Source organism: Robertkochia flava, from assembly GCF_020166515.1.
Lineage (GTDB): Bacteria > Bacteroidota > Bacteroidia > Flavobacteriales > Flavobacteriaceae > Robertkochia > Robertkochia flava.
In genome coordinates, this window is record NZ_JAINZT010000006.1 from 230687 (window position 1) to 288357 (window position 57671).

Here is a 57671-nt window from a genome sequence, read left to right on the forward strand (position 1 = left end):
ATAAGAATTTCATGGTCAAGGAGGAATTTATGGATCCCGGAGAGCAGTATAAACGCAAAACCAATAAGCCGGAAGGGGAGAACCAGATGGGGGCTACCAGCAACCAGTTTCTTGGGGATTTCAGAAGTAACGGGAAGTTTGTGAAAATTGTTTGCCGGGATCATCAATATGTTGACGGAGACCGGGTACGAATTCTCATGAATGATCGTGTTGTGCAACCCAATGTCTTACTGGACGCCTCTTATAAGGGTATTTATGTTGACCTGGAAACCGGTTTCAATAAAATAGATTTTCTTGCTTTAAACCAGGGTAGTTCCGGGCCAAATACTGCTGCTCTTGCCGTTTTCGATGACCAGGGCAACCTGATTTCTGTTAAAGAGTGGAACCTCGCAACAGGGGTTAAAGCAACCATGATCATAGTAAAAGATCACTGATCCTTTATTCTACGGCCCGATCGTATTCCCCATATTTCAGCAATGTTATACCTCCTTGTTTTAATGGAGTCTTCCTGTTTTTCTTTATTCAAATTCGGAATACATCCTGCGTAATTAACTGTAAATGTGTAAATTGCATATTGAAGAAGGATATGTATTTCAGTTAAATATGTAGATATGACCACCGAAGCAAATAACCCAACCGACAAAAAATCAGAAGAATTTGGAAAACGCGTCCTGTCCGCAGTTCCCCACATTTATCCTTATTTAAAACACCGCCTGTATATTGCTGAGAGTTCGGGTATCATTCCCAGGAATATGTACAAGGCAAATGGATTGCTCGACGATGCCATTCTGGACCTGTATGAGGAGTCAGACCAACTGGAGGACGATATGAAACTAAAGCTCCGCTTATTCGCTCTGGTAGAAAAAAGGCTTGATGAACTTTATGAAAAGGAGTCTTTTCATAAGGACACCATGAGTACCAGTGGCATTCTTCGGAAGGAATTAAAAACGCTGGAGGAAAACTTCTTTATGGATGCAGATGAAGATATGGTGATGAGCGAAGACCTTGATGATATCTCCTACCATCAGCACGACCATGACAAAACTGTAGTGTTATATGACGATGCCCAGAAGAACATTATTCAGACCCTGGAATTAACGGATGCGACGCGAAACCTGGATAAGGACGAACGTATTATACTTAATAAGATCTATACCTGGCTTCCTCGAAAAACGTCCAATATCCTGGACCTGTTTGTGTTTGGGAAAATGTCGGTGGATGAAATCGCAGAGATCAAAGCGGTAAACCGAGAGGAGATTCAACAGCTCATGCTGGCAGTTCGAAAAAGCTTCAGAAAAAATCTTGGATAAAAAAAAGAGGAGCTTTAAAGGCTCCTCTTTTCGTGTTAACATATAATAATCTGCTTGACTTAGTTCGATGCCATAAGGGCGAAGAACTTGTTCATGTTTGGAAGAATTACGATACGGGTTCTTCTGTTCTTGGCTTGCCCTTCTTTAGATTCATTATCTGCAACCGGGTGAAAGCTTGCACGGCCAGAAGCGATCAGCTTTTCAGGAGCAACTCCGAAATCATTCTGAAGTTTTCTTACAACAGAAGAGGCTCTAAGCACACTCAGGTCCCAGTTATCTCTCAATTGCTCAGTGCGCACAGGTCTGTCATCTGTATGTCCTTCAACCATCACCTCAATGCTAGGCTCAGAGTTAATAACGTCGGCCAATCTCTTAAGGATGTCGTCTGCACGATTACTTACCCTGTAACTGGCTGTATTAAATAATAATTTATCTGAGATCGAAATCATCACAACCGTTTCGTCAATGCTTACAGCAATATCCTCATCCTCATTAATATCACTGTTGTCCATATGCTGCTTCAGGTTATATGAAATGGCTACATTCATAGAATCCTTAAGCGTTTTGGCATTGGCTAATTCTGCCGGATCTACCTTTTTAAGAGTCTCATTCATTGCAGCTTTCGCATCGTTCGAAATTACAGCAACGTCATCTACATTTACCAGTCTTGCGTTATTCTCCTCTGTAAGAGAATTGATTTTCGAATTGTATTCGTCTACACGCTTTTCGATCTGAGCAAATTTTGCCTCAAGCTCTTCTTTCTCAACCGTAGTTTTGGTTAATTCACTTTTGATCTGACCATTTTCTTCCTGAAGCGCTACATATTTCTTTTTGGAAACACACGAAGTTAATAGCGCTATGGCTAATACTGTAATTGAAATTTTCTTCATAATGATTGTTTGAAATTTGATATATCTACGTAGAATTTGACCAAATAGATCTTTTAAATATGAAACTTTTATCATAGAAGCAGGTTTAAAACCCTACAAAATCTTTGTGAACAACTGGTTTACAGAATAATGTGACCTCTATATTTTAGAAAATTTTTCCGAAAAAAATCAGGGTTATTTTAGACCATAGGCAGGGAATCTCGATAAAATGAATCTTATTAAGCTGATTTATGAACATAAAAAATGCTTGTAAACAGGAATTGGGCGGAAAAAACCTGCAATTCAAAGGAGCTTGCCCCAATAAACATAATATTTAACTTAAATTTCTGTTTTACAGCTTTTTACAGCACAAATGAAAATGAAAGGTGAAAAATAATCTCTTTATAATTACAATATCCCTGTTGTTCCTGTATTCCTGCAGTAAGGAAGATCCAAACGCTGAAAATGAAGTCCCGACCATACCAATTCTTTTGAGTCCTGCAAATAACAGCCTTGTTGACGGAGTTAATGTTACATTTAGCTGGGAAGGGTCTTCGGATCCGGAAGGGGAGGAGATCAGTTACAATCTTCAACTTTCGGATGAGGCGGATTTTACTCATATCATCTTTAGTGATGAGCTTAATGAAAATGGATATACCACTGAACTAACCAAAGGGAAATATTACTACTGGAGGGTTCGGGCAAAGGACGCCTCAAATAATACAAGTGAATTCTCTCCAAGACAAAATTTTGTGGTTCGCGATGAATTAACTTCAAATTATGCTCCTTTTGCACCCGAAAAACGGTTCCCGGATCTGGACGAAGCAATAGATATTGACCAGGCAAAATTAGGTTGGACGTGCTTTGACGTAGATGATACGGATCTGGAATACAATATATATCTGGGTACTGAATACGGGAATTTACCCTTATACGTCGAAGGAATTAATACTACCGAAGTTACCCTTAACCTGGATGACGGCTCCGTGTTTTACTGGCAGGTGGAAGTCACCGATCCCAGTGGGCAAACCGCTATTAGCCCGATTTGGTGGTTTAAATCATCCTGAAAATTCATAAAATATTCTTAACCTCTGTGTTTTATTGATATATCAATTATATTTGTTCTTACGCTATAAAACAACACGAATATGACGATGCCCTTAAAAACAGTATTTTATAACATAGAAAGGGCGATTAAAGAATACCGAAAGTTCTCCCAGCGTAACCTTAACAAGGTGCAAAAGGAAATAACTGTAGATCAGGCCTTAATACTTAATGTGTTAAACGACCAGCCGGAACGGTCCCAAAAGGAACTTGCAGACCTATTGTATAAGGACAATGCCGCTATGACCAGAATGGTTGAAGGTATGGTTAGGAAAGGGTTACTGACAAAAGATGAAGATCCCTCAGATCGCAGAAAGGCAAGGCTAACCGTTACCTCAAAAGGCGATGCAGTTTTGAAGTCGATAACCCCCGTTATTCTGAATAACAGGGAAGTAGCCCTTAAAGGGATAACCGACGAAGAAATAGGTTTGCTGGTTCAGTTATTGCAGAAAATAGTACGCAATATTATCCAACCTTAATTACGGAACCAGCAGTTCCCCCAAGCCTGAAAAGATCCTTCTATTATCATTGAAGGGTCTTTTTTTATGGCATCAGGTTTAATCACAGTGGGTGGAAATCATGGTTTCGGAAATTCGTTCTTTCTGACTCACCGTTTTAATACATTGCCCGGTTCGGCTGTGATACCAGGTTCTGTAAGTGGTTCCTCCCTGTTTGTACCTTCTTTCTTCCTCGAAGCCTCTTTTTATTAATTCGTCATAAGCACGTAATGCCCCCCAGCCTTCGAGGTCCTTGAATTCAATATATGAAGAACCGGAGTTTCCGCTCCAATGATCACCTTTTCTTCGGGTCTCCAATCCCCGATCGTATCCGTCTGCATACGCATCTTTTTGGGAAAAGTCCCTGTAATAACTATTGTGAAAACTTCGGTTTCTTAACCCGTCATTAAAACCTCTGTCATAGGCAATGGATACGGAGTTATACCCGTTGCGTTCGTCATAGCTTTCATAAGACGAAGACCGGGTATAGGAATAGGGTTGGGTGCCAAAGGTGCTGTTTCCGCAATCATTATCCGGTGTATTCACCACCGAGAGAATCCGGCCTTCACTGATATGTACGGTTACACATTTTTTAAGTGCGTCGGTCCACCAGTACTGATACGCGTCACTGCCGTATTTTTCCGTTTTAACCAAACTGTAGCCCTGATCTTTCATAGAATTATCGATGAGCGTAGACCGAGCGTCAACGAGATAATCAAATTCCCTTGCATGAGCCTGGGCTTTTACATCTGTATGGATAAGAAAATAAAGGGGAAGTAGGAGTAGAAGGGAAACTAATCGCATTGCTGGTGTAATTTACTGATATAAAGAGAGTTATAAATTTAACGAAATTCTTTTAGCTGGTGTTAAAGCTTATGTTTAAATGATATTGAAATCCGATTTTCGGTGCATTCGGTGCAGGAGGTAAACTATACTTTTCAATGAGCTTCCAGGTTTTGTGTGCTATCGCAAACAGCTGTTAATCAATATTTTAGTAACTTTAAACAAATAACCATAAAAACCAATTTCATGAAAATTTCAAAAAACATCCAATGCCTCCTGGTTACAGGCATGTGCTTCGTATTTACTTTACCCATATTAGCCCAGGATATGTCAGAAAACTCCATAGCGGTTGACCCCATGAAAATATCAGCGGAGATGACTACCTTTGATTGTCCGCCATTTATTCCTGAAGGATGTACTATTACAGTTTTGCAGGGAGATCACACCAAAGGAAATTTTGACATCCTTTTCAAAATACCTGCTAATTTCGATGTGCCTAAGCACTGGCATACATCTCCGGAACGTATGGTGCTCTTAAGTGGTACATTAGAGGTAACTTATGATGGAGAAGCGACCCAGGTTCTAAAAACGGGCGATTATGCCTATGGACCGGCCAAAAAACCACATACTGCCAGATGCGGGGATGACGGTCCATGTACACTTTTTATTGCATTCGAAAATCCGTTGGATGCACATCCCGTTGAGGAATAGAAATGGGAATATCCACACGCAATAAACCAGGCTTTAACGTCTGGTTTTTATTTTTTTCTATTATTTGAATATCGCTTTGTGTAATCTTAAACTTATACAGGCATATACCCCAGCTTTCAACACTACATTCCTTTTTTGCTCTATAATTTATATTATGTCAAATAGAAAATATTAAGGGAATGTCACCACCCACCCATATGAATAATGTAATTTTGGACCATGATCCAAAAACAGCATCCTTCTCAACTGGAATTTATCGCTCTGATGGCCTCTCTCATGTCTATTGTGGCCCTTGCTATAGACGCTTTACTTCCGGCACTCGACCTTATAGGATTTGAAATAGGAATTACCAATAATGCCAACACCCAGTTACTTATAACCATGATCTTTCTGGGTTTAGGGATCGGTCCCCTGATTTTCGGACCTGTCTCTGACAGCCTTGGACGTAAACCAATTGTATTTATAGGATTCTTTGTTTTCCTGATTGGCAGTATAATTTGTGTTAATGCCCATACGCTGGCTGTTATGATCGCCGGACGAATTCTGCAAGGTATCGGATTATCTGCACCCAGAACCATTAGTATTGCCATGGTCAGGGATTTGTACCGGGGGGATTATATGGCCAGGATCATGAGTTTTATTACAGTCGTGTTTTTACTGGTACCTATAATAGCCCCAGCCTTCGGTAAATTTATTTTGGATCTCTATCATTGGCAGGCTATATTTTATGTCCAATTGATATTCAGTATCCTGGTAGGTCTCTGGTTTTGGAAACGACAGCCTGAAACCTTAAAAGAAGAATACCGCACCCCGCTCTCCTTTTCGCTATTCACAAGGGGTACATCGGAATTATTAAAATACCCAAGGACCCTGGGTTTCACATTGATCTCCGGATTTATTACCGGATCTTTTCTGGTATACCTTAGCGCGTCTCAGCACATATTTGAAGCCCAATACGGAATGAAGGAGGAATTTCCATACATCTTCGCCGGATTGGCCATATCGGTTGGACTGGCTACATTTATGAATGGAAAACTGGTGGTGAAACTTGGGATGGAGCGATTGGTCTCAGCGGCTTTAGTGGCCTATTTTCTGTGCTCAGCAATTTATTTGGTCTTATTTTTTGGAAGCCCGAATCCTCCGATTTCAATTTTGCTCGGATTTTTTGCCCTTCAGTTTTTTGCTGTCGGTTTTTTATTCGGTAATCTTCGGGCTCTTGCCATGGAACCCGTTGGCCATATTGCAGGAATTGCTGCAGCCATAACCGGCCTGATCTCCACCTTAATGGCTGTACCCATAAGCACATTTATCGGAAGGTTTGTTTCAGGGACAAGGGTTTATCCACTTTTTGTAGGATTCACCTTATGTTCGCTTTTTTCCATCCTGATCCTTTTGTATCTGAAAAGAAAGCAACTAAGCCTTTACAGATTACGGTTCAAACGCTAGTTACTGCTTCCCTCCTTCCAATACTAACCCTACAATAAATTCATCATTGCAAATCCTCGACTCAGATAAATAACTGACCTTCAGTTCGTTAAATATCTTGTAGAGTGTTCATAATTTATTTACCTTTCTGAATATGATTTAAATCATGTTTCTTCAGGTACATAGACCCTATCTTAGAAATATAAGATGGTTTAAAAGCTGAATCCTATTGTTTAACCCATAAAAGTAAACATTATGCAAATAAATTTTGAGTACGATGCCGTGAGCGCCAGCAGCAGATTGGAAGAAATGGTCAGTAAAAAGATCAATAAACTGGTTGACAAATATGACTTTATTGTTCGGGCTGACGTTTTTTTCAAAACTGAAAATACATCTTCCCCCGAAACCGGAAAGATCTGCAACATTCAGTTAAGCGCTCCCGGACCACGGCTTTTTGCACAGGCTAATACCAAAAGTTATGAGATGTCTATTGCTGAAGCAACAGAAGAACTTGCTAATCAATTGCGTAAGCGTAAGGAAAAAATGAAAGCGCACCACTAAGAGGTGCAGATCAACCTAAAATAAAAAAGGGGCCTGAGCGCCCCTTTTCCATTTTTAAGGAATTTTCCAACTTAAAATACTTCATCGAGCATTGCCTTAAGTGCTTCCCAGGACTTTCTGTCGGCTTCCTCGTTGTATGCCAGTGGTAAATCAAATGTTTTTCCAAGAGAATCCGCCGCTTTGGAAGTAAAGGCATGCATTGCATCTTCATAGGCTATATATTCATAAGTAACTCCTGTACTGTCCATTGCGCTCGTAAATTTTGCCACATCCTCTGCAGACACCATGGGGTCTGCCGCTCCGTTACAAACCAATACTCTGGCCTTAAGATCATCATTAGGGGGCACTGGTAAATTTATACCACTGTGAAAGGCCGCTACTGCATCCAGGTCGGCTCCTGTATTGGCCATGGTAAGGGCCACAGAGCCTCCAAAGCAATACCCTATTGCAGCGATCTTTTCGGGATCTACATGTTCATTTTGCTTTAAAAGTTCCAGGGCGGCATTAAACCTGGCCTCTGCTTCGTCCATATTACTCATTACCATGTTGGCAAATTTTCCGGCTTCATCGGGATGTTCGGCCTGCTTTCCTTCTCCGTACATGTCTATAGCGAAAGCTACATACCCGAGCTCTGCCAGCATATCTGCTCTTTCTCTCGTGTAATCATTGTGTCCCCACCATTCGTGGATGACCAGAATTCCAGGTGCCTTTTCTGTGGCATTCTCATTCCAGGCCATGTATCCTTTCATCATGGTGGAATCAGACTGATAGGTTATTTCCTTTCCCCTGATATCGATCTCCACGATTTCTTCAGTGGTCGAATCCTCCACTTCCGATGTGGTGGATTTCTCTTCCTGTTTACACGATATCATTCCTGTTAAAAGCAATAAAATGCATGCCGTATATGTTTTCATGTTTTAAATTTTAAATTAAAAAATAAGGTTCGCAATTTGCGAACCTTAAGATACGAATTATATAGCAGCTGTTAATTTCCCTGTTTGGCTTCCTCGATCATTTCTTCAGAAGCTACAATACCAAGCTCTACCCTTCTGTTCTTTACACGTCCCTCTTCTGTGTTGTTGTCGTATTTAGGCTGGGTTTCTCCATACCATTTTGTGGCTAACCGGCTGGAATCAACTCCTTTTCCAATAAGGTAATTGGTAACGGTTTCCGCCCTCTTTTTGGATAGTGTCATATTATAATCATCCTTTCCGGAGCTATCGGTATGCCCCTCTACCAGGATATTGGTGTCGTCATATTCCACAAACACCTCCGCCATCTTATCCAGGGTCGATTTCCCTTCGGGGGTTAACTCGGCTTTGTTAATTTGAAACTGCACCCCACTATTCTCATCAAAGGTCACATTGATACCTTCCCCTATCCGGGTCACTTCAGCCCCCGGAACCGCTTCTGAAATGGCCTCTGCCTGCCGGTCCATCTTGTTTCCGATACGGTTACCTACCGCCCCGCCAACTGCGGCCCCGATGATGGCTCCCACCACCGAATTATTCCCGTCTCCGACATTATTACCAATGATACCCCCGATAAGGGCTCCGGAAGAGGCTCCAACGGCAGTTCCTCTTTGGGTGCTGTTTGAATTTTTGATCGCATCACAGCCTGTAACCAATGTTAGCATAAGACTTAAAGCCACGAAATTTTGACATATCTTTTTCATAATAATTTATTGCATTATTTTATTGAATTCATAAACGAGGTCCACATTGCCGTCCCCTGCACTTTCCGTGCTGGATAAGACCATGGACGATTCTGAAATGCTTTGGATATTGAAAACATATCCCGCTCCGCCGTAGAGGTCATTTTTCTTTTCATCAGTGAATTTAAAAGTGAAGGTACTGGGATTCCCGTTGGCATCATTCTGAATGGACCAACGGATGTAACGGATTCCGGGATTACACTCGTCCCCGCTCAGGGTATACGTCCCGGTACTGTTATTGGACCTGAAGAACCATTCACTACCCTCATAGCATTTGGCATTGGCATCATCGAAAAGGGTCGATTTATAATATCCTTCCCCATCGTAGGTCACCCCTTTTAGTTCCCAGGTGCCATCCAGGTTACTTCTTAAAGATTTGTTTTCTTTTCCAAGGCTGGAACTTCCGCCACAGGATATCAGTAAAACAGATATAAACAGGGCGAAAATTGCATTTACACTTTTTTTCATAACTATCAGATTATCAGTTACATAAAAGTAGTGCATCTCTATATTTTCACCAAACTTTCATCAAAATTGAAGTGTATTGCCTGTTAATAATCCAAAAGCCCCTGTAAAGCTTCCCGCAGACGGGTTCCTGGCAGGTAGTTCTGTTCCAGACTTTTAGCGAAGGGCACGGGGGTATCCAGGCTCCCCACCCGTATTACTGGTGCGTCCAGATATTGGAAACACGCTTCCTGGATCATCGCTGCAAGTTCGGCTCCGAACCCCATAAATGAAGTGTCTTCATGTACTACCAAAACCTTACCTGTACGTTTTACCCATTCAAAAATGGTAACCTTATCCAGAGGCTGCAGGGTACGCAGATCTATTAATGCCACATCTGCGACTCCCATCGCCTCCATGGCTTCAATAGCCCAGTGCACACCCGCTCCGTAGGAAATCACTACTGCTCGTGTTCCTTCCCTTAAAACTGCGGCCTTACCAAGTTCCAGGGTATAGTAATTCTTTGGCACCTCCTGCTTCAGCGTTCTGTAAAGGGCTTTGTGCTCAAAGAAGAGTACCGGGTTGGGATCTTCAATCGAAGCTGTAAGCAAACCTTTGGCATCTGCTGGAAATGCAGGATATACTACTTTCAGTCCCGGTGTCTTTAAAAACCAGGCCTCATTGGTTTGCGAATGAAAGGGTCCGGCTCCAACTCCGGCTCCACAAGGCATCCGAACCACGACGTCTGCAGATTGCCCCCATCGGTAATGAACCTTTGCCAAATAATTTACGATGGGATTAAATCCGGTAGATACAAAGTCGGCGAATTGCATCTCTACCACCGATTTTTTATTCTTAATGGATAATCCCATTGCTGCAGAAACCACAATGGATTCACATATTGGCGTATTCCGCACCCGGTCTTTACCAAACAGATCCACAAAGCCTTCCGTTATTTTAAATACCCCACCGTACTCTGCGATGTCCTGCCCCATAATTACAAGGTCGGGATGTTGTTCCATTGCCTGTTTCAGGCCTTCAGAAATGGCGTCAACAAATCGCAGTTCGGTAGTTTCACCTCCGGGTTTTAAGGTGTTTGGGCTCTCGATAGCAGGAGCATAAACATCAAGGAGTTCCTCAGCGGTGTCAGCCTCTACAGGGGCTTCGGAAAAAGCTGTTTTCAAAGCCTGGTCAATTTCAGACTTCAACGTTGAGATATATTGGGTTTCCGTTTCTTCATCTAGGATGCCTTCCTCCACTAAAAACTGTCTGTAATTGCTTATGGGATCCTTTTCTTCCCACGCTTTGATCAGTTCCTCAGGCACATAGGCAACACCACTTGCTTCTTCATGACCACGTCTTCTGAAGGTTTTAAATTCCACCAATACCGGCCGGGGATTTTCCCTGATATCTGCGGCGATGTTCCGGAGCTTCTGATATACCTCCAGAATATTATTCCCTTCCACAATATAAGATTCCATGCCATATCCACTGGCCCGATCGGCCAGGTGCTCACAGCGATACTGTTCGTTTACCGGTGTGGACAAGCCATAACCGTTATTTTCAATACAGAAAATCACGGGTAAATCCCAGACTGAAGCCAGGTTCAGCGCTTCGTGAAAATCTCCTTCGCTGGTCGCGCCCTCGCCGGTGAAAACGGCTACCGCTTCTTTTTGACTGTTGAGTTTTGCCGCCAGGGCAATTCCATCAGCAACTCCAAGTTGAGGCCCCAGATGAGAGATCATTCCTACGATCCGGTGAGGGTTATCACCGAAGTGAAAACTCCGGTCGCGCCCCCTGGTATATCCCGATAACTTGCCTTGCCATTGAGCAAAGAGGCGTTCCAGCGGAATTCCCCTTGTAGTAAACACCCCCAGGTTCCTGTGCATAGGCAGAATGTACTCTTCTCTGTTCATGGCCATGGTTACCCCAACGGAAATAGCTTCCTGTCCGATTCCGCTGAACCATTTGGATATTTTACCCTGCCTTAAAAGAATGAGCATCTTTTCTTCTATCAGTCGGGATTTGAGCATGTTTCTGTAGAGCTCAAGCTGGATGTTCTCAGAAAGGCTTCTGTTATCGTAAGTAAACGTGGTAGTATTTGGAGTGGTAGACATAAGTAAATTTCTATTAGATCAAATTTAGAAAAAAGGACTATGGTTTTACATGGGAGCCCTAAATTTCTTACGTTGGGCACCGTTAAAAAAGTTTTTTATTTGTGTAACTTTGCCAGACACGTCAAGTTTAAAATACTGAATAACAATGGATAGGATACCTAGTGTGGATCTAAGGGAATTTCTTTCAGAGGATCCGAATATAAAGCAGAAATTCATTAATGAAATTGGCAAAGCTTACGAAGAAATAGGTTTCGTGGCTTTGAAAGGGCATTTTCTACCTGATGACCTGGTGGATGACCTGTACAGCCAGGTTCAAAAGTTCTTCGCCCTTCCTGAAGATGTAAAGAAGAAATACGAGATCGAGGGACTTGGCGGACAACGCGGATACACTTCCTTCGGGAAGGAACACGCAAAGGGACGTAAGGCTGGAGACCTTAAGGAATTCTGGCATTTCGGACAGTATGTAGAGGATGATCCGGTCCTGGAAAAAGAATACCCACCTAACGTGATCGTAGAAGAAGTACCGGCTTTTAATGAAGTAGGAAAAAAGGCATATAAGGCTTTGGAAAAAACTGCCCGTTACGTTTTAAGAGCACTTGCCCTGCATATCGGCCTGGAAGAAACCTATTTTGATCAATACATTAAGAATGGAAATTCGATTTTAAGACCTATCCACTACCCTCCTATCACAGAAGAACCAAAGGATGCCGTTCGTGCAGCAGCCCACGGGGACATTAACCTGATCACGCTCTTAATGGGTGCCCAGGGACGTGGATTGCAGGTACAGAACCACAAAGGAGAGTGGATTGATGCCATAGCACAGCCTGACGAGCTGATGATTAATGTTGGAGATATGTTGTCAAGGCATACCAACAACAAACTCAAGTCTACCATTCACAGGGTAATTAACCCGCCTAAAGAATTGTGGGGCAGTTCCCGGTATTCCATTCCCTTTTTCATGCATCCGGTAAGTGATATGCCGCTTAATGTACTGGAAAAATGTGTGGATGCCGATCATCCCAAACAGTTCGATGATATCACCGCGGGAGACTTTCTCCATGAAAGGCTAATCGATCTCGGACTCATCAAAAAATAACATCAACCGGTTGTAAAGAGTATTATGGATTTACAGGATCAACTTAAAAATCTATTCCCGGATCATGAATTTCAGGAAGAAACCCGGGAACAGGATCAAAATAAGGACGGTATATGGCTTCAGGACGATCCGCTTTTGTGTAAATACGAAAAAAGAAAAGGGAAGCCAATAACAATCATCGAGGGCTATACCGGTGCAGACAGCGATTTTAAGAAGCTGGCCAAGGAAATCAAGACAACATTGAGCGTTGGTGGAAGTTTCAAAAATGATCAAATCATCGTGCAGGGAGATTACCGGGATAAAATAATGGGCATCCTTAAAGAAAAAGGCTTCAAAGTAAAAAGAGTTGGAGGGTAAAAAAGTTTGAAGTGGTATTTCTAAAAGTTATTTCCTATTTTTATAGGAACCTAACTAACTAGAAATGACTACTCCACTACACATCACCAATGGGGATTCTCTTACGAATGCCCTGCAAAAACTCGACTTGAAGGGAGACATTGTTACATGGCGTGAAATGCTGTGTGAAGGAAAAACTACTATTGATGTCGGCAGCGAATCCTTCTGGCGCCAGCGCTACGAATTCCTGCATTCCCGTTACCAGGTATCGAAGAAGAAATTTATCGACCTTACTTTAAAAGAGTATCGCAACCTTTGTAATCACAAGAAACAACAAGAGATCGTCCTATGGTTTGAGGACGATCTTTTTTGTCAGGTAAATATGCTGGGGGTGCTCAGCTGGTTACTTAAGCACCGCAGGGATGCTGATATTTTCCTGGTAAAACTCAGTAAAAAGAATAAAAAAGGACAATTTATCCCGTTGAGTGAGCTCAGCAATAGTGAATTAAAAAAATGTTACACGAAAAAGGAACTCCTGAGCAGAGACGATATTGAATACGCAGATTTTATGTGGCAATTGTATTGTGAAAAGAATCCGCTCCGATTATTGAATGCCACCCACCAAGAAAGAGAGGCTTTTCCTTTTCTCAATCCTGCTATTCATGCCCACTGCAAGCGTTTCCCTACGGTGAAAAACGGTCTTAATTTCCTTGAGAACCGCATGATACAACTGGCCGCAGAAGACACTTATGCTTCGCGGGAACAGCTTATAGGATCTATCTTAATCGATCAGGAAAACTACGGATATGGAGATCTCCAGTACGACCGAATGGCCAAAAGATTACGACCGCTGTTTAAATCTATGACTCCGGTTAAGATCAGTGCACAGGGGCATTTGGTTCTGGAAGGCGAATCGAATTTCTATCCCATACTCCGAAATGATTCTGATTACCTGGGGGGAGCACCTAAATACTCATTCCTCTACTATGAAGAAGCGAGACAACTTTTAAAACTCTGATTTGTGCTGAAAGCATCAGAATTGATATTGAATGCAGATGGCAGCATTTACCACCTGGCATTAAAACCACAAGACCTTGCCCCTACGGTGATCACCGTAGGGGACCCTGAGCGGGTTACTGGAGTTTCCAAGTATTTTGACCGGATTGTGGTCAAAAAGGAAAAACGGGAATTTCATACCCATACCGGGTATTATAAAGGAAAACGGATCACCGTAATATCTACAGGTATCGGTACTGACAATATAGATATTGTCTTTAATGAACTGGATGCCCTTGTTAATATCGACCTCGAAGACCGGAAGATCAGCACTCCGTTAAAAAAGCTAAACATTATAAGGATTGGAACCTCCGGCAGTCTTCGAAAGGAGATAGAAACCGATAGTTTCCTTCTAAGTCAATACGCCATAGGATTCGATAACCTCGCTCATTTTTACCGGGGAGCATCGGTGGTACATCCCGAACTCTCCGAAGCCCTTTCGGCTCATTTGCAACGTGACACCGCCCACAGCCAACCTTATGTGGTACAGGCAGACGCCGATCTCGTTGCGATCTTTTCCGGGGAGGATATCAGATCCGGGGTAACTGCCACCAATTCCGGTTTTTACGGCCCCCAGGGAAGACAACTCCGTGTCCCGGTAAAGGATCCTGATTTCCTGGATAAACTGGTTGATTTCCAATTTAACGAATTACAGGTAACCAATCTTGAAATGGAAACCTCCGGAATTTATTTTCTTTCTAAAATGATGGGACACAGCGCCATTTCCCTGAATTGTATTCTCGCCAACCGAGCCAGCGGGACCTTCTCTTCACGGGGAGGCGAACGCATTGATGATCTCATCCGGCTAACCCTGGAAAAAATCGCCTCTTCCAACTATTTTCCGAAATAACAATCACTTTTTAGTTCTAAAAATTCCTTTTGTTAAAAATCCATCTTACTTTTAGTTGGGATTACTAAAATGTTTAGAGGTGAAAACGATACGAATAGTAGGAGTCCCCGAACACTTTAACCTGCCATGGCAACTGGCCATAGAGGAAGGTGCATTTGCCGAGAGAGGCATAGACCTTGAATGGTCTGATGTTCCGGAGGGTACAGGGAGGATGTGTGAGATGCTGCGAACGGAAGAAACAGACCTCGCCATAATACTAACAGAGGGCATTACCAAGGATATCATTGCCGGAAGCCCAGCAAGAATCATACAGGAATTTATTGCCTCACCCCTCTACTGGGGTATTCATGTAGATGCTCACAGTTCCTATAAAGAATTGAAAGAGCTTAAAGGAAAAACCGCTGCCATTAGTCGTTTCGGAAGTGGCAGTCACTTAATGGCCTATATAAATGCCGATAACCTGGGATGGGATACAGAGCAATTGGAATTTTCTGTGGTGAACACTATTGAAGGTGCCGTTAGCGCCCTGGGTGCGGGAGAAGCCGATTATTTCATGTGGGAGCATTTCACTACCAAGCCCCTTGTAGATAAGGGCATCTTTAGAAGATTAGGCGATTGTCCTACGCCCTGGCCCTGTTTTGTGATCGCGGCTTCTGAAAATGCCGTGAGAGAAAACACCCCGGCACTTAAACACATACTTGAAATAATTAATACGTTGACCCTTGAATTCAAGGAGATTCCAAGTATAGACAGGATGTTGTCCAACAGGTATGAACAGGACCTTACAGACATCCGCGAATGGCTGGCCCTCACTACCTGGAGCCAGGAACAAATCACTCCGGTTACGCTAAAAAATGTTCAGGACGAGCTCGGGAAATTAGGAATTATCAAAGACAGACTGTCGTTTTCAGAACTAACTACCACTTTATAGGTGCCTTCCCCTTTTCTTCCAAATACCTGTTGCATTTGGAAAAATGACGATTCCCAAACCAATAGCCCCGGTTTGCACTTAAGGGTGAGGGATGTCCGCTTTGTAAAATAAGATGCTTTTCCTTATCTATAAGACGATGCTTTTTACCTGCGAAGCCTCCCCATAACATAAACACGACTCCCTCACATGCATCTGAAATACGCTTAATGACCTGGTCTGTGAATTTCTCCCATCCTCTACCCTGATGGCTTCCAGCCTCTGAAGCCCTAACAGTCAGCGTTGCATTAAGCAATAAAACACCCTGACGGGCCCAGTCCCCGAGATCTCCTGAATCAGGGTAAGGCTTTTCCAGGTCCTCCTCCAGCTCTCTGAAGATATTCCTTAGGGAAGGAGGATGAGGAATTTCCGGAGAAACAGAAAATGACAATCCATTTGCCTGCCCCGCACCATGATAAGGATCCTGGCCTAGAATTACTACCTTCAGCTCCTGTAAGTCACATAGATCAAATGCCCTGAAAATCTGTTCCTCCGGGGGATAACATGGGTTTTTGCTATACTCTTCCCCCACAAAACGTTTTAAAGAGGTGAAATAATCCTTTTGGAGCTCGTCTTCCAGAATAGCCTGCCAGCCGTTATTTATTTCCATATTCATGATACGCAGTAGTGTGATTTAGGTTTTCCCTTAGCGTTACTTAAATGCAGTATAAGTTATGTAAATTTGTCCTGCTCAAAAAGAGTCCTGTAACTGCAATGAACAAAATAAGTAATAAAACCTTAAATGACCTGGAGTTGCAGAAAGTTCTGGTGCAAATCAGTGATTTCTGTTCAACGGCTCCGGGAAAGGAACTGGCCTTAAAAACGACCCCATACCCCGACGAGGATACACTGTTGGAGGTACTTCATCAAACCAATGAATACCTGGCCTCCTTTGACAATAATAATAAAATTCCCAACCATAATTTCGACCCGATTCATGAGGAGCTCAAGATGCTCAAAATCGAGAACAGTATCCTTGAAGTGGGAAGTTTCAGGAAAATAAGCAGCATCTCAGATACGGTAAACCAGCATCTGAAATTTTTTATGAAATTTGAAGAGTACTACCCACAATTAACCCGGGCCTGTAGTCATATGGAATACACCACCCTTTTTGTGGATGAAGTAGGAAAAGTGGTTGACCGCTTCGGAGAAATAAAAGACGATGCTTCAGATGCCTTATACCACATAAGAAAGGCTATTGGACTGGTCAGAAATAAGATCAATCAAAGTTTCGGTGCCGCCTTGTCATCCTACGCTTCCTCCGGTTTTCTTGACGATATCAGGGAGAGCGTTATTGACAACAGAAGAGTTCTGGCCGTTAAATCCATGTATCGCAAGCGCGTTAAGGGGAGTATCATGGGGCAATCCAAGACGGGAAGCATCATCTTCATGGAGCCAGAAGCCACCCATCAATACAACCGGGAACTCAATAACCTTCATTTTGAGGAAAAAGAGGAAATTCAACGTATCCTCAAGGTATTAACCAATACCATCAGGCCCTACAGGGAGTTACTTGAGGATTATCAGGAGTTTCTTTCTCTTATGGATTTTGTTTCAGCCAAGGCCTTATATGCCAGGGAGATCAATGGATTACTTCCGGAGATCAACCAGGAAAGAGAATTGTATTTCCGGGAGGCCTACCACCCTTTATTGCTGGTAACCAATAAAAGAGCTCAAAAACCCACCTACCCGCAAACGGTTAAGCTTGAACAGGAAAACCGGATCATTGTGATATCCGGGCCTAACGCGGGAGGTAAAAGTATCACCCTAAAAACAGTGGGATTGCTGCAACTTATGTTGCAATGCGGCATTCTTATTCCTGTACATGAACGCAGTTCTACTTTTTTCTTCGAAAGGATTCTCACAGACATAGGCGATAATCAATCCATAGAAAATCACCTGAGCACCTATAGTTACAGGTTAAAGAACATGAATTATTTCCTGAAAAAGTGTAATGACAAAACATTATTTCTTATTGATGAATTTGGAACAGGAAGTGATCCTGAACTTGGAGGCGCCCTGGCTGAAACATTTCTGGAAGTCTTCTACGAAAGAGCATCTTACGGCATTATCACCACCCACTATGCCAATTTAAAAATGCTGGCGAATGAACTTCCTCATGCCACCAACGCCAATATGATGTTCGACAGAAAAACCCTGGAGCCGGTATTCAGACTGGTACTTGGGGAAGCGGGTAGTTCTTTTACATTTGAGGTGGCTCAGAAAAACGGCATCCCTTACAGCCTCATTAACAGGGCGAAGAAAAAGATTGAACGCGGCAAAGTACGCTTTGATGCTACCATAGCCAAGCTCCAGAAGGAACGTAGTAAAATGGCTAAAACCTCCAGCTCCCTTAAGGAGGAAGAGGAAAAGACACGGGAGGAAGCAAAGCGTCTTGAATCCCTGAACCAAAAACTAAAGACGAAGCTGGAAGGCTACCAGGAACTCTTTGATCATAACCAACGGATGATCTATCTCGGAAACAAGGTCAATGAAATCGCAGAAAAATATTTTATCAACAAGAAGAAGCGACCTTTGATCTCCGAATTTTTAAAGATCGTAGAGACCGAAAATGCCAAACGTAAAAAGGAATCTGCAGCAGAAAAGCGCAACGAACGGGAGCGCAAGGAGAAGATCGCAAAAGAACTGGAGTCTAAGGTGGCCGTGATTCGGGAGAAGAAAAAGAAGGAGAAAAAGCAAAAGGTTGCTGAAATCCAAAAACCCAAACCTAGACCTGTTTTAAAAGTTGGCGACCGTGTCCGGCTGGAAGATGGAAAAGCTGTAGGAAGTATCGATGCTATTGAAAAAGATAAAGCTATCGTAAATTACGGCATGTTTACCACCACAGTGGCCATGACTAAGCTGGAATTGGTGGAAGCCAAGAAAAAATAATACCTATTATAAATTGTTATATTTCGGGCATGGAACTGGAAGCAGGTAAAAAAGTAATTTTATTCGACGGGGTTTGCAACCTCTGTAATGGTGCGATCAACTTCGTGATCAAAAGAGATCATCAGGATCGTTTCCGGTACGCCTCTCTGCAAAGTGAGATCGGAAAGGCCTTGCTGAAAGAGCGCAAAATTGATACCAATGAGATCGACTCCATAGTGCTGATAGAGCCCGGGGTAGCGTATTTTGTGAAATCCGATGCTGCCCTTGAAATTGCGGAGGGCCTTGGATGGCCCTGGAAAACCCTTTACGTTTTTAATTATATTCTCCCAGTGCAGTTGAGGGATAAACTCTACGATTTTGTTGCCCGAAACCGGTATAGGTGGTTCGGCAAAAAAGACCAGTGTATGATTCCTACCCCTGCATTGAGGTCGAAATTCCTGGACGCTTAACCTGGTATTAAAAAATAGTGGACTCCGAATAATTTTAATGGCCCCGAAACGTTATTATTGTGATCCAAAACTTAATTCAATGCTATGAGAATACTCCAAACCCTTACTTTATTTTTGTTCGTATGTGCAGGATTGATTTCCTGCGGAAATGCCGATGATGACTTTGGGAACAACCAGGGTATAGATCCTTGCCTGGATCTGGGCACCTTCGAACTAAAGATCTCCATTCAGGATGAATACACTACCCTACCGGGAAAGGTATCTGTTTTTTTTAAGGTGAATGACAAATCCGGAAATCCGGTTGCAGATTTAAGCGCAAGCGATTTTAAAATTTATGAAAAGGGAAGGAACGACAACTGTTTCAATCCTATTTCTCCGACAGAATCCAACGCGAGAATTTCTCCTAATGAACAAATTTTTAAGCAGAACACCATATTGGTTCTGGATTTGAGTAATAGTGTACTTAGTGAAAGTCTGTTCGAATTAAAGAGTGCCTCTGTGAGTTTTATCAGGAATGTAATGCCCTTAAATCCCAACCCTTCTTATGAAATGGCCATCTATTGGTTTGACGGGGAAGATGAACTACATCAGTTGCAGGAGTTGAGCAGCGACAGAAATGTTTTGATCAATGCAGTGGAAAGTATTGATCAGAATATCAGCCAAGACCCGTCCACAGACCTTTACGGTGCAGTGATCAAGTCTACAGACATTGCAGAAAATTTGTTATCGCAATCTGAAACCGAAGACATTATCTCTGCCGCTTCTGTGGTGATCTTTACTGACGGAACAGATCAGGCAGGTCGATACACCAGGGATGCTGCTCTGAATAAGGTTAAGAATGCCAATGACAACATCAGCTTTTTCAGTATCGGACTGGGGAGTGAGATTGACCAGGCAGTTCTTGAAAAGATAGGAAAGACCAGTAGTGTTTTTGCAGCAAATAAGGAAGAACTGGAAGCCACGTTTAATGAGATCTCTGATGCAGTCGGAGGCCAGGCCCGTAGTTTTTACCTCTTTGAATACTGCAGCCCGAAGCGAGACGGCAGTGGCGTGAATCAACTCGTAATACAAGCACTTGACGGCTCAAGAACCGGAGCGGTACAAACCAGTTTCGACGCCAGCGGATTTACCTCTGGATGCCAATAAGATCAGGTTTGGCATGCGCATAAAAAAAGCACCCTTAACCGGGTGCTTTTTTTATTGATAACACTTCACAATGTTTATTCTTAGTTTCTTAAAGTAATCCTCAGCGAGCCAGTCCCTGTAATTTTTGGTGCTTTTACTGATACACTGGGCATACCTGTTGATGCGGCATTCTATATCGTCTTTCAGTTCCATAGCCAGCATACGGGCTTCATAGGCATCCTCACTGTTATCCACACACATTTTGGTATGCTGTTCAAGAGATCGTTCCAGGATCACCTTAGACTTTAAACCGTTTTTAAGTACTTCATCGTAAACCTTTTCCACATCGAAGGTCACATCCTGAGTTTCTGCAAACTTTTCCCTGAGCTTTGCCGGCATCTGGTAAAAGAAATTTCTCTCGATTTCCTCATCATCCTTTATGCTCTCCAGGTAGAAATCGGGATATTTAAAGATATGCTTCCAGTCTACAGGCTCGTTCCACAATCCGAAACGTGCGACATTATTTCCCAGGTCAATTACCGTGAATTTATTTTTATTGGGTAAAACCCTTGAACCCCGGCCGATCATTTGAAAATACAGCGTCAGGGATCGGGTCGCCCTGTTCAGGATGATACTTTCCACGGTAGGTTCGTCAAAACCAGTGGTCAGGATACTCACTGAACTTAAGATAGCATCAGGGGTATTGCGGAACCATCTTAGGATTTCCTTGCGATCTTTACCGCTGTGGGTATTGTCGAGGTGACGTACCGGGTAGCCAGCCTCCCTGAACAGCTCATAGACGTACCAGGAGGTGTTAATCCCATTATTGAAGATCAGGGTCTTCTTTCCTTTAGATCGTTCCTCATAGGCGGTCAGGAGTTTCTCCTGCATATCCAGTTTGGAGTAAAGCGCCTCGGAAGATTTCACCGTGTAATCTCCGTTAATACCTACTTTCAGAGAAGTAAGGCCCACGTCGTACGAATAGATCTCAGCCTTGGCCAGAAACCCTTTATCGATGAGCGCCTGAATGGGTTCCCCGGTAATAAGTTCATTGTAATTATCCTTCATCGGGAGCTTGATATTCGAGCTCAGAGGAGTGGCCGTAACCCCGATGATAAAACTCTGCTTAAAGAAAGACAAAAGTTTTCTGAACGAATTGTAATGCGCCTCGTCAATTATGACCAGGCCTACATCATCAATCTCAAGTTTGTTGTCATGCAGACGGTTCTTTAACGTCTCTACCATAGCAACAAAACACATATATTCATGCTGGTCGGGAAGATCCTTAACCTTACTGTTAATGATCTTGTTCTTTACATTGAATCCGCGCAGCATTTTTGAGGTTTGCTTACTGAGTTCTATCCGATGAGTTAGTACAACCACCTTCTTGCCAAAGGTTTCTATATACCTCCTGACGATCTCCGAAAAAATAACCGTTTTCCCACCTCCCGTTGGCAATTGATACAACAAATGGTAATTAGAAGGGCGATGATTAATGCGATCGAAGATCTGGTCTATAGCACCTTTCTGATAGTCGTATAGCTCTTTTTTCTCTATTTCATCTATCGCATACATAGTTTCAGGGCTCCTAAATTTTAAACCAGCAAAATTAACCGAAATAAGGGATACCCTGAAATTTTAAGCCCTTAAATCTCAAAATTAACAGTTGCTGAAGGATTTAGCTGCTGCCGGGAATTTCTATTTAGGGAATACTTAACATAATTCCCATGGTGTTCCGCCTAATAAAGAGTAGTTTCGCGTTTTAATTAAAAAACAGGCGTTTAGCCCAAATAAAAAAACGTTTTATGAGTCAAGTAAAAGCGAACGACACTGTAAAAGTTCATTACACCGGAAAACTTTCTGACGGACAGGTTTTTGACAGTTCTCTCGAAAGAGAACCGTTAGAATTCACCCTCGGACAAGGAATGCTTATTCCCGGTTTTGAAAACGGGATCCTGGATATGAAGGTGAACGAAAAGAAAACCCTTGAGATCCCGGTGGAACAAGCCTACGGTGAAGTGAGGCCAGAACTTGTTCAGGAAGTTCCAAAAAGTGACCTGCCTGAAGAGTTGGAACCTAAAGTAGGAATGGGACTGGTTTCTAAAACCCCGGACGGACGTGAGATCCCCCTGGTGGTTTCCGAGATCAAGGAAAACAGCATCATGGTGGATGCCAACCATCCGCTGGCCGGAAAAGACCTGATTTTTGAAGTTGAAGTTATCGAGATCCTTTGATCTGATAATAATTTGTTATAACGGGTCCGGGTATGCAGTTGCATACCCGGATTCTTTTTTTCACCCCCTCCCTACCCGCTTTACAGGTTTTTCCGGTCAATTCTCTTAAAATTATACTAAAGTTTCTGTAAAAGAGGTAGTTATCCTGTTGTCTTCTTGCTTTTCTGATAAAAAAATGTTATAAAGAGTGGGTAATTCCCTAATAACATCATTTTTATGAGACAATTAAAGATCGTAAAGCAGGTTACGAACCGCGAATCCAAATCCCTGGACAAATACCTACAAGACATCAGTAAGATCGATATGATCACTGCAGATGAGGAGGTGGAACTGGCAAGGCGGATTAAACAGGGAGACCAGGCCGCTCTCGAGAAACTCACCAAGGCTAATTTAAGATTTGTGGTATCGGTGGCCAAGCAGTACCAAAACCAGGGACTAAAGCTTTCCGATCTTATCAATGAAGGAAACATCGGGTTGGTAAAGGCCGCAAAGCGCTTCGATGAAACACGTGGATTCAAGTTTATATCCTATGCAGTATGGTGGATTCGGCAATCCATATTACAGGCACTGGCCGAGCAATCGCGAATTGTACGGTTACCGCTGAACAAAATAGGCTCGATCAACAAAATCAATAAAGCCTTCTCTTTCCTGGAGCAAAAACATGAACGCCCGCCATCGGCAGAGGAGATCGCCCGCGAGCTGGACATGACCGTGAAAGACGTCAAGCAATCCTTGAAGAATGCAGGCCGCCATGTTTCAATGGATGCCCCGCTAAAGGAAGGAGAATCCTCCAACCTTTATGATGTGGTAAGATCCGCAGAATCACCCAATCCAGACAAAAAACTATTACATGACTCCCTGCATACAGAGATCACCAGAGCTCTTGACACACTGTCGACCCGGGAAGCTGATGTGATCAAGCTCAATTATGGCATTGGCCTGGAGCAGCCAATGACCCTGGAAGAGATAGGAGATATTTTCGATCTTACCAGAGAACGCGTAAGGCAGATACGGGAAAAAGGAATCCGGCGATTACGGCACAATTCAAGAAGTAAGATCCTTAAAATGTATTTGGGCTGATTTTAGCAGCATTTTAAGACACCTCAAACATCCTTACCCTGCTTTTATTACGTATATCACACTAAAAGCTTTTGCATGAGGTGGCACACACTAAACACATATAAAAAAGTTTTGGCTATCATAATTGGTAGCCTTTTCTTTTTGTTTACCCTTTTTATTATTTCTGTTTTTTCCGGTTTCTGGGGTCCCCTCCCCTCCGGGAAAGATCTGGAGGAACTCCAACTGGACCTGGCAACCCTGATAACAGATCACAATGGAGTTCCCATTGGAAAGATCTATCAACAGGACAGGGAGCCCGTTCGGTATGAGGATTTACCCGAACATCTTACAGAAGCTCTTATCGCGACAGAGGATGCCCGATTTTATGAACACGATGGCACAGATACCAGGAGTCTTATGAGGGTATTCATTAAAACCATCCTTCTTCAGGATGCCTCTTCCGGCGGCGGAAGCACCATAACCCAGCAGCTAGCTAAAAACCTGTATGGCCGGAAAGAAATGGGATTTGTCGGACTGGTAGCGCATAAGATACGGGAATCTGTCATTGCTTCCAGGCTGGAAGCACTGTACACTAAGGAGGAAATCCTGGAAAAATACCTGAACACGGTGTCATTTTCAGACAACACCTATGGAATAGAAAGCGCATCCAGGCATTTTTTCAGCACCCCGGCAAAAAATCTCAGTATTGATCAAGCAGCCGTGCTCATTGGTACCTTAAAGGCCACTCATACCTACAATCCCAGGTTATTCCCTGAGAAGAGCCGGGAGCGACGCAATGTGGTGCTCGCTCAGATGACTAAGTACGGTAAACTTACGGAGGAGCGTTATGACAGCTTAACAAAACTGGAGATCGACCTCCGGTTAAATACGAACCGCACGAGCAGGGGGGTTGCCCCCTACTTCAGGGAACAGGTAAGAAAGCAACTGGTACAATGGGCCAGGGATTACCAAAAGGAATCAGGAGAAGAACTCGACATCTATGCAGACGGACTAACCATTAAGACCACACTTGACCTTGAAATGCAGGTCAAGGCAGAAAATGCCTTGAGAACACATATGGCTCCATTGCAAAATGCATTTGAAAAATCTTATGGAAAGCAGGCACCATGGATAACCGACAAAAAACTTTTAGCCTCCCTGTACCGAAATTCTGCCCCTTATAAGGATCTGGCAAATAAGGGTCTTGGTGAAAGCGCCATAATGGACTCCCTGGATAAAAAAGTTACCCGGCAAGTGTTTAGCTGGACCGGAGATGAAATGAAGCAACTAAGCATAAAAGACAGTTTACAGCACTACCTTAAACTTCTTAATGCAGGATGGGTAAGTGTTGAAGCCTCTACGGGAGCCGTGAAAACCTGGATCGGCGGCATTGATTACCGTTATTTCCAATATGACCATGTGGCCCAAAGTAAACGCCAGGTGGGCTCGGTATTTAAACCTATTGTATACGCCACGGCTATCGAGCAGGGCATTCCTGCATGTAAATATTACGAGCTGAGAAAGGTGGAATACCAAAACCTGGAAGGCTGGACCCCGGACAATGCTTCAGACAAGGAAGACAAGAACTATATGAACTATTCTATGGAGTACGCTTTGAGCAGATCGGTTAATACGGTCGCTGTAAAAGTACTCGAAGACGCCGGGATAAACAATGTGATCACGACCGCTAAAAAAATGGGAATCGACACCGAGCTGCCTCAGGTCCCGTCATTGGCTCTGGGAACGGCCGAAATCTCTGTCCTGGAAATGGCAGAGGCCTACACCAGCTTTTTAAATGAGGGCAAGAGCAGTGAGCCGTATTTTATTACTGAGATCCTGAATAAGGAGGGAGAGGTACTTTATAGAAGGGAGGATCGTAATACAGAGAGGGAGGCCGCTTTTTCGCCACGTACGGCTAGTCTGGTTCTTCAAATGCTCCGTTCGGTGGTCAATGATGGTACGGCGAGAAGAATCAGGGATCAATACGGAATACAAAGTGATATTGCAGGAAAGACAGGCACCACTCAAAACAATAAAGACGGCTGGTTTATAGGCCTTAGTAATGACCTGGTAAGTGTGTCGTGGGTCGGGCTGGATGATCAAAGGGTTGGATTCAGCAACACAGCTATAGGGCAAGGCGCCAATGCCGCATTACCTATGTTTGCCTTATGGTGGAAAGACCTCCAGAAAACACCTGAATTAAAACACGTTACCAATAGGACTTTTGCTTCTCCGGAAGCGGATATTTTGGAAGATCTGGATTGCGACCCAACAAAAAAGGATGGATTTTTTAAACGATTGTTCAAGAACCCGAATAAGACAAAACGCAAAAATTTCGAAGGCCTTACAGAAGAGACAAAATAAAACACAGACAGGTTTTTAAACTCTGGAAATCCCCTTACTTTTGTGGGTGGAAATTCTTCGAAATATGACAGAGCCCGGACTATTAAACAATACCTACACCTGGATCAAGGATTTTCTTCTGGAACAGGGTTATTCCGCGATCATGGCCAACCAGATTAACCTGGGGGTTAACCTGGTGCTGACCATTATGATGGTCATCATCCTGGACAGAATTCTCAGAAAACTGATCATTACCAGTTTCAGGAAATTTTCAAACACCACCACCACAAGCTTTGATGACTTCCTTGCCGAAAGTAATTTCCCAAAGTACACCGCTCATATCATTCCCTTTATTCTTTTTGAAAGGCTCATTCCTTATATTTTCCAGGATTTTCCAGGATGGAGGGATTTTTTCATGAATGTTACCGATATCTACCTGGTCATTCTCCTGGTGTGGATCGTAAGAAGTGTAATTAAATCAACAAAGGAGTATTTAAAGACCAAACCCTATTTCAAGGACAAACCCCTGGATTCCTACAGTCAGATCGTTATTATATTTTTATGGGCTTTTGGCGGACTGGTCATTTTCTCGACCCTGACAGACCAGGATATTTTTCAATTCCTTGCCACCCTGGGGGCCGCCTCAGCCATCATCATATTAATGTTCAGGGATACCATCTTAGGCTTTGTTGCCAGTATACAGGTTTCTGTGAACGATATGGTGCGCATTGGCGATTGGATTACTCTGGATAAATTTGGGGCCGATGGAGATGTTATTGAGATCAATCTCACTACAGTGAAGGTTCAAAATTTTGACAACACCATAACCACCATACCCACCTATTCCCTGATCTCAGATTCCTTCAGGAACTGGAGAGGTATGACAGAAAGCGGTGGGCGAAGAATAAAGCGAACTCTATATCTTAAATCCGGGAGTGTTAAGTTCCTCTCTGAAAGCGATATCGAAAAATTAAAAGCCATACAGCTTATCGCCCCCTATCTGGATAAACGCCAAAGTGATATCAACAGGTTTAACAGAGACAGGAATATTGATAAATCCATCCCTATCAATGGAAGAAATCAGACCAACCTGGGGGTATTTCGGAAATACTGCGATCAATACCTTCAGAATCACCCTGCCATTAATAAAGACCTCCTGATGATGACCCGCATCCTTCCCCCTACTACAGAGGGTATCCCTTTGGAGATCTATGCATTTTCCTCAGATAAGGTATGGCAGAATTACGAACGCATTCAGGCCGACATTCTTGAACACCTGTTCGCCTCCATTTCCTTTTTCGACCTGGAGCTTCATGAAAAACCAACCGGAAGCGACATTAACAGGCTGAAAATCTGAAATTTAATACCGTCTTAAGATAAGAAGCCGTATTGATTCCGTAAATTTTCAAGAAAAGCTATGAAATCAACGGCAATGATACTGGTGCTCGTGGTGTCTGTTTTCCTGGTACTCTTTACGGCACTTGCCCAAATGGAGGTGAGATTCGATATCTTGTTTTACATGATGATGATCGGGCAGTTCTTAGTTGTGGTGATGGTCTATAAGGTTTTAACCGATAATTATAAAACCGATAAGACCTTTGATCATTGGTATGAAGATCATCCCCAGGAACAGGAATAACCATCCTATATTCAGAATTTATTCACAGTAAACCGCTAAAAATCTAATCGTTACGTTAAATTAATTGTAATTTAACCTTAAAGGCTACATAATTAAGCGTTAATGGTACTAACTTTCAGAAAACCAATAAGTAAAACCATTATGAAAACGCTTGTCTATCTACTCGCCATGCTGATCTCCTCAGCGATAAGCAGCAGCACCGAAGGAGAAAAAGAACGGAAGAACTGCGATATGCAGCCAACTCCGGAGAAATGCCATAAGCTATCTGAAAACATCTTAAATGATAACTTTAAGTTGGATGAGTGCAACCCTTTTATTTACAGGGAAAAAGTGTCTTGATTTAAACTATCACTTTAATAGTTGACATAGATAGTCTTAACATTCACAAAGGCACGAATTCCGGCCCTACCAAGCTCCCTGCCATATCCGGAAGACTTAACACCTCCGAAGGGCAGTCTGGGATCTGACTTGACCAGTTCGTTAATAAAAAGCGCCCCCTCCTCGAATGCATCAGACCTTGCAACGATACGATCAGGATCACCGGTAAATACCGAAACACCCAGGCCGAATGCTGTGCTGTTAGATACGTCGATGGCCTCATCCAGAGTATCAAAAACATATGCGGCAATGAGTGGGCCAAAGGTTTCTTCCTGCATTACGGGAATTGCAGTATTAGTCACTTTCAATACGGTAGGCTCAAAGTAGGCGTCATCCCTTTCTCCTCCCAGAAGCAATTCAGCTCCGGCATTCAATGAACGTTTCATTTGGTCCTCCAGGGTTTCCGCCAGATCTTTCCTTGCCATAACACCTATATAGGTATCCTCCTCCAGCGGATCCCCGGATTTTAATTCCTTTACCCGTTTTATATAGGCATTGAGAAATTCCTGGGCCACTCCCTTTTGTAAAAGAAGTCTTTTGGCGGCAATACAGCTTTGCCCTGTATTCTGATACCGGGCATTTACCGCAACCTCTACAGCCTTTTTAAGATCTGCGTCTTCCAGAACGATAAACGCATTACTACCCCCCAGCTCTAATAAGGAACTTTTAATTTCCCGACCGGCAACCTCCGCAACGGCCTTGCCGGCGCGTTCGCTTCCGGTAAGACTTACCGCCTTCACCTCTTTCTGCTGCAGCACGAAGGCTACCTTTTCACTTCCGATCACCAGATTCTGAAAAGCACCATCAGGAAAACCACAATCCTTAAACATCTTTTCGATGGCAGTGGCGCATCCCATTACATTAGAGGCGTGCTTTAGAACAGCTGTATTGCCTGCCATCAAAGTGGGAACCGCGAAACGAAATACCTGCCAGAACGGAAAGTTCCATGGCATAACAGCCATGATTACTCCCAAAGGCTCATAGGCAATAAGGCTTTTCCCGGCATCGGTTTCAATTTCTTCGGATCTGAGGAATTTATCTGCATGATGGGCATAATATTCGCATAGCCAGGCACATTTTTCAATTTCGGCAATCCCCTGGGTTACCGGCTTTCCCATCTCCCTGCCCATCAATTCGGCCAGTTCCTTCTTATTCGTTTGGAGATGCGTTTTAAGTCGGAGAAAGAACTGTGCCCGCTCCTTTATAGTCACCTTTTTCCAGGACTTGTAACAGGCTTCTCCTTTTATGAGTTTCTCAAGGATCTCTTCCTCTTTCAATTCCCGGTATTTCCCGAGTATTTTCCCGTTGTATGGATTTATGGTTTTAATCATATCTTTTCTTTTAAAGATACCAATTGTATCAAACTCTGGAGCATCCGTATGTTTATAAATCGGTTGAAAACCTTAACTTACTTTTCACCTTAGCAGAAAGTGAATTTGCTATATTTAAGAAAACTACTTCATTATGGCTACACGTAAAGAGAGTCTTCTCAACCTCCGACCCGAAGTTCCGAATGCGATGATCTATGACAATATGAGTAAGGACGAACGTTTTCAGAATATTACCCTGAGACCGGTGATCAAACTTCAGAGTGAGTTGCTTACAGAGGCTTTTAAGAATTATGCCAACAAGCATAAAGGGGTTTTCTACACCCTCTCCCTTCCAAAAAAGATGAGGTATATAGAAAACGCCGTACAGAAAGACATCAAGTTCCGAAATTCACTAAAAGGCATCATCATCGGTCAATTCACCGTTGAAGAGTTCCTGGCCTATACGGATAATTCCTCGGCCTTAAATAAAAGGATGATGAAGATTGTGATCGAACGCCTGAAAGACCAGCTTCAATTGCTTGAAAATGAGTCTGTAGCCTAAAGTTTTTCTATAAATTTGTAATAGCGTTCCTCCCCCGGGGACAATTTCAAAAAATCAACTTCTATGATCAAAAAAGAGGTGTACCAGAGATGCATGGACGTGCTCAATGGCAGAATAGAAAAATACAGGAATGAGATTGCTCTTTTAAAGGAGTCTGCAGAGAATGAAGATCACCACAAGGAAAGTGAGGAAGACGGCACTACGGAGGGAGGCTATGGTGAGAACTACACCCAGACGATGCGCTATCTCGATGAGACTTTAAAATTGAAGGAGCAATTAAAGCACATAGATATTTTTCAGAACAACGACAATGTAAAAATGGGATCCCTGGTACATACAGACCGGGGGACTTTCTTCTTAAGTGTGCCGCTGGGAATTCTGGAGGCTAATGGTGAAAAATTCACGGCCATTTCAGGCAAAGCTCCTGTTGCTGAACTGTTACTACATAAAAAGGAAGGTGAAACCATCACTTTTAACAATAACAGTTTTACTATCCAGAAGATCGAATGATCATTCCAGGAGGGAAACCCCATTCAGGTCAGTTGTTAGCACCTCGCTCATATAATTAAACCATGGCCTGATCGCTGCGAAACTTTGGTTAACCTCCTCCGGGAACCCAGGAGCTATTACCTGGGCATCGGTGAATTTCCTGGTAACTATATACTGTTTTTTACGAATCAGATCTATGGCAGGATGATCTCTGTCAAAGCCTTTCGGAGCCGTCTTCAGCTCTTCCCCCTCCAGTCCGTTAAATATTTTTTCGAACGCCTCGGAGGATAGGAATTTACGCATGGGGGCATCATCGATCTCAAATTCTTTCCGTATCCTGAGAAGATCATCTTTCTCCGGGTTCCAGAAACCGGCAGCCAGGAAGCTTTTCCCGGGTTCAATATGGAGGTAATAACCTCCCCTGTATTTTGGTTTAGTCCTGTGAAAAGACGCTGAAAAATGCGTTTTGTAAGGCGTTTTATCTTTAGAGAAACGGATATCACGATAGATCCTGAAAACCTTATACTGATCTACTTCATCATGAGATTGCAATTGTGAAAACAGGTCTTCAAAAAAAGCTTTTATCTGTTTTTGTTCTTTCTTAAAATGTTTCTTATTTGTGTCAAACCACTCCCTGTTATTATTAATTTTTAACTCCTTAAGATATTGGAGAACCGATACCGGCACAGTTGTCCTGTCCATAAAATGCAGTAAATAATGTATGAAGCCTAAAGTTAATATAAATTCACTTCTAAGGCGATTCAGAATGTTTAAATTTGAGATGATAAAAATGCGCCAGGAATGAGAGATGGGTTGATTAGAAAGATTGAACGTCATAAAATTACTCCTCACCTTAAATTGCGACTAAAGGAGGAGACAGAACGCTTTACCCGGGAATTGTTCTATACCTTATTTGATTCAGAAACCGATGTCGCCTCCCATATGGAAGATCTTCAGGAACTGTTCTCTGAACTTGTAAAACTGGCCTGCTGGAAACCGGAGAATCCCTGTGTAAAGGTATGGGAAAACTATATTGAAACGTTACCGGAATTGCTGGAGCGACTTAATCTCGACGCTAAGGCTATCTACAGTTGTGATCCGGCTGCCCGTTCGGTAGAAGAGGTCTACCTGTCATATCCCGGTTTCTACGCCATAGCCATCTACCGGCTTGCGCACGAATTATTCAGGGTCGGGTTCCCGTTAGTACCCCGTCTGATGACCGAATATGCCCATCGCCTTACCGGTGTTGACATACACCCGGGCGCACAAATAGGCACCTCGTTTTTTATCGATCACGCCACCGGGGTGGTAATTGGAGAAACCACTGTTATTAAAAATAACGTTAAGCTTTACCAGGGCGTTACCCTGGGGGCCCTTTATGTGGCTAAAGACCTGGAAAATAAAAAAAGACATCCCACTATTGAGGAAGGAGTAACTATTTATGCCAATGCCACTATTCTTGGTGGTGATACCGTCATTGGCGCAAAAAGTATTATTGGCGGAAACGTATGGCTCACCTCCTCGATCCCCCCTAATTCTGTGGTCACCCACACACCTGATATCAAAATAAAGACTACTTCAAATGAAAAGTGATTCTATTCTTGAACAGATCGGAAACACCCCTTTAATACGCTCCAGGGCCCTGGTTCACAAACCGGGTGTAGAGCTCTGGTTTAAGCTGGAAGGGCATAATCCCGGCGGCAGTGTTAAAGACCGCCCGGCCTATAATATGATTAAAAGTGCCCTGGAGCGCGGAGAAATTGATGAAAATTCAAAACTCATAGAAGCCACCAGCGGAAACACCGGAATAGCGCTGGCCATGATCGCCGGCCTCTTTCATCTTAACCTGGAACTGGTAATGCCCGAAAATTCCACGGAAGAACGAATTCTTACCATGCGGGCTTTCGGAGCGAAACTAACACTTACCCCGGCAGAACATGGTATTGAGGGATCACGGGATTATGCAGAGGATAAGGTAAAAAATGAAGGGTATATCATGTTGAATCAATTTGGAAACCCGGATAACTGGAAAGCACACTACAAAACCACAGGCCCTGAGATCTGGAAGGACACCGAAGGGAAAATAACGCATTTTGTATCCTCTATGGGAACTACGGGCACCATTATGGGAACTTCCACATTTTTAAAAGAGAAAGACCACAGAATACAAATTGTAGGGGTTCAACCTACCGATGATTCCAGGATCCCCGGGATTCGAAAATGGCCCAAAGCCTACCTGCCTGCAATATTTAACCCTTCAAAAGTAGATCAGGTTATCGAAGTAAGCGAGCTGGAAGCCGCAGAAACGGCCAGGCGACTCGCCGCCGAAGAGGGTGTGTTTTCCGGAATGAGCAGCGGGGGTGCAGTAACGGCCGCCCTGAAACTTATCGACACCCTGGAAAAAGGAGTGGTAGTGGTTATAATTTGTGACAGAGGCGACAGATACCTCTCATCAGACCTGTTTCGTAACGAATAGCTTTACAGCCAGTTCTTTTTTCTAAAGTAGATCAGCATCAGGATCACCATAAGTACCATGACCCCAATTACAATGGGATAACCATAGGTGTACTCCAACTCCGGCATGTATCTGAAATTCATGCCATAAATGCCTGCGATAAAGGTCAGCGGAATAAAAATACTTGCCATTATGGTTAGGACCTTCATCACCTCGTTCATCTTATTGCTCATATTACTCATATAGATCTCCATAAGGCTCATACTCATCTCCCTGTAAAGATCAATGGTATCCTGAATTTCATTGCAATGATCGAGAATGTCCCGGTAGAAAGGCCTGGTATCTTCTGAAATGAGCGGGTGATCGAGATTGATCAATTGATTGATGAGTTCCTTAACCGGTCTTATATTTTTCCGCAATTCCAAAACCTCCTTTTTAAGGGCCTGGATCTCATAAACCGTATCCGATTTGGGATGGTTATACACCTTTTCCTCCAGGGCCTCTACCCTGTTCCCTACATGCTCCATTACGATAAAGTACTGGTCTACGATGGCATCGAGAAGGGCAAACAGCAGGTAATCTGCCAGACGGCTTCGGATACGACCGAAAGACCCCCGTAAACGCTCTCTGACCCCTTCAAATACATCCTTTTCCACCTCCTGGAAAAGCAATACCGATTTTCTGAGCAACACCAGGGCCACATGCTCCACATTAATGTTATTGGTATCATCGAGGTAGATCATTTTTAAGACCACAAAGAGATAATCATCAAAATAATCCAGCTTTGGCCTCTGATCCGTATTTACAATGTCTTCCAGGGTAAGCGGAATCAACCCGAATGATCTGCCGAAAGCATCTACCTCTTGGGTGTTGGATAGTCCCTTTATATTAAACCAGTTCACCCCATTATTACCAGGTGCCGGAACAAAAGCCTCCGGGCGTTCCATCGAGATTTCAGTATACTCCTCCGGACTGAAATGTGTAAAGGTTACCTCAAATTTTTCATCCTTGCGCTTTCCCAAATAGATCACCGTACCCGGGGCCTGACCTATCTTAGAATGGCGCTTAAAAGGTCTTCCAATGACCTTATTAATGGCATTTCGTTTCTTGATCATGGGATTAAATTAGGATAATTTAAGCAATCTTAGGAATATTAAGATCACAAATCATTTCAGAGATGCCGCTCCTGAAGTGTCTTACTGATATCCTGAAGTTCAAATCCTTTGGCCTGCAGAAGAATCAGGTAGTGAAAAAGCAGGTCTGCAGCTTCATTAAGAAAGAGGTCGTCGTTGTTATCTTTGGCTTCAATTACCGTCTCTACAGCCTCTTCTCCTACCTTTTGCGCGATCTTGTTGATCCCTTTTTCAAAAAGGCTGCTCACGTAGCTGCCCTCCGGCATCTCCTTTTTCCTATCGCTTATAACCGCTTCCAGAGCGGTTAAAAAGCCAAAGGTTTCCTTATTCGTCTCTCCCCAACAAGTGTCTGTTCCCGTATGGCAAACCGGTCCCAGAGGCCTGGCCATAATAAGGATCGTATCCTTATCGCAATCCAATTCCATGGATTGAAGCATCAGGAAATTGCCACTTTCTTCACCCTTTACCCATAGCCGCTGTTTAGACCTGCTGAAAAAACACACCTTTTTATCCTTTATGGTTTTTTCGTAGGCTTCTTCGTTCATATACCCCAGCATGAGCACCTTAAGGGTTTGCACATCCTGGATAATGGCCGGAATAAGCCCGTCCTTATTTTTATTGAAATCTGGTTTCATGTATAGAATTTTTATAGTCGTACAGATATATTTTCCTTTTGCAAATAAGACTTGAGTTCGGGGATGGGAATTTCACGGTAATGAAAAACACTTGCAGCAAGTGCAGCATCTGCTTTCCCTACGGTAAAGGTATCTTTGAAGTGCTCTTTTGAACCTGCTCCCCCTGACGCTATCACCGGAATATGCAACATGGTGGATAATCTTGACAGCGCCTCGTTTGCAAAGCCATTTTTTGTTCCGTCGTGATCCATCGAAGTGAAGAGTATCTCTCCTGCTCCGCGATCCTGGACCTCCAATGCCCAATCAAACAGTTCGATCTCAGTGGGTACCTTACCTCCAACGAGGTGCACGATCCATTGGCCATCGATCATTTTGGCATCTATGGCAACCACCACACATTGCGAACCGAATTTCTGCGCCAGTTCATTGATGAGTTCCGGTCTTTTCACGGCAGCTGAGTTCACAGAAATCTTATCTGCACCTGCTCTCAACAAAATCCCTACATCTTCGGCACTGCTGATACCGCCGCCCACCGTAAATGGGATATTTACTTTCTCTGCAACGTGATACACCAACTCTGCAAGGGTTTTTCTCTTTTCTTCTGTAGCCGAGATATCTAAAAATACCAACTCATCTGCCCCTTCCCGGGCATAACGTTCGGCAAGGGCTACCGGGTCTCCTGCATCCATAAGCCCTTTAAAATTCACCCCCTTTACCGTTCTCCCGTCTTTTATATCCAGGCAAGGAATAATTCTTTTTGTGAGCATTGTTCTTCAGTTATTAATGATACAATGGTTAAATAAACTTTTCGAGGGCTTTAAGTGTAATGGCACCTTCATAAATCGCCTTCCCAATTATGGCTCCTTCACAGCCGGCAGCGATCAATTCGGTAATATCGCTTATACTGGTTACCCCTCCTGAAGCAATAAGATGAATCCTGTCCCTTCCACAAGCCTGAAGGATATCCTTATAAAGATCGAGAGAAGGCCCTTGCAGCAACCCGTCCTTTGAAATATCTGTACAAACCACATACTGCAATCCTTCCTTCAGGTATTCTTCGATAAATGGAATCACTTCCTCCTCTGAGGTAGAGGTCCATCCTGAGACTGCAATCTTATTATCCCTTGCATCTGCCCCGAGGATGATCTTTTCCGGACCGTATTGAGCCACCCATGACATGAATAAGGGTTTATCCTTTACGGCAACACTTCCTCCTGTAACCTGGCCGGCTCCGCTGTTAAATGCAATACGAAGATCTTCATCAGACCGTATTCCACCCCCAAAATCAATTTTAAGTTGTGTACGGGAAGCAATTTTCTCCAGTACCTTATAATTAATTACCCTCCTGGCCTTCGCTCCGTCCAGATCTACCAGGTGCAGGTGCTGAATTCCGTGGGCTTCAAATTCCAATGCCACCTCCAGGGGGTCTTCATTATATATTTTTTTGGTTTCGTAATCGCCCTGAGAAAGACGAACACATTTCCCTTCTATCAGGTCTATAGCGGGTATAATTCTCATGCCTTAATCGATTTTTAAAAAATTTTCCAGGATCAGGGCTCCTGCATCGCCACTTTTTTCCGGATGAAACTGGGTGCCGTAAAAATTGTTCTTATGCAAAGCCGAAGCATAGGAAACACCATATGTCGTTTTGGCTATGGCGAATGTATTTTCCGGAACATAATAACTGTGTACCAAATACATATAACTTCCCTCTTTAATTCCCTTGAATAAGGGAGATTGCAGACCCTCTATAGTATTCCATCCTATCTGAGGAACCTTCAGCCCGGTGTCAAACTTCAGGACATCGGTGTCAAATATTCCCAATCCGGAAGTATCTCCCTCCTTGCTGTGAGCACACATGAGCTGCATGCCAAGGCAAATACCCAAAACCGGTTGTTTCAGGGACGGTATGACATTTTCCAGGTTATGTTCCCGAATTTTATGCATCGCACTTCCAGCCTCCCCCACTCCGGGAAAGATCACCCGATCTGATTGGGTAATAATTTCAGGATTGTCTGTTACCACCGGTTCAATACCCAGCCGCCTGAAAGCAAAAATGAGACTTTGAATATTACCTGCCCCGTAATCTATGATACTAAGCTTCATTCTCCGATTTTTAAAGTATTCCTTTAGTAGTTGGCAGGATCATGCGATCCGGATCCCGTTTTACGGCCATCTTTACTGCTTTGGCGAATGCCTTGAATATCGCCTCGATCTTATGATGTTCGTTAATTCCTTCGGCCTTGATATTGAGATTGGCTCTGGCGCCATCTGTAAACGATTTAAAGAAATGCATGAACATTTCTGTGGGCATTTGCCCGATCATTTCGCGTTTAAATTCCGCTTCCCATACCAGCCAGTTTCGTCCCCCGAAATCGATGGCCACCTGGGCCAATGCATCGTCCATGGGCAGGTAAAACCCATAGCGTTCAATACCTCTCTTATCTCCCAGGGCTTTATGGAAAACCTCTCCCAGGGCTATTGCAGTATCTTCTATGGTGTGATGTTCATCAACTTCGAGATCACCTTTAACTTCTACCGTAAGATCTAATTGTCCATGCTTCCCCAATTGATCCAGCATATGGTCGAAAAAGGCAATTCCGGTGGCTATCCTGGTCTTGCCGTTTCCATCCAGGTTCAGGGAAATGGACACATCGGTCTCCCGGGTTTTGCGGTGAACATCTACCCGCCTTGACCCCAGGAACAAAAATTCGCGTATCCTTTCCCAGGATTCGGTTTCAAGAGCAATGACCTCGTCAAGCGCCTTCTTATTTTCGACGAGCTCATGATTGCCAAGATTGCGTTTATTATCAATAAAGATAGCCTTACATCCCAGGTTTTGGGCTAGCTTCACATCAGTTAGCCGATCTCCGATCACAAAAGAATTTTCAATATCATAGTCCCCGCCCAGATAGGCGGTCAGCGCTCCCGTATTGGGTTTTCTGTTAGGAGAATTCTCGTGAGGAAAAGTCTTATCTATGACCACCTCGTCAAAATGAATACCTTCATTTTCAAGGGTTCTCATAATAAAGTCCTGAATGGGCCAGAAGGATGCCTCCGGGTAATTAGGGGTTCCCAATCCATCCTGATTGGTCACCATAACAAGTTTAAAATTTCCGGTCTTATAGATATCGGATAAATACCTTAGCGTTCCGGGAAGAAATTCGAGTTTTACAAGGGAATCTACCTGTTCATCTTCAGGCTCCCTTATCAGGGTTCCGTCCCGGTCAATAAAAAGGATCTTTTTCATAATTATTCAGGAAGTTGATTTAATATGGTTACTAACTGCCGGTTCTCTTCCGGTGTGCCGACAGTGATTCTGAGGGTTTGGTTACAGCCCGGCAGTGAAGACCGGTTTCGTACCACGATGCCTTTTTCCAGCAGCTGTGTATAGCGCTTACCTGCATCATCGACGCGAATCAAGAGAAAGTTTGCTTCTGAAGGAAATACCTTCTTCACAAAGGGAAGAACCTCCAGTTGCTGGGTCAGGTAACTTCTTTCCACCACAAGGGATTTCAGCAAGGCCCTTGCCGAAGCAGGGTTATTTAATACCTCCAGGGCATGGTCCTGGCTTAACTGATTTACATTGTAAGGTGGTTTTATCTTATTTAGGAAGCCTATGATTCCGGGGGAGGTGATCGCATAGCCCACTCGGGCCCCTGCCAATGCGAATGCTTTTGAGAGGGTTTGCACGATGACCAGATTAGGAAATACATCGAGTTCTTTCGCCCAGCTTTTAACCTGAGCAAAATCAATATAGGCTTCATCGATAACCACCAGGCCCCTGAATTGCTCCAGTAGCCTTTTAACCCGGGAGGCATTCATAAGATTACCGGTAGGGTTGTTTGGGGAACACAAAAAAAGTATCCGGGTGTTTTCATCGGCAATATTCAGGATATCATCTACCCTGGGCTGAAAATTTTCATCCAGTGCCACACTGCGCACCTCCACGTTATTTATACCTGCCAGGACCTCGTACATACCATAGGTAGGAGGCAATGTGATTACATTAGCTTCTCCGGGTTCACAAAAAACACGAAACAGCAGATCGAGCACTTCGTCGCTGCCATTACCGATAAGGATCTGCTCAGGGTCAACTCCTCTTACAGTGGCCAGGGCTTCTTTCAATTTTTTCTGATACGGGTCCGGATACCGGTTGATCGGTGTGCCGAAAGGATTCTCATTGGCATCCAGAAAAATCATTTCTTCAGATCCGGTGCTAAACTCATCCCTTGCGGAGCTGTAAGGCTGCAGCTTTAGGACCGATGGCCTTACCATTTTTTCCAATTCAAAGGTTGTTTTTACGGGTGCTGTACTCATTATTCTTGGTTTTCGAGGTCTCTCAACCGGATTGATACTGCATTCTTGTGAGCAAAAAGCCCTTCGGCTTCTGCCATTTTCTCAATGGTAACCCCCAGGTTTTTTATCCCGGTCGCATCGAGCTTCTGATAGGTGACGCTCTTGGTGAAACTGTCCAGATTCACCCCGCTATACTGACGGGAGTAACCATTGGTAGGCAAGGTGTGGTTGGTTCCTGAGGCATAGTCTCCCGCACTTTCCGGAGTATAATTACCCAGGAAAACCGAGCCTGCGTTTATTACAGCTCTACATATGTCTTCCTCATCTGCACTTGAAATAATGAGGTGTTCCGGTCCGTAGCTATTGATGACATCAATCATCATCCGGGTATTTTCGACGACCACCATCCTGGAGTTTTCTATGGCTGCAGAGGCAATTTCCTTTCTGGGAAGCTTCTCTATTTGCTTTGTGATCTCCTGTTCCACCTGCTCACAAAATTCATTGGAAGTACTCACCAGGATCACCTGACTATCTTTTCCGTGTTCTGCCTGCGACAAGAGATCGGCCGCCACATATTCCGGTTGGGCAGTCTTATCGGCCGCCACCATAAGTTCTGAGGGACCTGCCGGCATATCAATAGCCACCTGGTATCGCGTAGCCCATTGTTTGGCTACTGTGACAAACTGATTTCCGGGTCCGAAAATTTTATACACAGCGGGGATGGTCCCGGTTCCGAAAGTCATTGCGGCAATAGCCTGAATGCCTCCTACCTTAAATACCTTCTTCACCCCACAAAGGGTTGCGGCAAAAAGAATAACGGGGTTCACACTTTGATCTTTTCCCGGTGGTGTGCAAATTACGATTTCCCTGCAGCCTGCGGCTCTTGCAGGAATAGCCAGCATAAGCACGGTGGAAAACAAGGGCGCTGTACCCCCCGGAATATAGAGACCAATTTTCTCAATAGGTTTCTTCTCCTGCCAACAAACTACCCCGGGCATGGTTTCTACCCTGACGCTATCAGTTTTTTGTGCCAGGTGAAACTTTTCAATATTAGCTGCAGCTGTTCTTATTGCTTCTTTGAGATCTTCCGGCACCTTTTTCCCAGCTTCTTCCATTTCTTTGGGAGAGACTTGCCAGGTATCCGGGGTAACCCCGTCAAAGAGTTCCGTATACTTTAATAATGCCTCATCTCCCTTTTGAGCTACTTCATTAAAAACCTGCTCAACCAGGGGTTCAAGCTCGTTAAGACCGGGAGTAGGGCGCTTTAAAAGTGTTTCCAATTCTGAAGCGCTTGGATTTATATACTTTTTCATGCTGCTTATTTTATAATACCATTTTTTCGATAGGACATACCAGAATACCTTCAGCGCCGAGGGATTTCAATTCATCGATGATCTCCCAGAATTTTTCTTTCTGAATTACCGTATGAAGGGAACTCCATCCTTGTTCTGCCAGGGGCAATACCGTTGGACTGCGCATCCCCGGCAACACCTTAATGATTGCGTCGATCTTTTCATTCGGAGCGTTCAATAAAACGTATCGGGCTTCCCTGGCCTGAAGCACAGACTCCAGCCTGAATAATAGCTTTTGCACCAAAAGCCTTTGAGCATCTCCCATTACAGGAGATCCGGCCAGTACGGCCTCGCTTTTGATCAGGGTATGCACTTCCTTAAGATTATTCTTAAACAAGGTACTTCCACTGGATACAATATCCACAATGGCATCTGCCAACCCGATATTTGGGGCTATCTCCACACTCCCGCTAATCATATGGAGATCGGCAGTAATTCCATTCTCTTCCAGGAATTCATTTACTGTATTGGGATAAGAAGTCGCTATTTTTTTACCTTCCAGATCCGATAGCCCTTTAAATTCAGTTCCTTTTGGAACGGCCAGGGAAACCCGGCATTTGGAGAACCCCAGTTTTTGCAGGATTTCGAGGTCGCCCCCCTTTTCCACCAGCAGGTTCTCTCCGATAATCCCAATATCGGCCACCCCGTCTTTGAGGTATTGCGGAATATCCCCGTTTCTGAGATACATGATTTCCAGAGGGAAATTTCTTGCACGAACTTTTAGCTGGTCCCTGCCGTTGTCAATAGAAATACCGCAATCCTTAAGGATTTTCAGAGATTCCTCAAATAACCTCCCTGATTTCTGAACTGCAATTTTTAATGTTTCTGTACTCATCAGCAATTTTTTTTTATTTGAGTACGCAGAAGGGATAAAAAAAACACCCGTCTGAATACTCAAACGGGTGTTAATGATATTTAAAATTTATGCAGTATCATTCTACCTCGCCTGAGTGCGTGGATGAGAATGATGATGATGCATAAAAATAGAAGTCATTTTCTCGATTTTCTGACACAAATATAACGCATAAACTTTTTAAAAATCAAATATCCCTGGCGATAATTTTTATTAGGAGTTGCCTCACCCTTCCACAAGGCTCTAGATATAAGCTGTTTGAATGCCTCATAATAATATTTTTTCTATATTAGAAATAAGAAAAACCTGCATATTTAAACCTTTAATGTGCATCATATGCTTATTTAACTCAGACTTTATACCATGGAACCTACTATTTTCAGCTTCAGCTCCGGCAGTTTTTGGGCCTTTATTGTGATTGCCTTCGGATTGGGATACCTGCTTGCCAGTTTGTTCATCAAGAACAAGTATAAAAATGAACTGGAGAAATGCCTGTAAGAGAAAAGTACCTTGCTCAATAATGTTCATAATGTACCCGGAGAAATTGAAACGGGAAATGCCATAAAGGCGGTTCAGACCCGGGGTCGAAGCGGCCTTGCTGTTAAGGTTCCTGAAATAAAGATCACTGGAAAGGCACACCTGAGAGGAAAACTCGACTTTGAACGCCTGGGGGAAGGAAATTCTGAACTCGCTAACGATCTGAAGATGATAGACGGAATCGGTCCATTTATAGAGGAGAAATTGAACCATCTTGGGATCTATAATTTTGAACAATTAAGCCGCCTTAAAGAGGAGGATATAAAAATTATTACAGAACTACTTGAATTTTTTCCCGGAAGAATAGACAGGGATAACTGGATAGGCCAGGCGAAAAAATTATCAAAAAAATACCCGGTCACCAAAGAGGTCTGACCGGGTATTTCTGTAAAAATAGCCTTTTCAAAATCAGGCCTTTACTAGATACTATTGATTTCCGAGTATAATGGGAAGACCATCTCCTCCTCCCCCAACTACAATTATTTTAGAGTTTTGTGATTCCGAAAGTTTCAGTGTGGCCTCAATCCCCTTGTCCTGAAGGATTTTATCGGTAAGAGATGCACTTAAAATCCGGTTTGCATCTGCTTTACCCTGGGCTTCTATTCGTTGTTTTTCAGCCTCTTTTTCAGCCTTCTCCAGGCGGTATTCATATTCCAGAGACTCTTGTTCCTGTCTCAATTTTCGCTCAATAGCATCCTTGATCGTGGGAGGTAAGGTAACATCCCTCACCAGGATTTCATTGAGTTGTATGTATTGTGCATCCACAATCTTTTTAGTTTCCGCGAAGATCTCTTCCTGGATCGCATCGCGCTTACTTGAGTACAACTGCTCCGGCGTATAGCGACCTACCACGCTTCTCGCAGCAGAGCGTATGGAAGGCATAAGGATTCGCGTAACATATTCCTCACTTTTCTCCTGGTGCAATTTCCCCAGCAATTCATACTTAGGCTGAAACCAGGCGGATGCATCAATCTTGATCTCCAGACCATTCGACGACAAAACAGTCATCTTCTCATAGATCTCCTGCTGTCTCACCTCATAGATAAAAATCTTATTCCAGGGTGCCACCAGATGAAAACCTTCACTCATCGGAGGCTCATCGGTAACTACCCCACCACCAAAGGTTCGGTATAGTACGCCGGCCTCTCCGGACCCAATGGTCACAGCAGATTTAGATATGAGGATGACCACGGCAATGATCAGGATAATTAGTGGTATGCCTATTTTGGGCAATCTGTCCATAGTATTGAAGTTTTAGTTTTTAGTTATTTATATTAATCCGTTGTATTTTCTGGTAAACCATTCTATTGCGAATAACAAAGCTATGGTAAAGAGCAACCATTGCCATTCCAATAAAGGTACGATATTCTCTCTTCTCTTTTGTACCGGCTTCAATGCTGTGTTACTTTTAAGCTCCTCTATCAACTGAGGAAGCATCCCCAGCCGTGTCATTTTACCCCCGGTTATTTCCGCAAGATGCTTCATTCTGGAATCATCTGTATTTACAAATTGCTTTTCCACCTCATATTCAAGTACAGTAAACTGTCCGGACCTGCTCAGGTTTTGTGAAGGTACTCTGATCGAAAAATCGTATTGTCCGGGAGGGAGACCGCTTAAGACCGCCTCATAATTGTTTTCTCCTGCCCTGAAGGGAATGGACCGGACCCTTGACGAGTCCTGGTGTTTCAGCGCCAACTCCAGGCGCTCTCCCGCATCAAATTCGAAATTTTTATCATAATATCCTGCTATAAGCCGGACCGTGGAATTTGCGTAATATAAAGGGTCATAGCTCACGCTAAGTCTTTCCTTTTTTATCCCTGAAGAGAGGAATTGGATAAGTTTATTCCAATATTCATCATAGGATTCAAAAGATTCGTTTTGATTATAATGCCACAGCCGCCATTTCCATATTCCCGTTGCATCCAGCACTGCAATGCGCTGTTCATTGGTTTCCGAGGTAAACAATAAAGGGCGGTCGGCATAGATACCACTTATTGTTTTATAGATCAGGGTTTCAAAAGCTCCATGTAAGATAAAATCTCCCAAAAGTGAATTTAAAGGAGGGTACCCCTCAACTCCGGGATCTACCGCCTGAAAGGCCCCGAACCCGGGATTTAATTGTCCGGTAACTTCTTCTGCAGTGTAGGTAACCTCGCGGGTAAATACGTTTTGATTTTCGTTTACTACCCTCCAGTCAGTAGCCTCCCCACCGATGAGCCAATAATTTATTTTGCCCTCCTCAAGTGTTTTAAAGAGCGAGGTGAACGAATCCCCGGGCTGGTAAAGAATATACAGGTCAAATTCTGTTGCATTCTCTACCTGAGCAGGAGACAGTATCTCTACAGATCGCTGGTTACTGCTTTCCAGAATATGCTTCAGGCTACCCAGATCGGGATGCATAATTTCTGATACCAGCGCGATTCGGTTGCGCTGGTCTATGACCTCTACTGCAAACGTACTCCGGTTATTATCGGTATTCTTTTCTACCGGGAGTTCACTAATACTCACCTTAAATTTCTTTACCCCGGAGGCCTCTGCTTCCAGTTCAAAATGTTCTGCCGGTCTGGCCACACCGGGTTCTATAGTGATCCTCTTTCTGGCCAAAACACGATTATTCCCCAAAATCTCAACTTCTGCCGTCGTTTTATTCTGCCCGTCGTACCCGACAAAAACTTCTACAGGAAATTTATTATTCAGATAGGCATACCGGTTTACATTGATCCGTTCGATGAACAGGTCTTCATACGTTGTGGTATCTCCAACCGAAAGGGTATACACAGGGCCGGAAATTCCGGAGGAATTGTACTGATAATCTCCTCCGTAGGTACTGTTCCCATCACTAATGAGCACGGTAGCAGATCGTTCAGGGCCCTCAAGATTCTTTAATCGCTGAAAGGCTCGGGCAATATTCGTTTTCCCACCATTAAACCCGGGGGTGGTATCGGTGGTATACAATTCCTGATCAAAAAGATAGGTTCGCACATCGAACATTTCCCGGATATCTTTGTCATTCTGCAAAGTTTCCAGGCCCTGTTTAATGCTTTCAGGATCTTCCAGGTATGCCATCGATGCCGAATTATCTACCAGGATATTAAGGGACGGCTTCTCAGTGACCAGGGTATATTTCCGGATTACAGGGTTGATCAATAACAGGGCCAGACCCCAGAGTGCCAGACCTCTCAGGACGAAGAACAAAAGAAAGACCCTCCCTCTGCTCATACCGTCTCTGTACCATAGGTAAGCTATGGTAAAGGAAAGAATAAAAGATGTAATGATGAGCAGATAGGTAGTGCCGTTCATTTAAAAAAAATTAAGGGTATACTTAAGGATTTTCTTCCTTTAAGTATACCCGAAATTACGAATTTATATTCTTTTATCTACAGATTTCCCCGGATTAGCCTGAAGCGAACTTCTAAGGTCTCTCCCGAGTACAGCCGATCAAAAAGTTACATGGACTCCACCTTCTAGGTTAACATACCACCATCGACATTGATGACCTGTCCTGTGATGTAAGCGGACATATCTGATGCCAGGAATACGCATGCGTTGGCGATATCTTCAGGAGTACCTCCACGCTTTAACGGGATATTATCTCTCCATCCCTGAACCGTTTTCTCATCAAGGGCGGCTGTCATTTCCGTTTCAATAAATCCAGGTGCGATCACATTGCTCCTGATATTCCTCGAACCGAGCTCCAGGGCCACCGACTTAGAGAAGCCAATAATACCGGCTTTAGAGGCCGCATAATTGGTTTGCCCGGCATTTCCTTTAACTCCTACCACAGAACTCATGTTGATAATAGACCCATTACGCTGCTTAAGCATAGTGCGCTGAACAGCTTTGGTCATATTAAAAACAGATTTAAGATTCACATCGATCACCTTGTCAAAATCTTCTTCAGACATACGCATCAGCAGATTGTCTTTAGTAATCCCGGCATTATTGATCAGGATATCGATAGCTCCAAATTCATTCAGCACATCCTCTGCCAGTTTTTGCGCCTCTTCATAACTTGCGGCATTACTTTTATAAGCCTTGGCTTTAACACCTAATCCGGCAAGCTCATTTTCCAATTCTCTTGCAGCCTCATCTGAAGAGCTGTAGGTGAATGCTACATTGGCTCCCTGTTGAGCAAAAACCTGAGCGATTCCTTTTCCTATTCCTCTGCTGGCCCCTGTAATTATGGCCGTTTTACCTTCTAGTAATTTCATTGATTTTAATTGATAGTTTGATTAGTACGCAGTTCAAAGATAATAATTCCTTGAAGCTGATACTTTAAATTTTAATTTTTTAAGCCCTTGCTCCTGTCCCGATAATCACTAAAAAAAGCCCGTTTTTTCAAACGGGCTTTCCTGTACTATTTGTGATCCGGAATTATCCCAGAACTTCAGCAACTTTCTTTCCGATCTCTGCAGGAGAGTCTACAACGTGAATTCCACAAGCGCTCATAATGGCTTTTTTAGCCTCTGCGGTATCATCTGCTCCACCTACGATTGCTCCGGCATGTCCCATGGTTCTTCCTTTAGGAGCTGTTTCTCCTGCAATAAAACCAACAACGGGCTTTTTATTACCGTTTTCCTTCACCCAACGTGCAGCATCTGCTTCCAACTGTCCGCCAATCTCCCCGATCATAACGATACAGGCAGTTTCCTCATCATTCATCAGCAGCTCTACTGCTTCCTTGGTGGTTGTTCCAATAATAGGATCCCCACCGATACCGATCGCTGTGGTAATTCCCAGTCCCTGCTTAACCACCTGGTCTGCTGCTTCATAGGTAAGGGTACCGGATTTAGAAACGATACCTACATTACCTTTTTTGAAAACAAAGCCTGGCATAATACCAACCTTAGCTTCCTCCGGAGTGATCACTCCAGGGCAATTAGGACCGATGAGTCTGCATTCTTTTCCTTTAATATAATTAGCAGCCTTGATCATATCGGCTACAGGAATTCCTTCCGTGATAGTGATCACCACTTTAATTCCGGCGTCTGCAGCTTCCATAATGGCATCTGCAGCGAAGGCCGGCGGAACGAAGATGATGCTCACATCGGCTCCGGTGGCATCCACAGCATCCTTTACCGTGTTAAAAACCGGTTTGTCCAGGTGGGTTTGCCCACCCTTGCCGGGAGTTACACCACCTACCACATTGGTTCCGTAGGCAATCATTTGTTCTGCGTGGAAAGTACCTTCACTACCGGTAAATCCCTGAACAATTATTTTAGAATCTTTATTTACTAATACACTCATTAGGATAGATTTTTAAAAGCTTGACAAAAATAGTTTTTTGTAGGAGAAAACAGAAATATTCGAATAGTAATTCCGTTCGTCCAATCTACATTTCTTCAGGTTCGGGCAATCTTGAAAACGAGATCATATTTTCGGGAGTTTCATCTGCGAGATAGCTCATTTCATATCCTTTAAAGAGCTTTCCGTCTTTCAACTCCCAAATGGCCATGAAATGCACCAGTGGGACCTCTTCATCAGGATTTTCAAAAGGCACCACAAAATAGGTGAGCCGAACTGCAGCGCGATCTTCTTCGGTGATCAGGTGAGTGATCTCTGCCCGTACTTCGCGATATTCTGAACGGATATCATTGATAAGGTCAAGAATCTGATTCTTCCCGTATTTCCGGAATCCCTTGGTACTGTTCCAGTAAAGAACGATATCGTCATGCAGAACCGATTTGGTTTCATCAATATCACCCTCGGAATTCCAGGCATAAAACTTTTTTACAATGGCTTTGGTCGTTTCTGACATATGAAAAGGTTTTTAACCCAGTTTTTCTAAAATTGAAGGAATCAGCCTTATGGCAGCTAGTTCCTTATGTTTTTTTCGCGCTTCCTCGGCAGGATATCCAAAGTAGGTTTTACCCACCTCTAAGGATTTACTGACTCCGGATTGCCCAAGGATAACGGCTTTTGCGCCTACCCTCACCCCGGAAGCCATTCCCACTTGCCCCCAGATGGTGACTTCGTCTTCAATAACCACGCATCCGGCTATTCCGGTTTGGGAGGCAATAAGGCATTTTTCCCCTATTACGGTATCATGGCCTACATGCACCTGATTATCGATTTTGGTTCCCTTCCTGATAGTTGTATCACCGGTTACCCCCTTATCAATGGTACAGGCTGCTCCGAGCTCCACATGATCTTCAAGAATCACCCTGCCTCCTGACAGCAATTTATCATAGCCCTCAGGGCGCTTTTTATAGTAAAAGGCGTCTCCCCCAAGAACAGTTCCTGCATGTATGGTAACATGATCCCCTATGACACAGTTGTCATAAATACTCACATTAGAATGTATAAGGCAATTCTTTCCAATACGAACATTATTCCCTATAAAACACCCTGGCTGTAATATGGTACCTTCGCCTATTTGTGCAGAAGGTGAAACCATGACATTGGAACGGTCAAAGGGTTTAAAATACCGGGTAAGCTTATTAAAATCGGAAAAAGGATCATCAGAAATCAACAGGGCCTTGCCCTCAGGGCATTCCACTTCCTTATTGATAAGTACAATGGTTGCTGCAGAGCTCAATGCCTTATTATAGTATTTCGGATGATCTACAAAAACGATATCTCCGGGTTCCACCACATGGATCTCATTCATGCCGTATACCGGAAATTCAGGCGCTCCGACATACCTGCAATTCAAAATCGTGGCTATTTGCTCAAGAGTATGTAACTGAGGAAATTTCATGAACTCCTCTTATTCTTTAACGCGTTCCATGTAGGTACCCTTATCGGTCTCTACTTTAATCTTGTCTCCTTCATTAATAAACAAAGGAACATTAACCGAGGCTCCGGTTTCTACTGTAGCCGGTTTTGTTGCGTTGGTAGCTGTATTTCCTTTAACCCCTGGCTCGGTATGGGTCACCTCAAGAATAACATGGGCCGGCATCTCTACCGATAGGGGCATACTGTCTTCGGTATTGAAAAGTATGGTTACCACCTCTCCTTCCTTAAGAAGATCAGGAGAATCCAGCGAATCTTTCTCCAGAGTGATCTGGTTGTAATCGTCTGTGTTCATAAAGTGAAAGGTATTACCCTCTGCGTACAAGAACTGATACGAACGGGTTTCCACACGAACATCCTCAATTTTATGCCCTGCAGAAAAAGTATTGTCGAGCACTTTTCCTGTAGTTACACTTTTAAGTTTGGTTCTAACAAAAGCCGGACCTTTTCCCGGTTTAACGTGTAAAAACTCAATGATCTTATAGATGTCGTTGTTATACCTGATACAAAGTCCTTTACGGATATCTGATGTACTTGCCATGATGAAATTAAAATTAAATTTTACTAAAATATCCTTTCATGATTCCTCGCTGGGAATCCTTAATAAACTGAAGGATCTCATCCCTTTCCGGGGTGGCCTCCATCTCTGCTTCGATGATTTCAACAGCCTGAGAATTGTTGTAGTTCATCTGGTAGAGAATCCTGTAAATATGTTGAATTTCACGGATCTTTTCGGTGGTGTACCCACGTCTTCGAAGCCCTACGGAGTTAATACCTACATAGGAAAGGGGTTCACGGGCAGCTTTTGTAAAGGGCGGCACATCTTTTCTCACAAGAGATCCTCCGGTTACAAAGGCATGGTTACCGATGGAACAGAACTGGTGTACCGCTGTCATCCCGGCCAGAACCACATAATCCCCAACGGTGATATGTCCGGCGAGGGTCGAATTATTGGAGAAAATACAGTGGTCTCCCACGATACAATCGTGCGCGATATGGCTATAAGCCATAATGAGGCAGTTTTTCCCCACTACGGTCTTCATCCTGTCGGTTGTTCCTTTATTGATGGTTACACACTCCCGGATCGTGGTATTATCCCCGATCTCAGCAGTGGTTTCCTCTTCGTTGTATTTCAGATCCTGAGGAACAGCAGAAATCACTGCTCCCGGAAAAATATTACAGTTCTTACCGATCCGTGCACCCTCCATAATGGTTACATTACTTCCGATCCAGGATCCTTCCCCGATCACAACATTGTTGTGAATTGTTGCGAAGGGTTCGATCACCACGTTCTTGGCGATCTTGGCCCCGGGATGTACATATGCTAAGGGTTGATTCATAAAATTATGATTGATCTTTATCTTTTACTTTAACTATTTGCGCCATGAGTTCGGCCTCTGCGGCAATCTTCCCATTGGCGTATGCATAGGCTTGCATATGGCAAATCCCTCTTCTGATCGGAGAAAGCAGATCCATCTTGAATACAAGGGTATCCCCTGGATGAACCTGTTGCTTAAACTTCACATTATCTATCTTCATAAAATAGGTGAGATAGTTTTCCGGATCCGGTACTGTATTCAGAACCAGGATACCTCCGGTTTGGGCCATGGCCTCTACCTGCAATACTCCGGGCATTACGGGTGCTCCCGGAAAATGCCCCACAAAAAACGGTTCGTTCATGGTAACATTCTTAACACCCACCACATGGGTGTCGGAAAGTTCAAGAATCTTATCTACCAATAAGAACGGAGGCCTGTGTGGCAACATGTTCATGATCTGAGTCACATCCATCAATGGCGGCTTGTTCAGATCGAATTTCGGGATCTTATTACGTCTTTCTATTTTAATGATCTTGGATAACTTTTTAGCAAACTGGGTGTTTACAAAGTGACCGGGTTTGTTCGCAATAACCTTACCTCTTATGCGCGTTCCGGCCAGGGCGAGGTCCCCGATAACATCCAGTAATTTATGACGGGCTGCCTCATTGGGGTGATGCAGGGTCAGGTTATCAAGAATTCCGTTAGGTTTTACGGATATGGAATCTTTATCAAATGCGATCTTGAGCTTTTCCATGGTTTCCGGGGAAAGCTCCTTGTCTACATAAACAATGGCATTATTAAGGTCACCTCCCTTGATAAGCCCGTGCTCCAGCAAGGTCTCCAGCTCATGCAGGAAAGAAAAGGTTCTGGCATCTGCAATTTCTGTTTTAAATTCAGAAAGGTGTTTCAGGGTGGCATTCTGGGTTCCCAATACCTTGGTGCCGAAATCAACCATTGTGGTTACCTGATACTCTTCAGCGGGAATCACGGTGATCTCACTCCCCGATTCTTCATCGATATAGGAGATCACATCAGTGACTACAAACTCTTCCCTTATCGCCTCCTGCTCTACCGATCCTGCCTTTTCTATGGCCTCTACAAAATACTTTGAAGACCCGTCCATAATCGGGGGTTCTGAGGCATCGAGTTCGATAAGGACGTTATCCAGATCCATCCCTACGAGGGCAGCCAAGACATGCTCCGATGTCTGGATCTTCACCCCCATCTTTTCAAGGTTAGTACCCCTTTGAGTATTTACCACATAATTTGCATCAGCTTCAATTACCGGGTGACCTTCCAGGTCTATCCTTTTGAAAGCAAATCCATGGTTTACGGGAGCCGGCTTAAAAGTCATCGTGACATTTTGCCCGGTATGCAATCCCACACCTTCAAGAGTAATCTCCTTAGCGATGGTACGCTGTTTTACAGCTTGCTCACTCATTTCTTATTATTTTTTTCTAATTGATGAATTCTGTCTACAATTGTACCGAGATTCTTAAAATGGACATACGACTTGTTATAAGCCGAGTAACCTAATGCCGGGGAGCCCTGCAGGACCTCGCCATCTTTTACATTGCGCCCTATACCACTCTGCGCCTGTATCTTAACTCCGTCACCTATGGTGATATGACCAACGATACCTACCTGCCCGCCTATCATGCAGTTCTTCCCTATTTTGGTAGACCCTGCAATTCCGGTTTGGGCTGCTATTACGGTATTCTGTCCAATTTCAACATTATGTGCAATCTGGATCTGGTTATCCAGTTTTACGCCTTTCCTGATCACCGTAGAGCCTAAAGTGGCCCGGTCTATAGTAGTGGCCGCACCAACATCAACGTGATCTTCCAAAATTACATTACCGGTTTGGGGCACCTTTTGCAGGGCACCGTTTTCATCCGGGGCATAACCGAATCCGTCTGCCCCTATGATACAACCACTGTTGATCACACAACTCTTCCCGATCACCGTTTCTGAATAGATCTTGGCTCCCGCAAAAACAATCGTGTTATCACCAATAGTTACGTTATCTCCAATAAAAACGTTAGGGTAGATCTTTACATTACTCCCTATTCGCACATTCTCCCCGAGATAAGAAAAAGCACCTATGTAAATCTCCTCCCCCAGGGAAGCAGATTCTGCGACAAATACCGGTTGTTCTATACCGGTTTTATTCATCTTTACCTGGTTGTAATACTCCAGAAGCCTGGAAAATGATTTATAAGCATCTTCCACCTTGATCAGGGTGGTGGTTAAAGGCTTATCGGCTTCAAAATCCTTATTTACAATTGTTATGCTGGCCTGAGTAGAATAAATATAATTGGTATACTTAGGATTGGCAAGAAAGGTCAAAGACCCTGACTCTCCCTCTTCTATCTTTGATAATTTGGAAACTTCGGTCTCCGGATCTCCCACAATTTCTCCTTCCAGGATCCCCGCTATTTGTAAGGCTGTAAATTTCATCAGGGCAAAAGTATAAAAAAACTCCTATTTCTATTTAGGATGACAAAGGTAATATTTCGTGACAGGCTGGGAAAGTGCCTTGAGATTAAACTGATCAGATGCTCTTGCGACATCCTTAATTTTTCCGGATTTCATAAAAATATTAATGTTCTGCCGATCTACGCTGTAGGCCTGGTTCCTGATCTCTCCGTCAAAAACCAGATACTCGGCTTCTTCCGCACTCCATTGCTCCCGCTCCATAACCTGCTGAAGCAGCGCCGCTTTCTTGTCCCGGTCAAAGGGTTTATCCTTAAGTCTGATCTTCAGAAGCTGGCGATTGATCAACATATCACATAAACGGGAAAGCACCGGATCATCATGGGATTGCCAGTCTTTCATTGCCGATTGAATATCAACATCATCCAAACGTGCAAACTGTTCGATCACATTTTCGTCAAAATCTTCCACCCCGATATTGTGGTCCATAAAAAAACGCAATGCCCGGGTTCCCGGAAGGTCCTCGCCTTCGGAGACTAAAAACTTCGCCCTCTGAAGCATCCGGATCAGAAGCTGCTCGGCAACCAGTCCCGTTTTATGAAGATAGACCTGCCAATACATCAGTCTTCGGGCCACCAGAAACTTTTCCACAGAGTAGATCCCCTTCTCCTCTACCACCAGCTGATCGTTAACCACATTCAGCATGGTAATAATGCGTTCACTGTTTATATTCCCCTCAGAAACCCCGGTATAGAAACTGTCCCTTTTCAGATAATCGGCCCGGTCCATATCCAGCTGACCGGAAATGAGCTGGTTCATGAATTTACGATGATATTCTCCCTTAAAGATCTTAATAGCCAGCTCGAGCTCGCCATTAAACTCGGCATTCAACAACTCCATGAACCTTAACGAGATATGTTCATGAGAAATCCCGTTTACTATAGAGTGCTCCATGGCATGGGAGAAAGGTCCGTGACCTATATCGTGCAACAGGATGGCTACCTGAAGTGCCTGTTCCTCCTCTGCTGAAATTACTACTCCTTTAAAACGCAGAGCACTTATTGCCCTGGTCATTAAATGCATACAACCAATGGCGTGATGAAACCGGGTGTGATGGGCACCGGGATAGACCAGATAGGACAGTCCCATCTGAGATATTCGTCGCAGCCGCTGAAAGTAACGGTGTTCGATCAGATCAAAAATTAGTGCACTTGGAATAGTAATAAAACCGTAAATTGGATCGTTAAATATTTTTAACTTGTTTGTAGTGTTCAAATCCGGCATTTAAGTGTTGCTTACAAATATACAGCTTATAGAATGAATGAAATAAAGATACTTTGGGTAGATGATGAGATCGATCTTTTAAAACCACATATCCTTTTCCTGGAGAAAAAGAACTACAGCGTAGACACCTGTCAAAGCGGGGTGGATGCGGTGGAAAAAGTGAGATCCGAGAGTTACGACATTGTATTTCTCGACGAAAACATGCCCGGTATCACTGGTTTAGAGACGCTGAGTGAGATCAAGGCAATCCGACCCGCCCTGCCGGTGGTCATGATCACTAAGAGCGAAGAAGAATACATTATGGAGGAGGCCATTGGGAGTAAGATCGCAGATTACCTGATCAAACCGGTGAACCCTAACCAGATCCTGTTAAGCCTGAAAAAGACCCTCGATCACTCCCGCCTTGTTTCTGAAAAGACCACCTCCAATTATCAGCAGGAATTCCGGAAGATTGCCATGGATATGGTCATGATTAACTCTTACCAGGAGTGGATAGCTTTGTACAAAAAGCTGCTCTACTGGGAGATTGAACTTGAAAACATTGAAGATGCAGGAATGATCGAGATCCTGGAGTCTCAGAAGGTAGAAGCCAACAGCATGTTCGGCAAGTTCATCGAAAAGAACTACCATCGCTGGTTTACCGAAGATGATCATCCGGTCATGTCGCATACCATGTTTCGGGAATGGGTAGTACCTGAATTGCAAACAGGACCTCCTACCCTTTTAGTGGTCATCGACAATCTGAGGTACGACCAATGGAAGAGTATCGAAGGCGCTGTAAACACCCATTATAAAAAGAAAAAGGAAAACGCCTATTTCAGCATTCTCCCTACCGCCACCCAATATGCCAGAAATGCGATTTTCAGCGGATTAATGCCTTCTGAAATGGAACGGCTTTATCCGGAGTTCTGGAAGAATGATACCGATGAAGGAGGAAAGAACCTGTATGAAAAAGACTTCCTGGAACAGCAGATCAGAAGAATGGGCTTAAAACTGAACTGGGAATACCATAAGATCTCCAGTTTGAAATCAGGAAAACAACTCGCTCAAAACTTTCCGAGTCAAAAAAAGAACGATCTCACGGTACTCGTATATAATTTCGTGGACATGCTTTCTCACTCTAAAACAGAAATGGAAGTGGTAAAAGAGCTGGCCTCTAACGACAAGGCGTACAGGTCGCTAACCCAAAGCTGGTTTCGCAACTCGCCTTTGCTGGATATCATTCAGCAGGCACAGCGCTTAGGCTTCAAATTAATCATTACCACAGACCACGGAACCATCAACGCTAAAAATCCTTCAAAGGTAATCGGCGACAGGGATACGAGTCTTAATCTCCGTTATAAAACAGGGAGGAGCCTCACCTTTGAAGAAAAAGAAGTTTACGCGGTCAAAGACCCCAAAAGCATCTTTCTTCCAACGATCAACATGAGCAGCTCATTTATCTTTGCCAAAGGGGATCTTTTCTTCGCATATCCCAACAATTACAATCACTATGTGAGCTACTACAAAAACACCTATCAACACGGAGGGATTTCTCTTGAAGAAATGATCATCCCCTTTGCGGTGTTAACCCCGAGGTAAAAGAGGAAGTTATTATTTGTAGCGGATCTTACTTCCGAAAACCAATTTGAGGTAATCTTCGACCACAAAAAGCATCGGGGTATGTATATACTGGTTTGAGCTTTTTATATCATCGGGCAGGGATTCATAGAGAGCGATCACCGGTAAGGCGTCAAGTTCTCCGAAAGGTTGCAAACCGATGTCTTCCTGAAACCAAAGGTCATCACGGTCGTCGATAAAGAAAGTCAGGTAACCAGGCTGATTGTACTCCTGAAGGGTCAATAGAAAAAGAAGTTTTTTCCCATTGAAATTATCAATGTCTAGCGGTAGAATAGGCATAAGTTGGTTGGTTTTTTAACAATTATTAAGATTTGGCACCACAAGTATATCGAATTTTTTCTATTTTTGAAAAAAACTTAGATAAAAAAATATGGCAAAAGCAATAGACAGAATCTTCACCATTATCAAATCTCTCGGCATGAGTGCCAGGCAGTTCGACATGTCGATAGGTGCATCCAATGGATACACCCTTCGTATGAAAAAGAACAACGCCTCTGTTGGGAGTGATATTTTGGAGAGGATCGTAGAGAAATATCCTTTTGTAAACATCAACTGGATAATCACAGGCCGTGGGAATATGTTTGGCATTGATGCCGAGGAAAAGCCAGCAAGAGAACTCACATTTGAAGAGGTGGAGGCCATCATAGATGCAAAAATTAAAGCTAACGAAAAAGAAGACCTGGAGGCTTTGATGGATAAGATCAAAGCTGAGATCAACAAAACTGAAAACAACAACTAATAGAAACCGGGGTCCATCCCCGGTTTTTTTATGACTGTTCCTTACTCAATTCTTCCAGCCGCTTCTTTATGCCTTTCAGCCTTTCCAGATATTCGGATGGAGCGTACTTTTTATGGTCTTTGATCAAGGCGGTTAATTCCTTTTTTAGGTTTTTCTTTTTCTCGCTTTGCGAATGATATGATAAATATTTTATAGTCTTATTTATTTTAATCTCCATAATGTTGTAAAACTCTAAAAGCAACACATAGTTCCTGAACCTTCGGGTCAACACAACCATGACAACAGAAATCAAGAGAATAATTGGGACCAAATTGAAAAATTTATAGCCATCAACTTCAGAGGTACTACTCAAAATCTCAAGCAATTGAAATAAACCTACCGAAAATGGGATTAAAAGAAAATATTTCCACCAATGTCGGTTAGAAAAGAACCATAATGATACTGGTATTATCAATATAATTTTTGCGCAAACCACCCAGAAGAATGTTCGTAAATCAGGAAACCCAAACAATGGCATATTCATGCCAAGAAAATTTAATTCCCTAACCCCAGGAGCTACAAAATCATATAAACTCAACAACAAAGGGGTTAATACTAATATTAGAGCCAGTAAGACTTCTAGGATCAATTTAGGAATGAAGGAATATGTTTGACGTGCAAAATCTTCACTTTTCAAATAATCGCTAGTTTCATTTAAGTAGTTATACTCTTTGTAAATAGTATTTAATTGATCTCTATTTAAATTTTCCTGATCAAGAACACCCTTTACCTTTGTAATTCTAGATTTATTTTCTTTCGATCTAGGCAGAAGATAAAGGTTTTCAGAATCTATATTAAATTTAGCACCAATATTAAACCGATAATATTTAAGATAGTTATTAATCATAACGATTAACACCAGGTAAACACCAACTAGTATTAGCTCAAAAGAATCGAAAGGCAAAATTCCAAATTCATCCTGTAAATTTGAGATCAGCTGAAAACTTAAAAATGCGATCGGAACTAAAATAGAAAATCTCCACCAATGTTTTTCCGTAATAAACCAAATGGAAAAGAATATGATTGGAGAAATCTTAACGAGGGTATGATAAGCTAACGCTTGAACTGTAGGGGTTATTTTAGGAGTAATACTAAAGAAAACTGTTTCCCATTCTTTAACATCTGGAACTAAATGATGAAAATAAACTAAAAATGAAGAAGATATTATTAAAAATATTAGTGTGAAATCTACCAAAAATAAACTTGTTGAGCTTTTTTTGATACTTTTAGATGTGGAGACTTGCATATGGGTTTGTTCCTTTATATTGGTAAAAATAAATTTTTCCAAACATTATTGCCTTACAATTTAAAAAATTGCTAACACTATCCCCTATGAGTAAATTTTCCTATAGCATAGACCAGCTTGATGAAGCCTGCCAGTTTATTCTAGATCATGCGAAATCCAGGGTCATATTATTCAAAGGTGCTATGGGTGCCGGAAAAACAACGCTGATCAAATCGATGGTGAAACTCCTGGGCAGCTCAGACAATGTAACCTCTCCTACTTTTTCCCTGGTCAATGAATACCACACCCTAGCCGGGCCCGTTTATCATTTTGATCTTTACCGTCTCGAAGATGAAGAGGAAGCTTCTGAAATAGGACTGGAAGAATACCTGTACAGCGGGGCCTGGTGTTTTGTGGAATGGCCGGAAAAAGCACAAGGCCTCTTCCCTGAAAAAACAGCCCTGGTCGATATTATCACACATTTAAACGGAATAAGGACCTTGGAAATTTCTTAAAAGCATAGTTTTATCTCCTACATTTTATCGCCTCAAATCGTTGTATATTAAAAAATTATCTAATATACGATAAAGGTTTTTATTATCCATACCCGATTTTTTGATAGGTTTGACTACGTTAAATAAAGTAAAAGTAGCACCATGTCTATCATAATATTCTTACAAATTTAATTAG

62 protein-coding genes (1 of these 62 cut by a window edge) are annotated in these 57671 nt (G+C 43.2%); 30 read left to right on the plus strand and 32 right to left on the minus strand.

The window, feature by feature from the left end:
• Window positions 1–434: the 3' portion of a hypothetical protein gene (locus tag K7R11_RS10085; protein WP_224490425.1), read on the plus strand. 199 nt of this gene lie to the left of the window's left edge; only the last 434 of its 633 coding nucleotides appear in the window; its start codon lies off the left edge, out of view; the stop codon is at window positions 432–434.
• A 177-nt stretch (window positions 435–611) separates the two neighbouring features.
• Window positions 612–1310 (plus strand): hypothetical protein, encoded by a 699-nt coding sequence (locus K7R11_RS10090; RefSeq protein ID WP_224490426.1) that lies wholly within the window; start codon window positions 612–614, stop codon window positions 1308–1310.
• Between the two features lie 59 nt (window positions 1311–1369).
• Here K7R11_RS10090 and K7R11_RS10095 read toward each other — a convergent pair whose 3' ends face one another.
• Window positions 1370–2200, minus strand: coding sequence for an OmpA/MotB family protein (locus tag K7R11_RS10095; RefSeq protein WP_224490427.1), 831 nt, complete (start codon window positions 2198–2200; stop codon window positions 1370–1372).
• A 365-nt stretch (window positions 2201–2565) separates the two neighbouring features.
• Here K7R11_RS10095 and K7R11_RS10100 point away from each other — a divergent pair, with 365 nt between their 5' ends.
• Window positions 2566–3246 carry a fibronectin type III domain-containing protein gene (locus K7R11_RS10100; protein WP_224490428.1) on the plus strand — a complete coding sequence of 227 codons (681 nt, stop codon included), beginning with the start codon at window positions 2566–2568 and terminating at the stop codon, window positions 3244–3246.
• 81 nt (window positions 3247–3327) lie between these two features.
• The gene (locus K7R11_RS10105; RefSeq protein WP_224490429.1) at window positions 3328–3762 is read left to right on the plus strand and encodes a MarR family winged helix-turn-helix transcriptional regulator; all 435 of its coding nucleotides are present in this window, start codon (window positions 3328–3330) and stop codon (window positions 3760–3762) included.
• 78 nt (window positions 3763–3840) lie between these two features.
• On the opposite strand, the gene K7R11_RS10110 is transcribed toward K7R11_RS10105, so the two are convergent.
• Window positions 3841–4584 carry a hypothetical protein gene (locus tag K7R11_RS10110; RefSeq protein WP_224490430.1) on the minus strand — a complete coding sequence of 248 codons (744 nt, stop codon included), beginning with the start codon at window positions 4582–4584 and terminating at the stop codon, window positions 3841–3843.
• A gap of 225 nt (window positions 4585–4809) precedes the next feature.
• Between K7R11_RS10110 and K7R11_RS10115 the strand changes: the two genes are divergently transcribed.
• The 3 genes from K7R11_RS10115 (at window position 4810) to hpf (ending at window position 7260) form a co-directional block, all read left to right on the plus strand.
• Window positions 4810–5274: a cupin domain-containing protein gene (locus K7R11_RS10115; protein WP_224490431.1), complete on the plus strand. Its 465-nt coding sequence runs from the start codon at window positions 4810–4812 to the stop codon at window positions 5272–5274.
• Window positions 5275–5493: 219 nt separating this feature from the next.
• Entirely contained in the window at window positions 5494–6720 is a 1227-nt protein-coding gene (locus tag K7R11_RS10120) for a multidrug effflux MFS transporter (protein ID WP_224490432.1), read from the plus strand.
• 234 nt (window positions 6721–6954) lie between these two features.
• Window positions 6955–7260 (plus strand): ribosome hibernation-promoting factor, HPF/YfiA family, encoded by a 306-nt coding sequence (gene hpf, locus K7R11_RS10125; protein WP_224490433.1) that lies wholly within the window; start codon window positions 6955–6957, stop codon window positions 7258–7260.
• Between the two features lie 71 nt (window positions 7261–7331).
• On the opposite strand, the gene K7R11_RS10130 is transcribed toward hpf, so the two are convergent.
• From K7R11_RS10130 to K7R11_RS10145, 4 genes are all read right to left on the minus strand, one after another.
• Complete coding sequence (locus tag K7R11_RS10130) at window positions 7332–8174, minus strand: dienelactone hydrolase family protein (RefSeq protein ID WP_224490434.1); 843 nt, start codon at window positions 8172–8174, stop codon at window positions 7332–7334.
• 71 nt (window positions 8175–8245) lie between these two features.
• Window positions 8246–8935 carry an OmpA family protein gene (locus K7R11_RS10135; RefSeq protein ID WP_224490435.1) on the minus strand — a complete coding sequence of 230 codons (690 nt, stop codon included), beginning with the start codon at window positions 8933–8935 and terminating at the stop codon, window positions 8246–8248.
• A gap of 6 nt (window positions 8936–8941) precedes the next feature.
• Window positions 8942–9442 carry a lipocalin family protein gene (locus tag K7R11_RS10140; protein ID WP_224490436.1) on the minus strand — a complete coding sequence of 167 codons (501 nt, stop codon included), beginning with the start codon at window positions 9440–9442 and terminating at the stop codon, window positions 8942–8944.
• 83 nt (window positions 9443–9525) lie between these two features.
• Window positions 9526–11535, minus strand: a complete 2010-nt coding sequence (locus K7R11_RS10145) for an alpha-ketoacid dehydrogenase subunit alpha/beta (RefSeq protein WP_224490437.1) — start codon at window positions 11533–11535, stop codon at window positions 9526–9528.
• A 145-nt stretch (window positions 11536–11680) separates the two neighbouring features.
• Here K7R11_RS10145 and K7R11_RS10150 point away from each other — a divergent pair, with 145 nt between their 5' ends.
• The 5 genes from K7R11_RS10150 (at window position 11681) to K7R11_RS10170 (ending at window position 15804) form a co-directional block, all read left to right on the plus strand.
• Window positions 11681–12631: an isopenicillin N synthase family dioxygenase gene (locus tag K7R11_RS10150; protein WP_224490438.1), complete on the plus strand. Its 951-nt coding sequence runs from the start codon at window positions 11681–11683 to the stop codon at window positions 12629–12631.
• A gap of 24 nt (window positions 12632–12655) precedes the next feature.
• The gene (locus K7R11_RS10155; RefSeq protein ID WP_224490440.1) at window positions 12656–12988 is read left to right on the plus strand and encodes a translation initiation factor; all 333 of its coding nucleotides are present in this window, start codon (window positions 12656–12658) and stop codon (window positions 12986–12988) included.
• 64 nt (window positions 12989–13052) lie between these two features.
• Window positions 13053–13985, plus strand: a complete 933-nt coding sequence (locus K7R11_RS10160; RefSeq protein WP_224490442.1) for a DUF1835 domain-containing protein — start codon at window positions 13053–13055, stop codon at window positions 13983–13985.
• Window positions 13986–13988: 3 nt separating this feature from the next.
• Window positions 13989–14873, plus strand: a complete 885-nt coding sequence (locus K7R11_RS10165) for a nucleoside phosphorylase (protein ID WP_224490445.1) — start codon at window positions 13989–13991, stop codon at window positions 14871–14873.
• A gap of 79 nt (window positions 14874–14952) precedes the next feature.
• The gene (locus K7R11_RS10170) at window positions 14953–15804 is read left to right on the plus strand and encodes a substrate-binding domain-containing protein (protein ID WP_224490447.1); all 852 of its coding nucleotides are present in this window, start codon (window positions 14953–14955) and stop codon (window positions 15802–15804) included.
• Here the strand turns inward: K7R11_RS10170 and K7R11_RS10175 are convergent.
• On the minus strand, window positions 15791–16456 hold the full coding sequence (locus tag K7R11_RS10175; protein WP_224490448.1) for a uracil-DNA glycosylase: 666 nt from the start codon (window positions 16454–16456) through the stop codon (window positions 15791–15793). The two genes, K7R11_RS10170 and K7R11_RS10175, sit on opposite strands and share 14 nt — an antisense overlap.
• Before the next feature lie 98 nt (window positions 16457–16554).
• Between K7R11_RS10175 and K7R11_RS10180 the strand changes: the two genes are divergently transcribed.
• From K7R11_RS10180 to K7R11_RS10190, 3 genes are all read left to right on the plus strand, one after another.
• Window positions 16555–18732: an endonuclease MutS2 gene (locus tag K7R11_RS10180; RefSeq protein ID WP_224490450.1), complete on the plus strand. Its 2178-nt coding sequence runs from the start codon at window positions 16555–16557 to the stop codon at window positions 18730–18732.
• 29 nt (window positions 18733–18761) lie between these two features.
• Window positions 18762–19181, plus strand: coding sequence for a thiol-disulfide oxidoreductase DCC family protein (locus K7R11_RS10185; RefSeq protein WP_224490451.1), 420 nt, complete (start codon window positions 18762–18764; stop codon window positions 19179–19181).
• Between the two features lie 84 nt (window positions 19182–19265).
• On the plus strand, window positions 19266–20327 hold the full coding sequence (locus K7R11_RS10190; RefSeq protein WP_224490453.1) for a vWA domain-containing protein: 1062 nt from the start codon (window positions 19266–19268) through the stop codon (window positions 20325–20327).
• 51 nt (window positions 20328–20378) lie between these two features.
• Here K7R11_RS10190 and K7R11_RS10195 read toward each other — a convergent pair whose 3' ends face one another.
• On the minus strand, window positions 20379–21881 hold the full coding sequence (locus K7R11_RS10195; RefSeq protein ID WP_224490455.1) for a DEAD/DEAH box helicase: 1503 nt from the start codon (window positions 21879–21881) through the stop codon (window positions 20379–20381).
• Between the two features lie 230 nt (window positions 21882–22111).
• On the opposite strand from K7R11_RS10195, the gene K7R11_RS10200 reads away from it, so the two are divergent.
• The 6 genes from K7R11_RS10200 to K7R11_RS10225 all read left to right on the plus strand — a co-directional run bounded on the left by K7R11_RS10200 (window position 22112) and on the right by K7R11_RS10225 (window position 27920).
• The gene (locus K7R11_RS10200) at window positions 22112–22540 is read left to right on the plus strand and encodes an FKBP-type peptidyl-prolyl cis-trans isomerase (RefSeq protein WP_224490457.1); all 429 of its coding nucleotides are present in this window, start codon (window positions 22112–22114) and stop codon (window positions 22538–22540) included.
• A 216-nt stretch (window positions 22541–22756) separates the two neighbouring features.
• Window positions 22757–23620 carry a sigma-70 family RNA polymerase sigma factor gene (locus tag K7R11_RS10205; protein WP_224490459.1) on the plus strand — a complete coding sequence of 288 codons (864 nt, stop codon included), beginning with the start codon at window positions 22757–22759 and terminating at the stop codon, window positions 23618–23620.
• A gap of 111 nt (window positions 23621–23731) precedes the next feature.
• Complete coding sequence (locus K7R11_RS10210; protein ID WP_224490462.1) at window positions 23732–25963, plus strand: transglycosylase domain-containing protein; 2232 nt, start codon at window positions 23732–23734, stop codon at window positions 25961–25963.
• 64 nt (window positions 25964–26027) lie between these two features.
• On the plus strand, window positions 26028–27299 hold the full coding sequence (locus K7R11_RS10215) for a mechanosensitive ion channel family protein (protein WP_224490465.1): 1272 nt from the start codon (window positions 26028–26030) through the stop codon (window positions 27297–27299).
• 60 nt (window positions 27300–27359) lie between these two features.
• The gene (locus K7R11_RS10220; RefSeq protein WP_224490467.1) at window positions 27360–27581 is read left to right on the plus strand and encodes a hypothetical protein; all 222 of its coding nucleotides are present in this window, start codon (window positions 27360–27362) and stop codon (window positions 27579–27581) included.
• Between the two features lie 141 nt (window positions 27582–27722).
• Window positions 27723–27920 carry a hypothetical protein gene (locus K7R11_RS10225; RefSeq protein ID WP_224490469.1) on the plus strand — a complete coding sequence of 66 codons (198 nt, stop codon included), beginning with the start codon at window positions 27723–27725 and terminating at the stop codon, window positions 27918–27920.
• A gap of 14 nt (window positions 27921–27934) precedes the next feature.
• Here the strand turns inward: K7R11_RS10225 and K7R11_RS10230 are convergent, their stop codons facing one another.
• Entirely contained in the window at window positions 27935–29290 is a 1356-nt protein-coding gene (locus K7R11_RS10230) for an NAD-dependent succinate-semialdehyde dehydrogenase (RefSeq protein WP_224490471.1), read from the minus strand.
• Between the two features lie 133 nt (window positions 29291–29423).
• On the opposite strand from K7R11_RS10230, the gene K7R11_RS10235 reads away from it, so the two are divergent.
• A complete protein-coding gene (locus K7R11_RS10235) occupies window positions 29424–29831 on the plus strand; it encodes a glyoxalase (RefSeq protein ID WP_224490473.1) in 408 nt (135 codons plus the stop codon).
• Between the two features lie 63 nt (window positions 29832–29894).
• Entirely contained in the window at window positions 29895–30341 is a 447-nt protein-coding gene (locus tag K7R11_RS10240; RefSeq protein ID WP_224490476.1) for a transcription elongation factor, read from the plus strand.
• On the opposite strand, the gene K7R11_RS10245 is transcribed toward K7R11_RS10240, so the two are convergent.
• A complete protein-coding gene (locus K7R11_RS10245) occupies window positions 30342–31022 on the minus strand; it encodes a DUF2461 domain-containing protein (RefSeq protein WP_224490478.1) in 681 nt (226 codons plus the stop codon).
• A 99-nt stretch (window positions 31023–31121) separates the two neighbouring features.
• Here K7R11_RS10245 and epsC point away from each other — a divergent pair, with 99 nt between their 5' ends.
• Window positions 31122–31913, plus strand: coding sequence for a serine O-acetyltransferase EpsC (gene epsC / locus K7R11_RS10250; protein WP_224490480.1), 792 nt, complete (start codon window positions 31122–31124; stop codon window positions 31911–31913).
• Window positions 31903–32796, plus strand: a complete 894-nt coding sequence (gene cysM / locus K7R11_RS10255; RefSeq protein WP_224490482.1) for a cysteine synthase CysM — start codon at window positions 31903–31905, stop codon at window positions 32794–32796. Before epsC ends, cysM begins: the two co-directional genes overlap by 11 nt.
• A gap of 2 nt (window positions 32797–32798) precedes the next feature.
• Here cysM and corA read toward each other — a convergent pair whose 3' ends face one another.
• Genes corA through hisG form a run of 9 tightly spaced genes read right to left on the minus strand, consistent with a single transcriptional unit; the run spans window position 32799 to window position 41029 of the window.
• Complete coding sequence (gene corA, locus K7R11_RS10260; protein WP_224490485.1) at window positions 32799–33890, minus strand: magnesium/cobalt transporter CorA; 1092 nt, start codon at window positions 33888–33890, stop codon at window positions 32799–32801.
• Between the two features lie 56 nt (window positions 33891–33946).
• Window positions 33947–34543, minus strand: a complete 597-nt coding sequence (gene hisIE, locus K7R11_RS10265) for a bifunctional phosphoribosyl-AMP cyclohydrolase/phosphoribosyl-ATP diphosphatase HisIE (RefSeq protein WP_224490487.1) — start codon at window positions 34541–34543, stop codon at window positions 33947–33949.
• Between the two features lie 11 nt (window positions 34544–34554).
• On the minus strand, window positions 34555–35310 hold the full coding sequence (hisF, locus tag K7R11_RS10270; protein ID WP_224490489.1) for an imidazole glycerol phosphate synthase subunit HisF: 756 nt from the start codon (window positions 35308–35310) through the stop codon (window positions 34555–34557).
• Between the two features lie 28 nt (window positions 35311–35338).
• Window positions 35339–36061 carry a 1-(5-phosphoribosyl)-5-[(5-phosphoribosylamino)methylideneamino]imidazole-4-carboxamide isomerase gene (gene hisA, locus K7R11_RS10275; RefSeq protein WP_224490490.1) on the minus strand — a complete coding sequence of 241 codons (723 nt, stop codon included), beginning with the start codon at window positions 36059–36061 and terminating at the stop codon, window positions 35339–35341.
• Window positions 36062–36064: 3 nt separating this feature from the next.
• Window positions 36065–36649, minus strand: coding sequence for an imidazole glycerol phosphate synthase subunit HisH (gene hisH, locus K7R11_RS10280; RefSeq protein ID WP_224490491.1), 585 nt, complete (start codon window positions 36647–36649; stop codon window positions 36065–36067).
• Window positions 36650–36659: 10 nt separating this feature from the next.
• A complete protein-coding gene (hisB, locus tag K7R11_RS10285) occupies window positions 36660–37793 on the minus strand; it encodes a bifunctional histidinol-phosphatase/imidazoleglycerol-phosphate dehydratase HisB (protein ID WP_224490492.1) in 1134 nt (377 codons plus the stop codon).
• 2 nt (window positions 37794–37795) lie between these two features.
• The gene (hisC, locus tag K7R11_RS10290) at window positions 37796–38863 is read right to left on the minus strand and encodes a histidinol-phosphate transaminase (RefSeq protein WP_224490493.1); all 1068 of its coding nucleotides are present in this window, start codon (window positions 38861–38863) and stop codon (window positions 37796–37798) included.
• Window positions 38863–40155 carry a histidinol dehydrogenase gene (hisD, locus tag K7R11_RS10295; RefSeq protein ID WP_224490494.1) on the minus strand — a complete coding sequence of 431 codons (1293 nt, stop codon included), beginning with the start codon at window positions 40153–40155 and terminating at the stop codon, window positions 38863–38865. Before hisD ends, hisC begins: the two co-directional genes overlap by 1 nt.
• Window positions 40156–40165: 10 nt before the next feature.
• A complete protein-coding gene (hisG, locus tag K7R11_RS10300; protein ID WP_224490496.1) occupies window positions 40166–41029 on the minus strand; it encodes an ATP phosphoribosyltransferase in 864 nt (287 codons plus the stop codon).
• Window positions 41030–41410: 381 nt separating this feature from the next.
• Here hisG and K7R11_RS15040 point away from each other — a divergent pair, with 381 nt between their 5' ends.
• The gene (locus K7R11_RS15040) at window positions 41411–41545 is read left to right on the plus strand and encodes a hypothetical protein (RefSeq protein ID WP_262899806.1); all 135 of its coding nucleotides are present in this window, start codon (window positions 41411–41413) and stop codon (window positions 41543–41545) included.
• A gap of 12 nt (window positions 41546–41557) precedes the next feature.
• Window positions 41558–41959, plus strand: coding sequence for a hypothetical protein (locus tag K7R11_RS10305; RefSeq protein WP_224490498.1), 402 nt, complete (start codon window positions 41558–41560; stop codon window positions 41957–41959).
• A 51-nt stretch (window positions 41960–42010) separates the two neighbouring features.
• Here the strand turns inward: K7R11_RS10305 and K7R11_RS10310 are convergent, their stop codons facing one another.
• From K7R11_RS10310 to K7R11_RS10360, 11 genes are all read right to left on the minus strand, one after another.
• On the minus strand, window positions 42011–42826 hold the full coding sequence (locus K7R11_RS10310) for a prohibitin family protein (RefSeq protein ID WP_224490500.1): 816 nt from the start codon (window positions 42824–42826) through the stop codon (window positions 42011–42013).
• A 27-nt stretch (window positions 42827–42853) separates the two neighbouring features.
• Complete coding sequence (locus tag K7R11_RS10315; protein WP_224490502.1) at window positions 42854–44884, minus strand: vWA domain-containing protein; 2031 nt, start codon at window positions 44882–44884, stop codon at window positions 42854–42856.
• Between the two features lie 164 nt (window positions 44885–45048).
• Complete coding sequence (gene fabG / locus K7R11_RS10320) at window positions 45049–45795, minus strand: 3-oxoacyl-[acyl-carrier-protein] reductase (RefSeq protein ID WP_224490504.1); 747 nt, start codon at window positions 45793–45795, stop codon at window positions 45049–45051.
• 163 nt (window positions 45796–45958) lie between these two features.
• Complete coding sequence (gene sucD, locus K7R11_RS10325; protein ID WP_224490507.1) at window positions 45959–46831, minus strand: succinate--CoA ligase subunit alpha; 873 nt, start codon at window positions 46829–46831, stop codon at window positions 45959–45961.
• An 85-nt stretch (window positions 46832–46916) separates the two neighbouring features.
• Window positions 46917–47342 (minus strand): nuclear transport factor 2 family protein, encoded by a 426-nt coding sequence (locus K7R11_RS10330; RefSeq protein WP_224490509.1) that lies wholly within the window; start codon window positions 47340–47342, stop codon window positions 46917–46919.
• Between the two features lie 12 nt (window positions 47343–47354).
• Window positions 47355–48284, minus strand: coding sequence for a UDP-3-O-(3-hydroxymyristoyl)glucosamine N-acyltransferase (locus K7R11_RS10335; protein WP_224490511.1), 930 nt, complete (start codon window positions 48282–48284; stop codon window positions 47355–47357).
• Window positions 48285–48293: 9 nt separating this feature from the next.
• Window positions 48294–48860 (minus strand): elongation factor P, encoded by a 567-nt coding sequence (gene efp, locus K7R11_RS10340; RefSeq protein ID WP_224490513.1) that lies wholly within the window; start codon window positions 48858–48860, stop codon window positions 48294–48296.
• Between the two features lie 13 nt (window positions 48861–48873).
• Complete coding sequence (gene lpxA, locus K7R11_RS10345; RefSeq protein ID WP_224490515.1) at window positions 48874–49659, minus strand: acyl-ACP--UDP-N-acetylglucosamine O-acyltransferase; 786 nt, start codon at window positions 49657–49659, stop codon at window positions 48874–48876.
• Window positions 49660–49663: 4 nt separating this feature from the next.
• Window positions 49664–51079 (minus strand): bifunctional UDP-3-O-[3-hydroxymyristoyl] N-acetylglucosamine deacetylase/3-hydroxyacyl-ACP dehydratase, encoded by a 1416-nt coding sequence (locus K7R11_RS10350; protein ID WP_224490518.1) that lies wholly within the window; start codon window positions 51077–51079, stop codon window positions 49664–49666.
• Window positions 51076–52098, minus strand: coding sequence for a UDP-3-O-(3-hydroxymyristoyl)glucosamine N-acyltransferase (gene lpxD, locus K7R11_RS10355; protein ID WP_224490519.1), 1023 nt, complete (start codon window positions 52096–52098; stop codon window positions 51076–51078). Before lpxD ends, K7R11_RS10350 begins: the two co-directional genes overlap by 4 nt.
• 30 nt (window positions 52099–52128) lie before the next feature.
• Complete coding sequence (locus K7R11_RS10360) at window positions 52129–53349, minus strand: HD domain-containing protein (protein ID WP_224490520.1); 1221 nt, start codon at window positions 53347–53349, stop codon at window positions 52129–52131.
• A 42-nt stretch (window positions 53350–53391) separates the two neighbouring features.
• Between K7R11_RS10360 and porX the strand changes: the two genes are divergently transcribed.
• Window positions 53392–54939: a T9SS response regulator signal transducer PorX gene (gene porX / locus K7R11_RS10365; RefSeq protein ID WP_224490521.1), complete on the plus strand. Its 1548-nt coding sequence runs from the start codon at window positions 53392–53394 to the stop codon at window positions 54937–54939.
• Window positions 54940–54951: 12 nt separating this feature from the next.
• On the opposite strand, the gene K7R11_RS10370 is transcribed toward porX, so the two are convergent.
• Window positions 54952–55257, minus strand: coding sequence for a hypothetical protein (locus tag K7R11_RS10370; RefSeq protein ID WP_224490522.1), 306 nt, complete (start codon window positions 55255–55257; stop codon window positions 54952–54954).
• A 91-nt stretch (window positions 55258–55348) separates the two neighbouring features.
• Here K7R11_RS10370 and K7R11_RS10375 point away from each other — a divergent pair, with 91 nt between their 5' ends.
• On the plus strand, window positions 55349–55717 hold the full coding sequence (locus tag K7R11_RS10375; protein ID WP_224490524.1) for a hypothetical protein: 369 nt from the start codon (window positions 55349–55351) through the stop codon (window positions 55715–55717).
• Between the two features lie 28 nt (window positions 55718–55745).
• On the opposite strand, the gene K7R11_RS10380 is transcribed toward K7R11_RS10375, so the two are convergent.
• A complete protein-coding gene (locus K7R11_RS10380) occupies window positions 55746–57044 on the minus strand; it encodes a hypothetical protein (protein WP_224490525.1) in 1299 nt (432 codons plus the stop codon).
• Between the two features lie 44 nt (window positions 57045–57088).
• On the opposite strand from K7R11_RS10380, the gene tsaE reads away from it, so the two are divergent.
• On the plus strand, window positions 57089–57496 hold the full coding sequence (tsaE, locus tag K7R11_RS10385) for a tRNA (adenosine(37)-N6)-threonylcarbamoyltransferase complex ATPase subunit type 1 TsaE (RefSeq protein WP_224490527.1): 408 nt from the start codon (window positions 57089–57091) through the stop codon (window positions 57494–57496).
• Window positions 57497–57671: the final 175 nt, after the last annotated feature.

Coding starts and splice junctions, on each gene's coding strand:
- hisG (WP_224490496.1), bottom strand. CDS start 41,029: ATGAGTACAGAAACATTAAAAATTGCAGTTCAGAAATCAGGGAGGTTA.
- K7R11_RS10155 (WP_224490440.1), top strand. CDS start 12,656: ATGGATTTACAGGATCAACTTAAAAATCTATTCCCGGATCATGAATTT.
- K7R11_RS10120 (WP_224490432.1), top strand. CDS start 5,494: ATGATCCAAAAACAGCATCCTTCTCAACTGGAATTTATCGCTCTGATG.
- K7R11_RS10150 (WP_224490438.1), top strand. CDS start 11,681: ATGGATAGGATACCTAGTGTGGATCTAAGGGAATTTCTTTCAGAGGAT.
- lpxA (WP_224490515.1), bottom strand. CDS start 49,659: ATGAATCAACCCTTAGCATATGTACATCCCGGGGCCAAGATCGCCAAG.
- K7R11_RS10180 (WP_224490450.1), top strand. CDS start 16,555: ATGAACAAAATAAGTAATAAAACCTTAAATGACCTGGAGTTGCAGAAA.
- hisH (WP_224490491.1), bottom strand. CDS start 36,649: ATGAAGCTTAGTATCATAGATTACGGGGCAGGTAATATTCAAAGTCTC.
- K7R11_RS10225 (WP_224490469.1), top strand. CDS start 27,723: ATGAAAACGCTTGTCTATCTACTCGCCATGCTGATCTCCTCAGCGATA.
- tsaE (WP_224490527.1), top strand. CDS start 57,089: ATGAGTAAATTTTCCTATAGCATAGACCAGCTTGATGAAGCCTGCCAG.
- K7R11_RS15040 (WP_262899806.1), top strand. CDS start 41,411: ATGGAACCTACTATTTTCAGCTTCAGCTCCGGCAGTTTTTGGGCCTTT.
- hisB (WP_224490492.1), bottom strand. CDS start 37,793: ATGAAAAAGATCCTTTTTATTGACCGGGACGGAACCCTGATAAGGGAG.
- K7R11_RS10110 (WP_224490430.1), bottom strand. CDS start 4,584: ATGCGATTAGTTTCCCTTCTACTCCTACTTCCCCTTTATTTTCTTATC.
- K7R11_RS10330 (WP_224490509.1), bottom strand. CDS start 47,342: ATGTCAGAAACGACCAAAGCCATTGTAAAAAAGTTTTATGCCTGGAAT.
- K7R11_RS10115 (WP_224490431.1), top strand. CDS start 4,810: ATGAAAATTTCAAAAAACATCCAATGCCTCCTGGTTACAGGCATGTGC.
- hisIE (WP_224490487.1), bottom strand. CDS start 34,543: ATGAAACCAGATTTCAATAAAAATAAGGACGGGCTTATTCCGGCCATT.
- hisC (WP_224490493.1), bottom strand. CDS start 38,863: ATGAGTACAGCACCCGTAAAAACAACCTTTGAATTGGAAAAAATGGTA.
- K7R11_RS10230 (WP_224490471.1), bottom strand. CDS start 29,290: ATGATTAAAACCATAAATCCATACAACGGGAAAATACTCGGGAAATAC.
- fabG (WP_224490504.1), bottom strand. CDS start 45,795: ATGAAATTACTAGAAGGTAAAACGGCCATAATTACAGGGGCCAGCAGA.
- hpf (WP_224490433.1), top strand. CDS start 6,955: ATGCAAATAAATTTTGAGTACGATGCCGTGAGCGCCAGCAGCAGATTG.
- K7R11_RS10095 (WP_224490427.1), bottom strand. CDS start 2,200: ATGAAGAAAATTTCAATTACAGTATTAGCCATAGCGCTATTAACTTCG.
- K7R11_RS10130 (WP_224490434.1), bottom strand. CDS start 8,174: ATGAAAACATATACGGCATGCATTTTATTGCTTTTAACAGGAATGATA.
- efp (WP_224490513.1), bottom strand. CDS start 48,860: ATGGCAAGTACATCAGATATCCGTAAAGGACTTTGTATCAGGTATAAC.
- K7R11_RS10105 (WP_224490429.1), top strand. CDS start 3,328: ATGACGATGCCCTTAAAAACAGTATTTTATAACATAGAAAGGGCGATT.
- sucD (WP_224490507.1), bottom strand. CDS start 46,831: ATGAGTGTATTAGTAAATAAAGATTCTAAAATAATTGTTCAGGGATTT.
- epsC (WP_224490480.1), top strand. CDS start 31,122: ATGAGAGATGGGTTGATTAGAAAGATTGAACGTCATAAAATTACTCCT.
- K7R11_RS10375 (WP_224490524.1), top strand. CDS start 55,349: ATGGCAAAAGCAATAGACAGAATCTTCACCATTATCAAATCTCTCGGC.
- K7R11_RS10135 (WP_224490435.1), bottom strand. CDS start 8,935: ATGAAAAAGATATGTCAAAATTTCGTGGCTTTAAGTCTTATGCTAACA.
- K7R11_RS10310 (WP_224490500.1), bottom strand. CDS start 42,826: ATGGACAGATTGCCCAAAATAGGCATACCACTAATTATCCTGATCATT.
- K7R11_RS10140 (WP_224490436.1), bottom strand. CDS start 9,442: ATGAAAAAAAGTGTAAATGCAATTTTCGCCCTGTTTATATCTGTTTTA.
- porX (WP_224490521.1), top strand. CDS start 53,392: ATGAATGAAATAAAGATACTTTGGGTAGATGATGAGATCGATCTTTTA.
- K7R11_RS10160 (WP_224490442.1), top strand. CDS start 13,053: ATGACTACTCCACTACACATCACCAATGGGGATTCTCTTACGAATGCC.
- K7R11_RS10235 (WP_224490473.1), top strand. CDS start 29,424: ATGGCTACACGTAAAGAGAGTCTTCTCAACCTCCGACCCGAAGTTCCG.
- cysM (WP_224490482.1), top strand. CDS start 31,903: ATGAAAAGTGATTCTATTCTTGAACAGATCGGAAACACCCCTTTAATA.
- K7R11_RS10145 (WP_224490437.1), bottom strand. CDS start 11,535: ATGTCTACCACTCCAAATACTACCACGTTTACTTACGATAACAGAAGC.
- K7R11_RS10315 (WP_224490502.1), bottom strand. CDS start 44,884: ATGAACGGCACTACCTATCTGCTCATCATTACATCTTTTATTCTTTCC.
- K7R11_RS10220 (WP_224490467.1), top strand. CDS start 27,360: ATGAAATCAACGGCAATGATACTGGTGCTCGTGGTGTCTGTTTTCCTG.
- K7R11_RS10245 (WP_224490478.1), bottom strand. CDS start 31,022: ATGGACAGGACAACTGTGCCGGTATCGGTTCTCCAATATCTTAAGGAG.
- K7R11_RS10205 (WP_224490459.1), top strand. CDS start 22,757: ATGAGACAATTAAAGATCGTAAAGCAGGTTACGAACCGCGAATCCAAA.
- K7R11_RS10335 (WP_224490511.1), bottom strand. CDS start 48,284: ATGAAATTTCCTCAGTTACATACTCTTGAGCAAATAGCCACGATTTTG.
- K7R11_RS10350 (WP_224490518.1), bottom strand. CDS start 51,079: ATGAGTGAGCAAGCTGTAAAACAGCGTACCATCGCTAAGGAGATTACT.
- hisD (WP_224490494.1), bottom strand. CDS start 40,155: ATGAAAAAGTATATAAATCCAAGCGCTTCAGAATTGGAAACACTTTTA.
- K7R11_RS10215 (WP_224490465.1), top strand. CDS start 26,028: ATGACAGAGCCCGGACTATTAAACAATACCTACACCTGGATCAAGGAT.
- K7R11_RS10175 (WP_224490448.1), bottom strand. CDS start 16,456: ATGAATATGGAAATAAATAACGGCTGGCAGGCTATTCTGGAAGACGAG.
- K7R11_RS10195 (WP_224490455.1), bottom strand. CDS start 21,881: ATGTATGCGATAGATGAAATAGAGAAAAAAGAGCTATACGACTATCAG.
- K7R11_RS10185 (WP_224490451.1), top strand. CDS start 18,762: ATGGAACTGGAAGCAGGTAAAAAAGTAATTTTATTCGACGGGGTTTGC.
- K7R11_RS10240 (WP_224490476.1), top strand. CDS start 29,895: ATGATCAAAAAAGAGGTGTACCAGAGATGCATGGACGTGCTCAATGGC.
- hisA (WP_224490490.1), bottom strand. CDS start 36,061: ATGAGAATTATACCCGCTATAGACCTGATAGAAGGGAAATGTGTTCGT.
- lpxD (WP_224490519.1), bottom strand. CDS start 52,098: ATGAAATTTACAGCCTTACAAATAGCGGGGATCCTGGAAGGAGAAATT.
- hisF (WP_224490489.1), bottom strand. CDS start 35,310: ATGCTCACAAAAAGAATTATTCCTTGCCTGGATATAAAAGACGGGAGA.
- corA (WP_224490485.1), bottom strand. CDS start 33,890: ATGATCAAGAAACGAAATGCCATTAATAAGGTCATTGGAAGACCTTTT.
- K7R11_RS10200 (WP_224490457.1), top strand. CDS start 22,112: ATGAGTCAAGTAAAAGCGAACGACACTGTAAAAGTTCATTACACCGGA.
- K7R11_RS10090 (WP_224490426.1), top strand. CDS start 612: ATGACCACCGAAGCAAATAACCCAACCGACAAAAAATCAGAAGAATTT.
- K7R11_RS10370 (WP_224490522.1), bottom strand. CDS start 55,257: ATGCCTATTCTACCGCTAGACATTGATAATTTCAATGGGAAAAAACTT.
- K7R11_RS10190 (WP_224490453.1), top strand. CDS start 19,266: ATGAGAATACTCCAAACCCTTACTTTATTTTTGTTCGTATGTGCAGGA.